The organism is uncultured Serinicoccus sp. (assembly GCF_947500995.1).
Lineage (GTDB): Bacteria > Actinomycetota > Actinomycetes > Actinomycetales > Dermatophilaceae > Ornithinicoccus.
In genome coordinates this window covers 57,672-115,342 of sequence record NZ_CANMUA010000002.1, presented here as the reverse complement: position 1 = coordinate 115,342, position 57,671 = coordinate 57,672, and the positions used below count along the sequence as shown (strand labels likewise).

45 protein-coding genes, 3 tRNA genes, 1 pseudogene and 1 riboswitch (2 of these 50 cut by a window edge) are annotated in these 57,671 nt (G+C 73.2%); of the genes and pseudogenes, 31 read left to right on the top strand and 18 right to left on the bottom strand.

Annotated features, from left to right (window positions below):
* On the top strand, positions 1–757 hold the 3' portion of the coding sequence (locus Q0967_RS03620) for an inositol monophosphatase (protein WP_298746701.1). Its footprint begins 29 nt before the window's first position; 757 of the gene's 786 nt are visible here — the last part of the coding sequence; its start codon lies off the left edge, out of view; its stop codon occupies positions 755–757.
* Here Q0967_RS03620 and Q0967_RS03615 read toward each other — a convergent pair.
* A complete protein-coding gene (locus Q0967_RS03615; protein ID WP_298746704.1) occupies positions 730–1,173 on the bottom strand; it encodes a DUF2304 domain-containing protein in 444 nt (147 codons plus the stop codon). The genes Q0967_RS03620 and Q0967_RS03615 overlap by 28 nt on opposite strands.
* A gap of 58 nt (positions 1,174–1,231) precedes the next feature.
* Positions 1,232–1,915, bottom strand: coding sequence for a glycosyltransferase family 2 protein (locus Q0967_RS03610; protein WP_298746707.1), 684 nt, complete (start codon positions 1,913–1,915; stop codon positions 1,232–1,234).
* Between Q0967_RS03610 and Q0967_RS03605 the strand changes: the two genes are divergently transcribed.
* From Q0967_RS03605 to Q0967_RS03585, 5 genes are all read left to right on the top strand, one after another.
* A complete protein-coding gene (locus Q0967_RS03605; protein ID WP_298746709.1) occupies positions 1,914–2,567 on the top strand; it encodes an acyltransferase in 654 nt (217 codons plus the stop codon). The two genes, Q0967_RS03610 and Q0967_RS03605, sit on opposite strands and share 2 nt — an antisense overlap.
* Positions 2,564–3,688, top strand: coding sequence for a DegT/DnrJ/EryC1/StrS aminotransferase family protein (locus Q0967_RS03600; RefSeq protein ID WP_298746712.1), 1,125 nt, complete (start codon positions 2,564–2,566; stop codon positions 3,686–3,688). The genes Q0967_RS03605 and Q0967_RS03600 overlap by 4 nt, the downstream gene beginning before the upstream one ends.
* Before the next feature lie 35 nt (positions 3,689–3,723).
* Positions 3,724–4,695, top strand: coding sequence for a Gfo/Idh/MocA family protein (locus tag Q0967_RS03595; protein WP_298747119.1), 972 nt, complete (start codon positions 3,724–3,726; stop codon positions 4,693–4,695).
* Positions 4,696–4,819: 124 nt separating this feature from the next.
* A complete protein-coding gene (locus Q0967_RS03590) occupies positions 4,820–6,124 on the top strand; it encodes a glycosyltransferase (RefSeq protein WP_298746718.1) in 1,305 nt (434 codons plus the stop codon).
* 29 nt (positions 6,125–6,153) lie between these two features.
* Complete coding sequence (locus Q0967_RS03585) at positions 6,154–6,714, top strand: DUF1992 domain-containing protein (RefSeq protein WP_298746723.1); 561 nt, start codon at positions 6,154–6,156, stop codon at positions 6,712–6,714.
* A 46-nt stretch (positions 6,715–6,760) separates the two neighbouring features.
* Here Q0967_RS03585 and Q0967_RS03580 read toward each other — a convergent pair whose 3' ends face one another.
* Positions 6,761–7,978, bottom strand: a complete 1,218-nt coding sequence (locus Q0967_RS03580; RefSeq protein ID WP_298746726.1) for a hypothetical protein — start codon at positions 7,976–7,978, stop codon at positions 6,761–6,763.
* Between the two features lie 40 nt (positions 7,979–8,018).
* Here Q0967_RS03580 and Q0967_RS03575 point away from each other — a divergent pair, with 40 nt between their 5' ends.
* From Q0967_RS03575 to Q0967_RS03565, 3 genes are read left to right on the top strand one after another with little or no spacing between them, the layout of a single operon-like run.
* Positions 8,019–9,794, top strand: coding sequence for an ABC transporter ATP-binding protein (locus Q0967_RS03575; RefSeq protein ID WP_298746729.1), 1,776 nt, complete (start codon positions 8,019–8,021; stop codon positions 9,792–9,794).
* The gene (locus Q0967_RS03570) at positions 9,791–12,187 is read left to right on the top strand and encodes a glycosyltransferase (RefSeq protein WP_298746730.1); all 2,397 of its coding nucleotides are present in this window, start codon (positions 9,791–9,793) and stop codon (positions 12,185–12,187) included. Before Q0967_RS03575 ends, Q0967_RS03570 begins: the two co-directional genes overlap by 4 nt.
* A complete protein-coding gene (locus Q0967_RS03565) occupies positions 12,187–13,326 on the top strand; it encodes a glycosyltransferase (RefSeq protein ID WP_298746732.1) in 1,140 nt (379 codons plus the stop codon). The genes Q0967_RS03570 and Q0967_RS03565 overlap by 1 nt, the downstream gene beginning before the upstream one ends.
* Before the next feature lie 68 nt (positions 13,327–13,394).
* On the opposite strand, the gene Q0967_RS03560 is transcribed toward Q0967_RS03565, so the two are convergent.
* The 3 genes from Q0967_RS03560 to wecB are packed head-to-tail and all read right to left on the bottom strand — an operon-like array spanning position 13,395 to position 15,771.
* On the bottom strand, positions 13,395–13,829 hold the full coding sequence (locus Q0967_RS03560) for a DUF2000 domain-containing protein (protein ID WP_298746734.1): 435 nt from the start codon (positions 13,827–13,829) through the stop codon (positions 13,395–13,397).
* Positions 13,826–14,704: an AraC family transcriptional regulator gene (locus Q0967_RS03555; protein ID WP_298746736.1), complete on the bottom strand. Its 879-nt coding sequence runs from the start codon at positions 14,702–14,704 to the stop codon at positions 13,826–13,828. Before Q0967_RS03555 ends, Q0967_RS03560 begins: the two co-directional genes overlap by 4 nt.
* A complete protein-coding gene (wecB, locus tag Q0967_RS03550) occupies positions 14,701–15,771 on the bottom strand; it encodes a non-hydrolyzing UDP-N-acetylglucosamine 2-epimerase (protein WP_298746738.1) in 1,071 nt (356 codons plus the stop codon). Before wecB ends, Q0967_RS03555 begins: the two co-directional genes overlap by 4 nt.
* 74 nt (positions 15,772–15,845) lie before the next feature.
* Here wecB and Q0967_RS03545 point away from each other — a divergent pair, with 74 nt between their 5' ends.
* Positions 15,846–18,113: a glycosyltransferase gene (locus Q0967_RS03545; RefSeq protein ID WP_298746740.1), complete on the top strand. Its 2,268-nt coding sequence runs from the start codon at positions 15,846–15,848 to the stop codon at positions 18,111–18,113.
* A gap of 237 nt (positions 18,114–18,350) precedes the next feature.
* Here the strand turns inward: Q0967_RS03545 and Q0967_RS03540 are convergent, their stop codons facing one another.
* A complete protein-coding gene (locus Q0967_RS03540; protein WP_298746742.1) occupies positions 18,351–19,286 on the bottom strand; it encodes an alpha/beta hydrolase in 936 nt (311 codons plus the stop codon).
* A gap of 116 nt (positions 19,287–19,402) precedes the next feature.
* On the opposite strand from Q0967_RS03540, the gene Q0967_RS03535 reads away from it, so the two are divergent.
* Complete coding sequence (locus tag Q0967_RS03535) at positions 19,403–20,746, top strand: nucleotide sugar dehydrogenase (RefSeq protein WP_298746744.1); 1,344 nt, start codon at positions 19,403–19,405, stop codon at positions 20,744–20,746.
* Positions 20,743–22,791 (top strand): DUF6541 family protein, encoded by a 2,049-nt coding sequence (locus Q0967_RS03530; RefSeq protein WP_298746747.1) that lies wholly within the window; start codon positions 20,743–20,745, stop codon positions 22,789–22,791. The genes Q0967_RS03535 and Q0967_RS03530 overlap by 4 nt, the downstream gene beginning before the upstream one ends.
* Positions 22,792–23,114: 323 nt before the next feature.
* Here the strand turns inward: Q0967_RS03530 and Q0967_RS03525 are convergent, their stop codons facing one another.
* Both Q0967_RS03525 and Q0967_RS03520 read right to left on the bottom strand, forming a co-directional pair.
* Positions 23,115–24,140 carry a ribonucleotide-diphosphate reductase subunit beta gene (locus tag Q0967_RS03525; RefSeq protein ID WP_298746749.1) on the bottom strand — a complete coding sequence of 342 codons (1,026 nt, stop codon included), beginning with the start codon at positions 24,138–24,140 and terminating at the stop codon, positions 23,115–23,117.
* A 37-nt stretch (positions 24,141–24,177) separates the two neighbouring features.
* A pseudogene (locus tag Q0967_RS03520) lies at positions 24,178–26,779 on the bottom strand (ribonucleoside-diphosphate reductase subunit alpha).
* Positions 26,780–26,946: 167 nt separating this feature from the next.
* Positions 26,947–27,099, bottom strand: a riboswitch (cobalamin riboswitch).
* Between the two features lie 152 nt (positions 27,100–27,251).
* On the opposite strand from Q0967_RS03520, the gene Q0967_RS03515 reads away from it, so the two are divergent.
* The 4 genes from Q0967_RS03515 to Q0967_RS03500 all read left to right on the top strand — a co-directional run bounded on the left by Q0967_RS03515 (position 27,252) and on the right by Q0967_RS03500 (position 33,816).
* Positions 27,252–29,321, top strand: a complete 2,070-nt coding sequence (locus Q0967_RS03515) for an NAD(+) synthase (RefSeq protein ID WP_298746754.1) — start codon at positions 27,252–27,254, stop codon at positions 29,319–29,321.
* A 216-nt stretch (positions 29,322–29,537) separates the two neighbouring features.
* Entirely contained in the window at positions 29,538–31,253 is a 1,716-nt protein-coding gene (gene cysI / locus Q0967_RS03510) for an assimilatory sulfite reductase (NADPH) hemoprotein subunit (RefSeq protein WP_298746756.1), read from the top strand.
* 20 nt (positions 31,254–31,273) lie between these two features.
* Positions 31,274–32,017 (top strand): phosphoadenylyl-sulfate reductase, encoded by a 744-nt coding sequence (locus Q0967_RS03505; protein ID WP_298746757.1) that lies wholly within the window; start codon positions 31,274–31,276, stop codon positions 32,015–32,017.
* Positions 32,014–33,816, top strand: coding sequence for an assimilatory sulfite reductase (NADPH) flavoprotein subunit (locus Q0967_RS03500; RefSeq protein WP_298746759.1), 1,803 nt, complete (start codon positions 32,014–32,016; stop codon positions 33,814–33,816). Before Q0967_RS03505 ends, Q0967_RS03500 begins: the two co-directional genes overlap by 4 nt.
* A gap of 45 nt (positions 33,817–33,861) precedes the next feature.
* Here the strand turns inward: Q0967_RS03500 and Q0967_RS03495 are convergent, their stop codons facing one another.
* The 4 genes from Q0967_RS03495 to Q0967_RS03480 form a co-directional block, all read right to left on the bottom strand.
* Positions 33,862–34,647: a glycerophosphodiester phosphodiesterase gene (locus Q0967_RS03495; RefSeq protein WP_298746761.1), complete on the bottom strand. Its 786-nt coding sequence runs from the start codon at positions 34,645–34,647 to the stop codon at positions 33,862–33,864.
* A gap of 30 nt (positions 34,648–34,677) precedes the next feature.
* On the bottom strand, positions 34,678–35,496 hold the full coding sequence (locus Q0967_RS03490) for an HAD-IIA family hydrolase (protein ID WP_298746762.1): 819 nt from the start codon (positions 35,494–35,496) through the stop codon (positions 34,678–34,680).
* A gap of 88 nt (positions 35,497–35,584) precedes the next feature.
* Complete coding sequence (locus tag Q0967_RS03485) at positions 35,585–36,379, bottom strand: spermidine synthase (RefSeq protein WP_298746763.1); 795 nt, start codon at positions 36,377–36,379, stop codon at positions 35,585–35,587.
* Between the two features lies 1 nt (position 36,380).
* The gene (locus Q0967_RS03480) at positions 36,381–37,910 is read right to left on the bottom strand and encodes a UDP-N-acetylglucosamine 1-carboxyvinyltransferase (RefSeq protein ID WP_298746765.1); all 1,530 of its coding nucleotides are present in this window, start codon (positions 37,908–37,910) and stop codon (positions 36,381–36,383) included.
* Between the two features lie 118 nt (positions 37,911–38,028).
* Between Q0967_RS03480 and Q0967_RS03475 the strand changes: the two genes are divergently transcribed.
* Entirely contained in the window at positions 38,029–38,670 is a 642-nt protein-coding gene (locus Q0967_RS03475; protein ID WP_298746767.1) for a DUF3000 domain-containing protein, read from the top strand.
* Between the two features lies 1 nt (position 38,671).
* A complete protein-coding gene (locus Q0967_RS03470; RefSeq protein ID WP_298746770.1) occupies positions 38,672–39,934 on the top strand; it encodes an HRDC domain-containing protein in 1,263 nt (420 codons plus the stop codon).
* 126 nt (positions 39,935–40,060) lie between these two features.
* On the opposite strand, the gene hemE is transcribed toward Q0967_RS03470, so the two are convergent.
* Together hemE and Q0967_RS03460 are read right to left on the bottom strand one after the other, a co-directional pair.
* Positions 40,061–41,128 carry a uroporphyrinogen decarboxylase gene (hemE, locus tag Q0967_RS03465; protein WP_298746773.1) on the bottom strand — a complete coding sequence of 356 codons (1,068 nt, stop codon included), beginning with the start codon at positions 41,126–41,128 and terminating at the stop codon, positions 40,061–40,063.
* Positions 41,125–42,063, bottom strand: a complete 939-nt coding sequence (locus Q0967_RS03460; protein ID WP_298746775.1) for a DUF4349 domain-containing protein — start codon at positions 42,061–42,063, stop codon at positions 41,125–41,127. Before Q0967_RS03460 ends, hemE begins: the two co-directional genes overlap by 4 nt.
* 155 nt (positions 42,064–42,218) lie before the next feature.
* Here Q0967_RS03460 and hemG point away from each other — a divergent pair, with 155 nt between their 5' ends.
* Together hemG and hemQ are read left to right on the top strand one after the other, a co-directional pair.
* Positions 42,219–43,649, top strand: coding sequence for a protoporphyrinogen oxidase (gene hemG / locus Q0967_RS03455; protein WP_298746776.1), 1,431 nt, complete (start codon positions 42,219–42,221; stop codon positions 43,647–43,649).
* Positions 43,650–43,654: 5 nt separating this feature from the next.
* On the top strand, positions 43,655–44,368 hold the full coding sequence (hemQ, locus tag Q0967_RS03450) for a hydrogen peroxide-dependent heme synthase (protein ID WP_298746778.1): 714 nt from the start codon (positions 43,655–43,657) through the stop codon (positions 44,366–44,368).
* A gap of 67 nt (positions 44,369–44,435) precedes the next feature.
* Here hemQ and msrB read toward each other — a convergent pair whose 3' ends face one another.
* A complete protein-coding gene (gene msrB, locus Q0967_RS03445; RefSeq protein WP_299449097.1) occupies positions 44,436–44,897 on the bottom strand; it encodes a peptide-methionine (R)-S-oxide reductase MsrB in 462 nt (153 codons plus the stop codon).
* Between the two features lie 68 nt (positions 44,898–44,965).
* Here msrB and ligD point away from each other — a divergent pair, with 68 nt between their 5' ends.
* The gene (gene ligD, locus Q0967_RS03440) at positions 44,966–46,042 is read left to right on the top strand and encodes a non-homologous end-joining DNA ligase (protein ID WP_298746784.1); all 1,077 of its coding nucleotides are present in this window, start codon (positions 44,966–44,968) and stop codon (positions 46,040–46,042) included.
* Positions 46,043–46,133: 91 nt separating this feature from the next.
* Here the strand turns inward: ligD and manA are convergent, their stop codons facing one another.
* A complete protein-coding gene (manA, locus tag Q0967_RS03435; protein ID WP_298746787.1) occupies positions 46,134–47,309 on the bottom strand; it encodes a mannose-6-phosphate isomerase, class I in 1,176 nt (391 codons plus the stop codon).
* Positions 47,310–47,411: 102 nt separating this feature from the next.
* Here manA and Q0967_RS03430 point away from each other — a divergent pair, with 102 nt between their 5' ends.
* From Q0967_RS03430 to Q0967_RS03415, 4 genes are read left to right on the top strand one after another with little or no spacing between them, the layout of a single operon-like run.
* Positions 47,412–48,509, top strand: a complete 1,098-nt coding sequence (locus tag Q0967_RS03430; RefSeq protein WP_298746790.1) for an ATP-dependent DNA ligase — start codon at positions 47,412–47,414, stop codon at positions 48,507–48,509.
* Positions 48,506–49,714, top strand: a complete 1,209-nt coding sequence (locus tag Q0967_RS03425; RefSeq protein ID WP_298746793.1) for an alpha/beta hydrolase — start codon at positions 48,506–48,508, stop codon at positions 49,712–49,714. Before Q0967_RS03430 ends, Q0967_RS03425 begins: the two co-directional genes overlap by 4 nt.
* 16 nt (positions 49,715–49,730) lie before the next feature.
* Entirely contained in the window at positions 49,731–50,366 is a 636-nt protein-coding gene (locus Q0967_RS03420) for a dihydrofolate reductase family protein (protein ID WP_298746796.1), read from the top strand.
* A gap of 31 nt (positions 50,367–50,397) precedes the next feature.
* Positions 50,398–51,339 (top strand): PPK2 family polyphosphate kinase, encoded by a 942-nt coding sequence (locus Q0967_RS03415; RefSeq protein ID WP_298746798.1) that lies wholly within the window; start codon positions 50,398–50,400, stop codon positions 51,337–51,339.
* A 75-nt stretch (positions 51,340–51,414) separates the two neighbouring features.
* Here the strand turns inward: Q0967_RS03415 and glgX are convergent, their stop codons facing one another.
* Entirely contained in the window at positions 51,415–53,544 is a 2,130-nt protein-coding gene (glgX, locus tag Q0967_RS03410) for a glycogen debranching protein GlgX (RefSeq protein ID WP_298746800.1), read from the bottom strand.
* A 154-nt stretch (positions 53,545–53,698) separates the two neighbouring features.
* On the opposite strand from glgX, the gene Q0967_RS03405 reads away from it, so the two are divergent.
* The 6 genes from Q0967_RS03405 to Q0967_RS03380 all read left to right on the top strand — a co-directional run.
* Positions 53,699–54,760, top strand: coding sequence for a YihY/virulence factor BrkB family protein (locus tag Q0967_RS03405; RefSeq protein WP_298746801.1), 1,062 nt, complete (start codon positions 53,699–53,701; stop codon positions 54,758–54,760).
* A gap of 91 nt (positions 54,761–54,851) precedes the next feature.
* A tRNA-Gly gene (locus Q0967_RS03400) sits at positions 54,852–54,924 on the top strand.
* A 27-nt stretch (positions 54,925–54,951) separates the two neighbouring features.
* Positions 54,952–55,022, top strand: a tRNA-Cys gene (locus Q0967_RS03395).
* 24 nt (positions 55,023–55,046) lie between these two features.
* Positions 55,047–55,121, top strand: a tRNA-Val gene (locus tag Q0967_RS03390).
* A gap of 631 nt (positions 55,122–55,752) precedes the next feature.
* Complete coding sequence (locus Q0967_RS03385; RefSeq protein WP_299449089.1) at positions 55,753–57,015, top strand: hypothetical protein; 1,263 nt, start codon at positions 55,753–55,755, stop codon at positions 57,013–57,015.
* A 385-nt stretch (positions 57,016–57,400) separates the two neighbouring features.
* Positions 57,401–57,671, top strand: the beginning of a protein-coding gene (locus tag Q0967_RS03380) for a hypothetical protein (RefSeq protein ID WP_299449086.1). The gene runs 902 nt beyond the window's last position; the window shows 271 of its 1,173 coding nt (coding positions 1–271); it begins with the start codon at positions 57,401–57,403; its stop codon lies off the right edge, out of view.

Sequence of the window (57,671 nt, the reverse complement as noted above, 5' to 3'; positions counted from 1 at the left end):
CCTGCGCCTCCTGCAGGAGGTGGCCGACGCGGTGATCACCCCGCGCTTCCGGTCCCTGGACGAGGACGAGATCTCCTCCAAGACCCACCCCGGTGACCTCGTCACCGTCGCCGACCGCGAGGCCGAGGTGATCATCACCCGGGAGCTGGCCGCGGCATACCCCCACGCGGTGATCCTGGGGGAGGAGGCCTTCGCCGACGACGCCAGCAGCATGGCCGGCTTCCGGCGCGCCGAGCACGCCTTCACCGTCGACCCGGTCGACGGCACCCGCAACTTCGTCCACGGCTCCCCGGACCACGCCGTCATGGTCGCCGAGACCCGGGCCGGGCAGACCGTGCGCGCCTGGATCTGGCAGCCGCAGCACGAGCTCGCCTACGTCGCGGAGGTCGGCGCCGGCGCCACCCGCAACGGGGAGGCCCTGGCGGTGCTCGATCCCGGGAGCGACCCCTCCCGCTGGCGGGTCCGGACCTCCGCCCGTCGCCGGGTGGGGGAGCAGGTCGGTCCGCTGGCCCCGCTGGAGCTGAGCTGGGTGAGCTGCGGGATCGACTACCCCAAGCTCGCCGAGGGCGAGTGCGAGGGCCTGCTCTACCACGGCACCCGCCCGTGGGACCACGTCCCCGGGTCCCTGCTCGTCGGCGAGCTCGGCGGTGTGGTGGGCTCGGACGAGGGCGAGCCCTACGGCCCCCGCAGCGACCCACGGCGCATCCTCGCGACCGCGGGTCCCGGTGTCTACGACAGGCTGCGCCGCGAGCTCTGACCGGGTGGGGCGTCCGGGTCGTCCTCGGTGGAGTCGTCCCCGGTGATGTCGTCCCCGGTGATGTCGTGCTCGGTGGTGTCGTGCACCGCGGCGCGCAGGGCCAGCTCCCGGGCGAGCGTGGTGACCTGCTGCTCGAGCTCGCGCATCCGGCGGTAGGACGCCGCGACGTAGCCGAGGAAGACCACGGTGAGGCCGTAGAGCAGCAGGTCGGCGCCACGGCCCACCCCCAGCAGCTGGGCGACCTGGGTCAGGACGCGCGGGAAGAGGATGGCGATCGCCGCCAGCACCACGAAGCCGACCAGCAGCAGGCGACGGACCGCCTGGTGCCGGACCCCGGCCGTGGAGCGGGTGAGCATCGTGGTGACCACCACGACGCTCAGCAGGAGGACGAGCTTGATGAGGGGTTGGTCGAGCACGTCAGGGCCTCCGTCCGGTGGTGGTCGTCGTGGTCATCGCCTCGGGCATCGGCAGGACCTACTTGAGGATGGTGTCGACGAGGATGTTGACCGAGTTCATGAGGGACTGCCCCTTGGCCCGGCTGTAGTCGGTGTAGAGCACGTGCACCGGGTGCTCGGCCCACGGCAGCCCGGTGCGGCCCAGCTGCAGGACGATCTCGGTCGCGTGCGCCATGCGGTTCTGGCGCAGGTCCAGACGGGCCGCCGCGTCGCGCCGGATGACCCGCAGGCCGTTGTGCGCGTCGGTGAGCTTCATCCCGGTCTGCTGGTTGGTGAGCCAGACGGCCGCCTTGAGCACGAGCTTCTTCAGCAGCCCGGGGCGGGTGCGGCGGTCGAGGAAGCGGGAGCCGAAGACGATCGCCAGGTGCTCGTCCCGGGCCCGCTGCACCATCTCGGCGGCGTCCTGGGGCCGGTGCTGCCCGTCGGCGTCGAAGGTGACGAGGTATGCCGCATCCGTCGCCTCGAGCACGTAGCGCATCCCGGTCTGCAGCGCCGCCCCCTGCCCGAGGTTGAACGGGTGCTGCACGACGACCGCCCCCGCCGCCCTCGCCCGCTCGGCGGAGTCGTCGCGCGAGGCGTCGTCGACGCAGACGACGCGGGGGAAGACCGCCCGCGCCTCGCGCAGGACGTCCTCGACGACCCGGCCCTCCTCGTAGAGGGGGATCACCAGCCAGGCGTCCTCCTGCACGGGCGTTAGAGTCATGGGTGCATTGTCCCTCACCACCCCTGATGGGAGTCCCGTGACGACACGCATCGTCGACAGTGCCGACGTCGCGCCGAGCGCGAGCATCGGCGAGGGCACCTCGGTCTGGCACCTCGCCCAGGTGCGCGAGGACGCCGTGCTGGGTGCCGGCTGCGTCATCGGGCGCGGCGCCTACGTCGGCACCGGGGTGCGGATGGGCGACCACTGCAAGGTGCAGAACTACGCCCTGGTCTACGAGCCCGCCGAGCTCGGACGCGGGGTCTTCGTCGGTCCCGCGGCCGTCCTCACCAACGACACCTTCCCCCGGGCGGTCAACCCCGACGGGTCCCTCAAGGCGGCCGACGACTGGGAGCAGGTGGGGGTCACCATCGGCGAGGGCGCCTCCGTGGGGGCCCGGGCCGTGTGCGTGGCGCCGGTGCGCGTCGGCGCCTGGGCCACCGTGGCCGCCGGGGCCGTGGTCACCAAGGACGTCCCCGACCACGCCCTCGTCGTCGGGGTCCCCGCCCGCCAGGTCGGCTGGGTCGGGCACGCCGGCCGCCCGCTTGAGCCGACCGGCGTCCCCGGTGAGTGGCGCTGCCCGCAGACGCGCGAGACATACCGAGAGAGCGACGGCGGACTGCGCCGCGCCGAGCCCGACGGAGGACAGTCATGACCGAGCAGCCGATGATCCCTGCGGCCAAGCCGCTCATCGGGGAGGACGAGCGGGTGGCGGTGGACCGGGTGCTGCGCTCGGGGATGGTGGCGCAGGGTCCGGAGGTGGCGGCCTTCGAGGGCGAGTTCGGTGCGCAGCTGGTGGGTGGGCGCACGTGCGTGGCGGTGAACTCGGGGACCTCGGGGCTGCACCTGGGGTTGCTGGCGTGCGGGATCGGGGAGGGGGACGAGGTGGTGGTGCCCTCGTTCACGTTCGCGGCGACGGCGAACGCGGTGGCCCTGACGGGGGCGCGGCCGGTGTTCGCGGACATCAGCCCGGACACGTTCACGTTGGACCCGGAGTCGGTGCGGTCGGCGTTGAGCGACCGGACGGCGGCGGTGATGCCGGTGCACCTGTACGGTCACCCGGCTGATGTGGAGGGGCTGCGGGCGGTGACCGCGGAGGCGGGGGTGCAGCTGTTCGAGGACGCCGCGCAGGCGCACGGCGCGACGTACCGGGGGTCGCCGGTGGGCAGCTTCGGGTCGTTCGGGATGTTCAGCCTGTACCCGACGAAGAACATGACCTCGGGCGAGGGCGGGATGGTCTCGTGCGCGGACGAGGAGATCGCGCGGGGGGTGCGGTTGCTGCGCAACCAGGGGATGGAGAAGCAGTACGCCAACGAGGTGATCGGGCTGAACAACCGGATGACCGACATCCACGCGGCGATCGGGCGGGTGCAGCTGACGAAGGTGGGGGCGTGGACGCAGGCGCGGCAGGCGAACGCCGCGTGGCTGGACGAGCACCTGGCCGGGGTGGCCGGGGTGGTGGTGCCGACGGTGCGTGAGGGGTGCACGCACGTGTACCACCAGTACACGGTGCGCATCGACGGGGCGAGCGGGGCGCAGCGGGACGAGGTGGTGCGGGCGCTGCGGGAGGAGCACGCCGTGGGGTGCGGGGTGTACTACCCGACGCCGAACCACGAGCTGGTCTCGTTGTCGCGGTTCGCGCCGGCGTGGGAGCTGCCGGAGACGGCGCGGGCGGCGGCGGAGGTCATCAGCCTGCCGGTGCACCCGTCGTTGACGCCGGGCGACCTGGAGCGCGTCGCGACGGCGGTGCAGGCCGTGGTGGGGGCGGGCGCGTGAGCACGCATCTGCTGCCGGAGGGCCGGACGGTCCGGATGGGCCTCATCGGGCTGGGCTCGATGGGGCGTCACCACGCGCGGGTGATCCGCGAGGTGGAGGGGATGGAGCTGGTGGCGGTCGCGGACCCGGTGGGCGACAAGCACGGGGTGGCGGGAGCGCTGTCGGTGCTGCCGGACGTGCAGGGGCTGATCGCCGCGGGCATCGACGCGGCGATGGTGGCGGTGCCGACCTACCTGCACGAGGAGGTCGCGCTGGCCCTGGCCGAGGCGGGGGTGCACACGATGGTGGAGAAGCCGATCGCGGCGACGGCGGAGTCGGGGCGGCGGGTGGCGCAGGCGTTCGAGTCGGCGGGGCTGGTCGGCGCGGTGGGCTACGTCGAGCGGTGCAACCCCGCGCTGCTGGAGATGCGGCGGCGGATCGCGGCGGGGGAGCTGGGCGAGCTCTACCAGATCACGACCTCCCGGCAGGGGCCGTTCCCGGCGCGGATCGCGGACGTGGGGGTGGTCAAGGACCTCGCGACCCACGACATCGACCTGACCGCGTGGATCGCGCGCTCGGAGTACGCGAGCGTGTCCGGGCAGGTGACGCACCGCTCGGGCCGCGAGCACGAGGACATGGTGGTGGCGACCGGGCAGCTGCGCGACGGGACGATCGTCTCGCACACGGTCAACTGGCTGAGCCCGCTCAAGGTGCGCGAGACGGTCGCGACGGGGGAGCTGGGCGCGTTCGTCGCGGACACGCTGCAGGGTGACCTGACCTTCGTGGCCAACGGTGACGTGCGCAGCGAGTGGGATCGGGCGGCGACCTTCCGCGGGGTCTCCGAGGGCGACTCCATCCGGTATGCCATCGCCCGCCGGGAACCGCTGCGCGTGGAGCAGGAGAACTTCCGCGACGCCCTGTGGGGCCGCCCGGCCGACGTCGTCTCCATGGCCGAGGGCGTGCATACCCTCGAGGTCGTCGAGGCCATCCTCGACTCCGCCGCCACCGGGCGCACCCGGACCCTGTGACCGACCGGGCGCCGCGAATGGTTGCTCTGTCCCCCACCGGGCGTCGCAGATGGTTGCCCAGCCGCGCACCGGGCGCCGTGGATGGTTGCTCAGCCGCGCACCGAGCGTCGCGGATGGTTGCCCGGTGACTGATCAGGCACCACTGGTGGTCCTGGCCACCCGGATCTACGCCCCCGAGGCGGCGGCCGCGACCTTCCGCCTCGGTGCTCTCGTGCGCTCCCTGGCCGGCCGCGCCCGCGTGCGGGTGCTCACGACCACGCCGCCCTCGGCGCTGCGCCCACCACGCGCGACGCTCGGTGGGGCGCAGGGCAACCATCCGCGGCGCTCGGTGGGGATGGAGGGCAACCAGAAGCGGCGCTCGGTGGGGATGGAGGGGGACGGGCGGGAGACGTCGGCGTCGGCGTCGGCCGATCCCCAGGTCGGCGTGAGCCGGTGGCCGGTGCTGCGGGACGCCAGCGGTTACGTCCGCGGGTACCTGCCGTACCTCTCCTTCGACCTGCCGCTGGCCGCCCGCCTGCTCACCGGACCGCGGCCCGACGTCGTCGTGGTCGAGCCGCCGCCGACGACCGGGGCGGTCACCCGGGTGGCCCTCGCGGTCCGGTCGGTCCTCGGTGGGCCCATCCCCTACGTCTACTACGCCGCGGACGTCTGGTCGGACGCCACGGCCTCGATGGGCGCGCCCGCCGTCGTGACGAGCCTCATGCGCACCCTCGAGCGGTTCGCGCTGCGCGGCGCGGCCGGGATCGTCGCGGTCAGCGACGGGGTGGCCGGCCGCGTCCGCGCGCTGGCCGGGGAGGACGCCCCGGTCACCGTCGTGCCCAACGGGATCGACACCGACGTCTTCACCCCCGAGGGCGAGCAGGCGCAGGAGGCGCCGGGCACGGCATACCTCGTGTATGCCGGGACAGCCTCGGAGTGGCAGGGCGCCGAGGTCTTCGCCGAGGCGATGCGGCGGGTCGTGCGGGAAGTGCCGGGGGCGCGGCTGGTCTTCCTCGGGCAGGGCTCGTCCTGGCCCGAGCTGCGGCGCGTCGCGGGCGAGCTGCCCGAGGGGGCGATCGAGCTGCGTCCCCTGGTCCCCCCGGAGGAGGCGGCGGCCTGGCTGCGCGGTGCGGCCGCCGCCCTGGTGAGCGTGCGGCCGGGGGTGGGCTACGACTTCGCCTACCCCACCAAGGTCGTCGCCGCCCTCGCCTGCGGGACGCCGGTGGTCTTCGCCGGGCCCGGGCCGGCCGCGGCGGACGTCCGGGAGCACCGGCTGGGCGCGGCCGTCGAGCACGACGCCGGGGCGGTGGCGGAGGCGATGGTCCAGGCGCTGCGGGCGCGGCCGGACGAGCCGGAGCGGGCGCGACGCGTGGCGTGGGTGCGCGAGCACCGCAGCCTGGCGGCCACCGGCGACGGCGCGGCGGCCGTGGTGCTCGGTGTGCGAGGCTGAGGACCAGCCGCGACGAAGGAGGCAGGACCATGAGCAGGTGGGGACGGCCGGGGGAGCGGCCGGGTGCGCCGCGGGCGGAGGAGGAGCTGCGCGAGCAGGTCGCCGAGCACGAGGCGCACGAGGACCAGGCGGCGCCGGGTCGACCAGGGGCCGGGGCCCGTCCGCGTCGCCGCCCGTCCGCGTCGACCACCGCCCGCGCCGTGCAGTCGTGGGTGGACCAGACCATCGACCAGGCGCAGCGCCAGGGCGCCTTCGACAACCTCCCGGGAGCCGGCAAGCCGCTGCGCGACGTGGACACCCGCGCCGAGCCCGACTGGTGGGTCAAGGAGCTCGTCCGCCGTGAGCAGCTCGACCTCTCCGGGGCGATGCCCGGGGTCATGCAGCTGCGCCGGGAGAAGGCGACCTACCCCGAGGCCCTGCTCGGCCTGCCCGACGAGGCCGCGGTGCGGGCCCGCGTGGAGGACTTCAACGAACGGGTGCTGGCCGACCGTCGCCGCCCGCACGTCGGCCCGACCTCGCCCCCGGTCGTCGGGCGGCTCGACGTCCAGGAGATGGTCCAGCTCTGGCGGCAGGCCCGCGGGACCTCGTGACCGTGGTCGTGCTGCCGGGGCGAGGATTCCCCGGTCGGCAGGGCGGTCAGGTCGAGAGCAGGACGCGGTCGAGGACCTCGGCGGCGCGGGCGCCGTCGTGGTGGCGGCGCGCCCAGGCGGGACCCCGCCCCGCCAGCTCGGTATGCCGTCCGCGATCGTCCAGCACCCTGCGGAGCACCTCCTCGAGGGTGTCGGGGTCGGCGTCGGGCACGGGCACGACCCCGTCGCCTCCGCGCTCCCGGTCGGCCTGCGACATCCGGTCGCGCACCCCCGGCGCGAGGTGCGCGACCGCCAGCCTCCCGGCGGCCAGGGTCTCGGCCAGCAGGACGCCCGGGTTGCCGAGCACGACCTGGTCGACGACGACGTCCGCGTCGCCCACGAAGGCCGCCATCCGCGCGTGCGGCACCCCGGTGAGGCGGCGGTACTCCACCAGGCCGGCGGACTGCATACCCTCCAGCACCCGTTCCACCGCCTCGGTGCCCTTGAGGCGCGGGTTGGACGGCGCGTGCAGCACCACCGGGCGTGGGCGGGCCAGCACCGGCGCGCCCGCGGCCCCCGCGAACCGCTCGACATCGACGACCAGCGGCAGCCAGGTGGCCCCGGGCAGCACGTCGAGCAGGTCCGGGGTCGAGACGAGCACCGGGCCGGCATAGGCCGCGAGGTCACCCTCGTTGCGCTCGACGACGGACTGCAGGGTGTGCAGGTAGTCGTCCCAGGGCCCGTGGAACGGGCTGTGCACATAGGCCTCGGCGTGCGCCCGCAGGTCCCGGATCTCGCTGCCGTGGTAGAGCACCGCGTGCCGGATCCCGGCCGCCTCCAGGACGGGCACGTCGGCCAGCATCGACCCGGCGTGCAGGTCAGCGAGCACCGGGCGGCCGGACTCGAAGACCACGTGCGTCGCCTCGCGGAGCACGCGCGACCCGTGGATCTCGCGGACGTGACCGCGCTGGGCGAGGGCAGACAGCTCGTGGTCGGCGGGGTAGCGGAACGAGCCCGCGGTCGCGGCGCGGTGGGCCACGAGGTTCTGCGCCGCGACGCCCGGCAGGTGGCGCTCGGCGGCGCGCGCCCAGGCATACGCCTGCCCGGCGGTGTTCCACGGCCCCAGGTAGAGCCTGCGCCGCGCCGGCGGCATCGGGGTGAGCGCCCGCAGCTCGGCGTCGGCGCGCCGCCGCACCGGCAGGGTCGCGACCTCGCGGACCGGCGCGGGCAGCGCGGCCAGACCGCGCCAGGCGAGGCGGCGCAGGCGGCTGACGGGGGAGACCACGCCCGCAGCCTACGATGGGGCGCATGAGGAGGCCGCCCGCGTGATCCGCCTGCTGCGGGCGCTGCGGCGTCTCCTGCCCCTCCTGCCGCCGAGCACCCGGTGGTTCCTCGTCGGGTATGCCGTGGCCTCCAGCATCCTCGCCGTCGTCGACATCCTCGCGCTGTCGCTGCTGGCCTTCACCCTCGCCCCGATGATCCAGGGCGACCCGGTCCAGCTGCCGGTCCTCGGCGCCGTCCCCCCGGACCGCTACGCCTGGCTCCTCGGGGCCATCTGCGCGCTCGTCGTCGTCAAGGGGCTGGCGACGGTCGCCCTGCAGTGGGCGGTGGCCAAGCGGCTCGCGGCCTACGACCTCGTCATCGGCGACCGCCTCTTCGGTGCCTACATCCGCGCGCCGTGGACCGAGCGCCTCAAGCGCAACACCTCCCAGCTGGTCCGCCTCGCCGACGTCGGCATCGCCAACACCACGACCGGGCTGCTGCTGCCCGCCGCGTCGCTGCCGGCCGAGCTCGCGACCTTCGCCGCGGTGCTCGTCGTGCTGCTCGTGGCGCAGCCGGTCACCGCGGTGGTCACCTTCGCCTACCTCGGTGGCCTGGCGCTCCTCATGTATGTCGTCATCTCCCCCCGCGCGGTCGTCGCCGGCCGGGTGGGCCGCGACTACTCCTTCGTCGTGGCCGGGCTGATGACCGAGATGATGGGCGCGCTCAAGGAGGTGACCCTGCGCGGCAAGGCCCAGGAGGTCGCCGACGAGGTGCACGCCAACCGGGTGCACGCGACGCGGGCCCGCTCGCACCTGATGTTCCTCAACACCGTGCCCAAGTTCGTCACCGACACCGGGCTCGTGCTGGGCTTCGCCATCGTGGGGGGCGTGGCCTACCTGCTCGGCGGGGCGCAGCAGGCCTTCGAGGCGATCGCGCTCTTCGCGGTCGCCGGGATGCGGATGATCCCGAGCGTCAACCGCTTCCAGTCGATCATCACCCAGACGGCCTCGACGCTGCCGCACGCGGAGGCGGTCATCACCGACATCCGGGATGCCCAGGGCTACGTCGACGCGGCGGAGCAGCTGGGCCGCGAGCCGCTGCCGGAGCACCCCCGGCTGCTGGCGCTGCGCGAGGTGTCCTTCTCCTACCCCGGGTCGGCCGAGCCCGCCCTGCGCGGGGTCGACCTCGACGTGCCGCTCGGCTCCTCGGTCGCGGTGGTGGGCGCCTCCGGGGCGGGCAAGTCGACGCTCGTCGACGTGCTGCTGGGTCTGCTCACCCCGTCCTCCGGCGAGATCCGGGTGGACGACCGGCCGCTGCCGGAGGTGCTCGGCGCGTGGCGCTCCCGGGTGGGCTACGTGCCGCAGGAGGTCAACCTCTTCGATGGCACCATCGCCCAGAACGTCGCGCTGACCTGGGGTGACGACATCGACGAGGCCGCCGTGACGCGGGCCCTGGAGCGGGCCCAGCTGCTCGACCTGGTGAGGGAGCGCGGTGGCCTCGGCACCCGGGTCGCCGAGCGCGGGCTGGCGCTCTCCGGCGGGCAGCGCCAGCGCCTGGGCATCGCCCGCGCCCTGTACGCCGACCCTCTCGTCCTCGTCCTCGACGAGGCGACCTCGGCGCTGGACACGGCGACCGAGGACGCCGTCGCCCGGGCCATCCGCGGCCTGCACGGCCAGGTGACCGTGGTGGCGGTCGCCCACCGGCTGTCCACGGTCCGGCACAGCGACCAGGTGTGCTTCATGAAGGACGGCACGATCGTGGCGCGGGGCAGCTTCGACGAGGTCGTCGCGGCCCACCCCGAGTTCGCCACCCAGGCACGCCTGTCGGGGTTGGCATGAGCGGGGCCCTGCCGGGCGTGGACCTGGACGTGGTGGTGGCGGTCCACGACCTGTCCCGCCCCGTGGAGCGAGCCGTCGCGTCGGCGTTGCGGGGGGCGGACCTGACCGGGGTGGTCCCGGACGGGCACCGGGTGCGGGTGAGCGTGATGTGCCACGAGCTCGACGCCGAGGAGGTGCGTCGCGCCGTGGTCGGACGCCTCGAGGAGGACGTCGCCGACACGGTGGGGGCCCACACCCGCTTCCTCGAGGTCCGGGACGGGCTGGGCAGCCCCTCGGGCCCGTTCAACGCCGGGCTGACCGCCGCGACGGGGCGGTACGTGTGCATCGTCGGCAGCGACGACTGGTTCGCCGACGGGGCGCTCGGCAGCTGGGTCTCCCGCGCCGACCGGCTCGGGTCGGACTGGCTCATGGCCCGGCTGGAGACCCAGGACGGTGAGCACGTGGCGACGCCGCGCGTCCGGCCGGGGCGCACGACCGAGCTCGACTTCGTGCGCGACCGGCTGGCCTACCGGACAGCCCCGCTCGGCCTCCTGCGCAGGGAGGCGCTGGAGCGTCTCGGGCTGCTGCCCGGTGACGGCACCGGCCCGCTCACCCCGGGCATGCGCACCGGGGGAGACGTCCTGCTCTCGCTGCGGCTCAGCACCTCGGGGCTGCGGGTCGACTACGCGCCCGACCTGCCCGCCTACGTCATCGGCACCACCGGGTCCGACCGGATCACCGAGGCGGTCCGGCCGATCACCACCGAGCTGACCGCGCTGGCCCACCTGCTCGACGAGCCCTGGGTGGTGGCGCTCCCCGAGGACGTCCGTCGGGCGCTGGCGGTCAAGATCCTGCGGATCCACGTCCTGGGTGCCGTCCGCCGCCGCACCTCGCCGGTGCTGTGGGAGGCGGGCGAGGCGTCCACCGTGCAAGGCCTCGTCCGCCGGTGCCTCGACCTCGCCCCCGGCGTGGGGCGGGCGCTGCACCGGGCCGACGACGCGTTGGTGCGCGAGGTCGCCGCGGCCCGTGACGTCGACGACCTGGCGGCCGCGGCGGCGCGGCGGGGGGAGGCCGGCCGCCTGGACATCCTCCTGACCTCCGACCCGCTCGCCAACCTCGACCGGGAGTCCACGGTGCGGGCGCACGCCGCCACCGCCCTGGCCACGGCCCTCCCGTCCCTCGGTCGTCCCGGCCGGGGCGGGCGGTCGGCGACCCGGCCTCACGCCCGGCCCCTCGCCCGGCCGTTCTCTGAGACCGCACCCGGGCGCCCGCTGGACGGTCTCCGGGTGCTGGTGCTGGCCTTCAGCCCGCTCACCGGCGACGCCCGCGTGCTCAAGCAGGTCCGGCACCTCGTCGCGGCGGGCGCCGAGGTCGTGACCTGCGGCTACGGCCCGGCGCCGGACGGGGTCCGGGCGCATGTCGAGGTGCCCGCGGGGACGACGAACGAGCTGGACGGCCGGCTCATCACCGCCCGCGCCTACCGCGCCGCGTACTGGGCGCAGGCGGCGACCCGCTGGGTGCGGCGCCGGATCACGCCCGGGTCGGCCGACGTCGTCCTGGCCAACGACACCGACACGCTGCCGCTGGCGCACGCGCTGCGCCCACGGCTCGGCGTGCACGCCGATCTCCACGAGTTCTGGCCGCTGTGGCGCGAGGAGTACCCGGGGTGGAAGGCGCGCATCGGTCCCTACCAGGAGTGGATCTGCCGCACCCAGCTGCCGAGGGCGTGCTCGGTGACGACCGTGAGCGACCGCATCGCCCAGGAGTACTCCCGCCGCTTCGGGGTGCGGGTCGACGTCGTCACGAACGCCACGCCCTACGCCGTGCTCGCCCCCGGCGCGGTCGGGACGCCGCTGCGGATGGTCCACACCGGGGCCGGGCTGCGCAGCCGGGCGATCCACGTCATGGTCGAGGGCGTCCTGGCCGCCGCACGCTCCGGTGCGGACGTGACCCTCGACCTCTACCTCACCCTGAACGACCCGCCGTACCTCGCCGAGCTGCGCAGGGCGGCGGAGGAGTCCGGGGGCGTGGTCCGGGTGCACGACCCCGTCCCCTACGACCAGCTCATGCCGACGCTGAACGGCTACGACGTCGGGATCTTCGTCCTGCCGCCGGTGAACTTCAACTACGCCAACGCCCTGCCCAACAAGGTCTTCGACTTCGTACAGGCCCGGCTCGGCGTGATCGTCGGTCCCACGCCCGACATGGCCGACCTGGTGCGGGAGCACCGTCTCGGCGTGGTGGCGGAGGGGTTCGACACCGCCGCGGTGCGCGGCGCGGTGCTCGCGGCGGTCGGCTCGGACGTGGCCGCCTGGAAGGAGGCCTCCCACGCCGCTGCCGCCGAGCTGTCGGACGCCCGTCAGTCCCGCCGGTGGGTGGAGGCCATCGGTGGCTGGGCCTTGGGCGTGGACTGATGCGCGACCCCCGTCCCCGGCTGCTCATCATGGCGTGGAGCACGCTGCGCTCCGACGCCCGCGTGCTGCGGCAGATCTCGTTGTTCTCCGGGCGCTACGCCGTCACGACCCTGGGCTACGGCGAGGCCCCCGACGGAGTCGTCGAGCACCTGCGCCTGCCCGACGACGTGGTCTCCTGGCACAAGGACCGCCGGCTGCTCGTGCAGCGGCGGTTCGAGACGGCATACCGGCGGGCCCCGGTGACCCGGGCCGCAGCCGAGCTGCTCGCCGGGCAGCCGCGGTTCGTCGTCGTCCTCGCCGACGACGTCGACACCCTGCCGCTGGCGCTGGACCTGGCGCCCACCGGCGGCGTGCACGCCGACCTGCACGAGTACCACCCGCGCCAGAACGAGGAGTCGTGGCGCTGGCGGACCTTCGTCGCGCCCTACTACCGGTGGCTCGTCCGGCGCTACGGCCCGCTGGCCGACTCGGTGACCACCGTCGGCGAGGGGATCGCCCGGGAGTACCGCCTGCGCTTCGGGCTGCGCGCCGGTGTCGTGGTCAACGCCCCGCAGCTCGTCGACCTCGAGCCCGGGCCGGTCGGCGACCCGCTGCGCCTGGTGCACTCGGGCAACGCGCAGCGCCACCGGCTCGACGTCATCCTCGAGGCGATGGAGCTCGTCCGGCGGCCCATGACCCTCGACCTCTACCTCATGCCGAACGACGAGGCCTACCTCGCCCGGCTGCGGGAGCGGTATGCCGGCTCCGACCGGGTGCGGATCCACCCGCCGGTCGCGCCGCACGAGCTGCCCGCGACCCTCAACGCCCACGACGTGGGGGTCTACGTCCTGCCGCCGGTGTCCTTCAACCACCTGTGGGCGCTGCCCAACAAGGTCTTCGACTTCGTGCAGGGGCGGCTGGCGCTGGTCGTCGGGCCGAGCCCGGAGATGGCCGCGCTGGTGCGGCGGCACGGGCTGGGGCTGGTGAGCCCGGACTTCACCGCGCAGGCCCTGGCGGACACCCTCGACGGTCTGGACGCCGAGCAGGTGACGCGCTTCAAGGCGGCCTCCCACGCGGCCGCCGGGGCGCTGTCGGCGGAGCAGCAGGTGCGCGGCTGGGAGCGGGCCGTCGACACCCTCGCGGCCCGGGTGGGTGGCTGAGCGGCACGGTTCCCCTCGGCATCGGCGCGGCGGACCCGGACCACGGAACAGCGTGGTGAGACCAGCGCTCAGGGGTGCAGCCGGGCGCCCTTGAGCACCTTGTCCACCCCGTTCTTCGGTCCGTGCACCGCCACCCCGACGAGGTCGAGGGCGGCACCGGGCACGGCCTGCACCGCCGCCCGGTTGGCGGCGTCGTGGCCGGTGCCGAACATGTCGGCGGTGTAGACGGCCAGCCGCAGACCGCGGCGGACCGCCCGCTCCCGGGCCGCCGTCAGCACCGGTGCGGGCGCCTCGAAGACGAGGACCGGCATACCGAGCAGCGGCAGGTATGCCTGCCCGTCCGCGTCCGCGTAGGCGTCGCCGACCAGCTCGGGCAGGGCCGCGGCGATCCCCGAGGTGAGGAAGGCCGTGACGTTGAGCCGTTGCCAGGTCGCGAGGTCGTCGCGGACGGCCACGGCGATCTTGGTGTCGAAGGGCGGCGTGAGCAGGTCCGGGTCGGTCATGCGTCCATCGTGGGGACCGGGGGCGGCGGCCGTCTTGTACGGACATGATCCGGGGCGGCGCGCGGCCCGGAGCGCTGGAAGCGGGCCGGTGTGGTCCCCAGGAAGGTCCGGAAGTGCCGGGTCAGGTGGGCCTGGTCGTAGAAACCGGCCTCGACCGCGACCTGCCCCGCGGGCACGCCGTCCAGCAGCAGCCGGCGGGCGTGGTCGAGGCGGCGGCCCAGGACGTAGCGGTGGGGAGGGATGCCGTAGCCGGCCGAGAAGGAGCGCACCAGGTGCGGGACGCTCACCTGCAGGTCGGCGGCGACGGCGGCGAGCGTGGTGCTGGGGGAGGGGTCGGCGTCGAGGCGCTCGCGGGCCCGGACCGCGACGAGCGGCTGCGGGCTCCGGGGCCGGGGGGTCCGACGCCGCAGGAGGGCGGCGAGCCGCTCGCGGGCGAGCGCCAGCCGCGCCTCGGCCTCCAGGAGGTCGTGGCCGACCAGGGCCCGGTGCAGCCGGTCGACGCCTGCGCGCAGGGTGGCGTCGCGCAGCAGGGGGGCGTCCACCGCGCGCCCCACGAGGTCGGGCGCCAGCTGGTCGGGGGCGAGGTAGAGCACGCGCTTCGTGAAGCCGGCGCCGTCCATCCCGCGGCCGTCGTGCGGCACGTGCGGCGGCAGCACGGTGACCCCCGAGCGCGGCAGGGCAGCGCCCGCGCGGCCGTCCAGGTCGTAGGAGACCGCGCCGTCGTCCACGAGCAGCACGGTCCAGGTGTCGTGGGTGTGCGCGGGGTAGGCGTGCTCCCGCCAGGACGCGTGCAGCACCTCCTCGACCCCGGCGAGTCGGGGCCGGAAGGCGACGACGCGGTCGGGCCGGGCCGCGGCCGTGGGGACGGGGGTCACGGCCCGGGGCGGGGGGCGAGCAGCGCGTCCAGCACCGCGGCGGCCGCGTGGCCGTCGCCGTAGGGTGCCGCGTCGGTCGGCTCGGGGGCCGGCCGGGACGCCGCCCGCGCGACGGCCGGGCCGGGCTCGACGAGGACGTTCCAGCCCAGCTGCACGGTCTCCACCCATTCGGTCTCGGTGCGGACCGTGGTGCAGGGGGTCCGCAGGGCGAAGGCCTCCTTCTGCAGGCCGCCGGAGTCGGTGATGACGCCACGGGCCCGGCTGACCGCGCCGACCAGCCGGGGGTAGGCCAGCGGCTCCCGGGTGGTCAGGGCGCCACCGTCCAGGTCCAGGCCGTGCTCCGCGGCCTTGGCCCGCAGCCTCGGGTGCGCGAGCAGCACGACCGGGTGGTCCACCTCCTGCAGGGCGGCCACGATCGCGGCCAGCCGCCGCGGGTCGTCGGTGTTCTCCGCGCGGTGGATGGTGGCCAGGGAGAAGCCGGCCGAGGGCATACCCAGCTCGTCCAGCACCGCGTCGGCGTCGACCAGCTCGTCGCGCACCCGGTGCAGGACGTCGATCATGACGTCGCCGACGACGACCGTGCGCCCGCCCAGGCCCTCGGTGGCCAGGTGGTCCCGGGCGACCTGGGTCGGGGCCAGCAGCAGGTCGGCTGCATGGTCGGTGAGCACGCGGTTGTGCTCCTCGGGCATGCGCCGGTTGAACGAGCGCAGCCCGGCCTCCAGGTGGGCGACGGGCACGTGCAGCTTCACGGCCGACAACGCACCGGCCAGCGTGGAGTTGGTGTCGCCGTAGACGAGCACCCAGTCGGGGCGCTGCTCGGCCAGCACCGCGTCCATCGCGCCGAGGATCGACCCGGTCTGCACCCCGTGGCTGCCGGAGCCGGCGCCCAGGTGGACGTCCGGGTCGGGGATGCCGAGGTCGGCGAAGAACACGTCGGAGAGCATCGGGTCGTAGTGCTGGCCCGTGTGCACGATGACGTGCTCGACGTCGCGGGCAGCGCACTCCCGGGCGATCGGCGCGAGCTTGACGAACTGCGGGCGGGCCCCGACGACGGAGAGGATCTTCACCCGGTCGACTCTAGCCAGCGGCCGGGCACGCGAGGTCGGTCGCTGGTCCTCGTCGCGCGGGATAGCGTGCGGGTATGCGCGTCCTGGTCGTGACCACGTGGTTCCCGACCGCGGCGTCCCCGGCGACGGGGGTCTTCGTCGCGCGCGACGTCGCCGCCATCGCCGACCGGCACGAGGTCGTCGTGCTGCACCTCGTGGCTCCTCGCCTCGCCGACCGCGAGCCGCCGGGTGGTGCGGACGCCCCGGGGCCGGCCGACGGCATACCCGTCGAGCAGCTGGTGATGGACCCCCGCCGGCCCGACCACCTGGCCCGCGCGGCCCGGCGGATCGCCGACCTGGAGCGGGGAGCCGACCTGGTCCACACCATGGCGGTCTCGGCGCTGCTCCCGTTCGCGGCGCGACGGCCCGACCGGCCCTGGGTGCACACCGAGCACTGGTCGGGGCTGGGGGCGCCGCAGACCCTCCCCGCGCCGCTGCGGCTCGCGCGCCACGCGGTGCAGCCGCTGCTGGCCCGCCCGGACGTCGTGGCGGTCGTCGGGCCCGACCTCGCGCGTGAGGTCGGCCGGCTGCGCCGCGGCCCGGTGCGCGTCGTCCCCAACATCGTCACCGCCCCGCCGGTGCTGCGACCGCGCCGCGAACCGGATGCCGGCCTGCGCGACCGGGGACCGCTGCGGCTCGTGGGGGTCGGCGGGCTGATCCCGCGCAAGGACCCGGTCACCGCCGTCCGGGCGACCGCCGAGCTGCGCGCGCGGGGGATCAACGCGCGCCTCACCTGGGTCGGGGAGGGGGTGCTGCGGGACGAGGTCGAGCAGGAGGGCGCGGCCCACGACACCCCCCTGGAGCTCCTGGGAGCGCTGCTCCCGGCACAGGTCCAGCGGGCGGTGGGGGAGGGGGACGTCTTCCTGCTCCCGACCCGCGCCGAGACCTTCTGCCTGGCCGCGGCCGAGGCCCTGGCCGCGGGGCGGCCGGTCGTCGTCGGTGACGTGAGCGGCCCGCGGGAGTTCGTGCGGCGCCCGAGCGGGGAGCTCGTGCCCCCCGGTGCGCCCGCCGCGGCCTGGGCCGATGCGGTCGAGTCGGTCTGGGCGGCCGGCGCAGGGCTCACGGCGGAGCAGGTCGCGGCCCCGGTGGTCGAGCGGTTCGGCCGGGACGCGTATGCCGAGCGTGTCGAGCGCGTCTACGCCGAGGTGCTCCCTGGTGGGGCCGGCGTGCGGGGGGCCGGCCGGGGCGAGGGTGACCGACGGCCGCCGGTGGTCGACGTGGTGGTCGCCGTCCACTCGACGCGCCGCCAGGTCGCCCGCGCGGTGCGCTCGGTCCTCGACGGCTCGGGCGACCTGCCGGTGCGGGTCAGCGTGGTCGCGCACAACCTCACCGCCGCCGAGACCGCCGACCTGCTGCCCTCCGACCTGCGGGAGAACCCGCGGGTGCGGGTGCTCGAGGTGAGCGACGGCATACCGAGCCCGAGCGGGCCGTTCAACGCCGGGATCGAGGCGGCCAGCGCGCCCTGGGTGTCGATCATGGGCTCGGACGACGCGCTCGCGCCGGGGGCGCTGCCCGGGTGGCTGGAGGCGGCAGCGGGGCACGACCCGGAGGACCCGGTGGTCGTGCTGCCACCGGTGCGCCTGGCCGGAAGGCCCCTGCCCACCCCGCCGGCGCGGCCGGTCCGTGGCCGGGGCCGGGCCGACCTGGTGCGCGACCGGCTGAGCTACCGCTCCGCGCCGCTCGGGCTCATCTCCCGCGGCGCGCTCCGCCTGCCCGGGGCACGGCTGCACCCCGGTGCCCGGGTCGGGGAGGACCTGCCGATGATGACCGCGCTGTATGCCGCCTCCGAGGTCCTTCTCGCGACCCGGGCGCCGGCATACCTCGTGCACGACGACGCCCCCGACCGGATCACCTCCGACCCCCGGCCGCTGCGCGACCAGCTGCTCACCGCGGACGCCCTGTGGGACCTGCCCTGGATGACGCGGCTCACGCCCGCGCAGCGGCGGGCGGTCGGGACCAAGGTGCTGCGGATCCAGGTCTTCGGCGCCATCCTCACCCGACCGGACCCGGCCTGGTGGACCCCGGAGGAGCGGGCGGAGCTGGCCCGGGTGACCCGGCGCGTCCTCGACGCCGCCCCCGGGTGCGCCGACCCGCTGAGCCTCGCCGACCACGACCTGCTGGCCGCCGCGCTCGACCCCCAGGTGCCGGTGTCCCGGCTGCTCGGCCTCGCCCGCAGCCGCCGGCGCCACGGCACCCCGCGCACCCTGCTGCCCGGGGACTGGCGGCACGCGCTGGACCCCGAGGCTCCGCTGCGACTCATGGCGGCCTCGCTGTGGGCCTCCCGGCCCACGCGCCACGGCTGATCGTCCGCGCGGCTGGTGGGGGCTGTGCGCGGTGGTGGCCCTCTGGGGGCCATGAGCGCACACGGTGGAGGACCTGAGGGGCTGCTGGAGCGTGCCGCGGCTGTCGGGGTCAGGACTGTGTGCGGTGGTGGCCCTCCGGGGGCCCTGAGTGCGCACGGTGGGCCTCGGAGGGGTACGCCGGTAGCGGCTGGTCCTAGCGCGCGTCCTGTGTCGTCGGACGGCGCGTCCTGTGTGGTCCTACGCCGCGGCCGGTGCGGGGAAGTGGGCGTCGAGCCAGGCGAGCAGGGCGGCCTCGACCTCGTCACGGTTGGTCTCGTTGAAGACCTCGTGCCGGGCGCCGGGCCAGATCCGGACGCTGACGTCGCGCATCCCGACGTCCCGGAACATCGCGGCGACCTCCTCGGTCCCGACCGCGCCGCCGACGGGGTCGACCTCACCGGCGACGAGGTGCACGGGCAGGTCCTTCGGCATCTGCGCGGCCACCGAGTGCTGGCTCACCCACCGCAGCCCGGTGAGCAGGTCGCGGTAGAAGCCGGCCGAGGCCACGGCGCCGGAGAGCTCGTCGGCCTCGTAGGCGTCGACCTGCGCGGCGTCGCGCGTGAGCCAGTCCGAGCGGGTCCGGGTGGGCCGGAACCGGGCGTTGTAGGGGCCCATCGTCAGCGCCGTCATGAGGTGGCTCGGGGCGCGCGGACCGCGCAGCCGTGCCTCCAGCGAGGCCACCTGCAGCCCGAGCCAGGCGTTCAGGCCGGGCGGACCGGCGGTCCCCGAGAGCACCAGGGCGGCGAGGTGGTCGCCGTAGCGCGCGGCGTAGGCCCGCGCGAGGAAGGAGCCCATGCTGTGCCCCAGCAGCACCAGCGGCACCCCCGGCAGGTCCTGCTCGATCCGCCCACCCAACGCATGGAGGTCGTCGACGACGGCCGCGAAGCCGCCCTCGTCGCCCAGGTGGCCGAGCAGGCCGTCGGTGACGGTATGCCCGTGCCCCCGGTGGTCGGGGGCGTAGACGGCATACCCGTGCTCGGTGAGGAGGCGGGCGAGGTGGTCGTAGCGCGCGGCGTGCTCGACCATGCCGTGCGCGACGAGGACGGCGGCCCGGGGCCGGCCCTCGGGCGTCCATCGGGTCACGTGCACCGCGGTGCCGTCCGGGGCGGTCAGGCTGAAGGTGGAGTCGGCCATGGACCGATGATGGCCCACGATCCCGGTGCCGCGCTCGGGGAGGCGGTCGCCCCGGGGAGGTCCGGCCCCCACGTATCCTGATCGCGCACGTCCCCACCCCGACGGAAGAGGCACGGATGAGGATCGCGGTCGTTGCGATGGGCAAGATCGGGCTGCCGCTCGCGGTGCAGTTCGCGGACGCGGACCCGGCGCACGAGGTGGTCGGGGTGGACGTCAACGCGGCGACGGTCGAGGCGGTCAACGCCGGCCGCGAGCCGTTCCCCGGCGAGGCGCACCTGGCGGACAAGCTCGCCGAGCTCGTGCCGGCCGGACGGCTGCGCGCGACGACGGACTACGCGGACGCCATACCGGGCGCCGACGCCGTCGTGGTGGTGGTGCCGCTGTTCGTCGACGAGCAGACCGGCGCCCCGGACTTCGCCTGGATGGACGCCGCGACCGCCAGCCTGGCGGCGCACCTGACCCCCGGGACGCTGGTGTCCTACGAGACGACCCTGCCGGTCGGCACCACCCGCGGGCGCTGGAAGCCGATGATCGAGGAGCTCTCCGGCCTGACCGAGTCACCGGACGAGGGCTCCGACGGCTTCTGGCTGGTGTTCTCCCCCGAGCGGGTGCTCACCGGGCGGGTCTTCGCCGACCTGCGCCGCTACCCCAAGCTCGTCGGCGGCCTCGGACCGGAGGGTGCCCGGCGGGGCACCGCCTTCTACGAGGCCGTCCTCACCTTCGACGAGCGGTCCGACCTGGCCCGCCCCAACGGCGTGTGGGACCTGGGCAGCGCGGAGGCGGCCGAGATGGCCAAGCTGGCCGAGACGACCTACCGGGACGTCAACATCGGGCTGGCCAACCAGTTCGCCCGCTTCGCCGACACCGTCGGCATCGACGTGCACCAGGTCATCGAGGCCTGCAACTCCCAGCCCTACAGCCACCTGCACCAGCCCGGCATCGCGGTCGGCGGGCACTGCATCCCGGTCTACCCGCGGCTCTACCTCTCCACCGACCCCGACGCGACCGTCGTCCGGGCCGCCCGCGAGGCCAACGCCGCGATGCCCGACTACGCCGTCTCCCGGGCCGAGTCGCTCCTGGGCTCCCTGGAGGGCCTGCGGGTGCTCGTGCTCGGCGCGTCCTACCGCGGCCGGGTCAAGGAGACCGCCTTCTCCGGCGTCTTCGCCACCGTCGACGCGCTCCGTTCGCGCGGCGCGCAGGTGCTCGTGCACGACCCGATGTATGCGGACGACGAGCTCGCCGCGTACGGCTGGACGCCCTACGCCTGGGAGCCGGGTGAGCCGGGCGACCCCGTCGACGTCGCGATCGTCCAGGCCGACCACCCGGAGTACGCCCGGCTCGGCGCCGCCGACCTGCCCGGGCTGCGCCTGCTGCTGGACGGCCGCCGCGTCACCGACCCCGCGCGCTTCACCGGCGTCCCGCGCCTCACCATCGGCGGAGGGGAGCAGCCCGCGTCATGACCGGCGGCGTGGGCTGGGGGGAGGTCGTCCCGGGCATCGTCCTGCTGGCGGTCCTCTGGGTGCTGCCGGGGTATGCCGTGCTCCGCGGCCTGGGTGCGCGCGGTCTGCTCGCGCTCGGCGCGGGTCCGGCGGTGACCACGGGTCTGGCCGGGGTGCTCGCGATCGGCTACGCCCTCGTGGGGCTGCCGTGGACCCTGCTGACCTTCGCGCTCGGCGCCCTGGTCGCGGTCGTCGTGGCCGTGCTGCTCGGGACCGTGCTGGGCACGACCGGGCACCCGTCCGGGGTGACGGTGGCGGGGGAGCGGGCGCTGCGGCATACCGAACGGGGGTGGCTCGCGCTCACCTGGCTGCTCGGCGGGGGCGTCCTCGCGGCGGCCATGACGACCGGGATGGGGCGGGCCGACCAGCCGCCCCAGGCCTGGGACGCCGTCTTCCACCTCAACGCGCTCTGGTTCGTCCGCGAGACGGGCGACGCCAGCTCGCTCGGCGGGCTGGCCCCGATGTACGCCGACAACGCCGCCCCCTTCTACCCCGCCGTCTGGCACTCCCTGGCCGCCGTCGCCCCCGGGTTCGAGGGGGTCACCGAGGCGGCCAACGCCTCCTCGCTGGTCCTCGGGTCCGTCGTCTGGGTCGCCGGGCTGGTCGCGCTGGCCCGGGTCGTGTGGCCGGCGCGGGCGCTGCCGACGATCCTCGTGCCCGTCCTGGCGGCGACCTTCGTCACCTTCCCCGCCGTCGCCGTGTCGATGCTGGCGGTGTGGCCCTTCGCGCTGAGCACCGCGTGCCTGCCGGGCACGATCGCCCTGCTGGTCGCGACCTTCCGCGGGGTGCTGTCCTGGCGGATGCACCTGGCGCTGGGGATCGGGCTGGCCTGGGCCGTCGTCGGTGTCGTCCTCGCGCACCCGTCGGGGCTCTTCAGCCTGGCGCTGCTCGCGCTGCCGCTGCTCACCGTGCTGCTCCTGCGCCAGCTGCGCCGCCAGTTCCGACTGGGTCGGCGGGTCGGCGCGGTGACCGCGGGGGTCGCCTGGGTGGTGCTCGTGGGCGGGGCTGCGGTCTTCCTGCTGACGTTCCCGCCGGTCCTGGCGATCATGGACTACCGCCGCGGCGGGCAGGAGTCCTACCTGCCGGGGCTCGGCTCCCTGGCCATCGACCACCCGCTGATCTACGTCTACACGATCACCTCGGTCAACCTCGTGACCACGCTGCTCGTCTGGCTGGGGATCGCCCTGGCGCTGCGCTGGCGGCACGCCCGGTGGCTCGTGGTCTCGCTGGTCGCCGCGGTGGTGCTCACCCTCCTCGCCGCGGGCCCGCCCGAGCAGCCGCTGCGGGTGCTCTCGGGGTTCTGGTACACCCAGGCCTCCCGCATCAACCAGCTCGTCCTCGTCCCCGCGATCCTGCTCGCCGCCGGTGCCGGGGGCTGGTTGGCCGGCCGCCTGTCGCGGGTGCTGCGGGTGCGCGTCGAGTGGGTCGCCGCCGGGCTGGTCGTGGCGCTCGTCGTGCTGACCTCGGGGCTGCGCTGGACGAGCCAGGTGCAGGTCATGGCCTCGACCTATACCGCGAGCCCGATCGCCTGGGGGACGATCCTGGAGCCGGAGGAGGTCGCGATGGTCGACCGGGCCGCGCAGACCCTGCCCGAGGACGCCGTCGTGCTCGGCGAGCCGGTCGCCGGGTCGCCCTACCTGCTGCACCGCGCCGGGGTCGACGTCGTCTTCCCCCAGCTCAGCCCGATCCCGGACAGCCCCGAGCGCGACATCCTCCTCGACCGCTTCGACCGGTGGGCCGTCGACCCCGAGGTCTGCGAGGCGGTGCGCACGCTCGGGGTCACCCACGTGTATGCCGACTCCCTCACCTTCGAGGACCCCGCCAACGCCAAGTGGGAGGAGACCTCGCCGGGGCTGCGCAACCTGGACCCGGACGGCGGTTTCGGCAGCGGCGCCGACCCGCTCGGCCGGGTCGACACGCCGGCCACCGAGCGGGCCGAGGAGGCGTGGACCCTCGTCGACGAGGGCGGCCACGCCTCGATCTGGGAGTTCACCGGCTGCGCCTGACCGCATGGGTGTGACCTGTGCAGGCGGGCGCGGCCTGTGCACGCTTCTGCAGCCTGTGTTGGCGAGCGCGACCTGTGCACGCTTCTGCAGCCTGTGTAGGCGAGCGCGACCTGTGCACGCTTCTGCAGCCTGTGCATGTGTTCTACGGCATGCACAGGCTGGGTTCGCGTGCACAGACACCGATCCCGTGCACAGGCCGCGGTCCGGTGCACAGGCTGCCTTCTCGTGCACAGGCCGCGGTCCGGTGCACAGGCTGCCTTCTCGCGCACAGGCCGCGGCCCCGTGCACAGGCCGCGGCCCCGTGCACAGGCCGCGCCCAGCCCTCAGGAGTCGGCGCGGGTGTTCACCTCGTAGGAGGTGTTGATGGACTCGAAGAAGTTCACCAGCTGCAACGTGTCGTTGGCGGTGGCCATCCACTTCGCGGGGTTCGCCACGCCGTAGGCCGGCTCGAAGCCAAGCTCCTCCAGCCGCCGGTCGGCGAGGTACTTGACGTAGGTGTTGATGTAGTCGGCGTTGAGCCCCAGGATGCCGTTCGGCAGCATGTCCCGGTTGTACGCCTCCTCCATCTCCACCGCCTGCAGGACCATCCCGCGGATCTCGTCGGCGAACTCCGGCGTCGCGACGTCCGGGTTCTCCTCCAGGACGGTGAGGATGAGGTTGATCCCGAACTTCAGGTGCAGGCTCTCGTCCCGGACGATCCAGTCGATGAGCGAGCCGAAGTTGCGCAGCAGGTTCCGCTGCCGGAAGCTCAGCGCCACCATGAACCCGGAGTAGAACCAGATGCCCTCGAGGATGACGTTGTAGGCGACGAGGTTGCGGACGAAGTCCTGCTTGCCCTCGGTCGTGGAGATGTCCAGCGTCTGCTCGGTCATCCGCCGGATGAAGCGGACCTCGAACTCCTCCTTGGCCGCCATCGAGGGGACCTGCACGTGAGAGCTGTAGGCGGCCTCCCGGTCGATCGGGAAGGTCTCCAGGACGTACTCGAAGCTCATGCAGTGGTTGGCCTCCTCCCACATCTGCTTGGCGAGGTAGAGGTGGCACTCGGCGGCGTTGACGTAGGGGTAGACGCCGAAGGCCAGGGCCTTGTTGACGAGCAGCTCGTTGGGGTTGAAGTAGGACATGAGGAAGGTGAGGGCGTACCGCTCGTCCTCGCTCATCCGCTCGAAGTCGCCGAGGTCCTCGCCGAGCTGGATCTCGTTGGGGAACCACGTGTTGGCGACGGCCTGGTCGTAGAGCTCCATGGCCCACGGGTAGGTGACGGGCTTGAGCAGCAGACCCTCGCGGATCCCGGTGCCGAGGATGCCGCTGCCGGTCCCGGTGTCGTTGGTCAGCTCGGTGGTGTCGGTCATGAAGAGGTCTCCTGGGGTCGGGCGAGGGGCGAGGTGGTCACTGGCAGGAGTCGCACTGCAGGCGCTCCATGGGGTCGATCGGGCACTGCTGGCCGTCGACCTCGTCGACGACGGGCAGCTGCTCGACCTGGGGCGGTGCCTGGACCACCGTCGGGCCGGCGGGGGCAGCGGGGGCGGCACCGAAGCCGCGGCGGGGCGGCGTGCTGGCGCTGGACGCGCCGCCGAAGCCTCGTCGGGGTCCACCCCCGCGGCTCGAGGTCGGCTCGGCCGCCTTGTTGACCTTGACCGTCGACTGCTCCGCGGTGTGCCGGGGCATCATGTGCAGGTAGTAGGTGGTCTTGACGCCCATCCGCCACGCCGCGGAGTAGAGCTCGGCCATCGAGCCGACGTCACGGCTGGCGAGGTAGATGTTGCGGCTGATCGCCTGGTCGATCCACTTCTGGGCGCGAGCGGCCACGTGCAGGAAGGCGTACGGCGAGAGCTGGAAGCTGGTGCGGTAGATCTCCTGCAGCTCGGCGGGCACCCCCCCCGACCTTGGACAGGTCGCCCTGGTGCCGGAGCAGGTCCTCGCGCACCTGCTCCCACAGGCCGTGCTGACGCAGGTCCTCGACGAGGTTGCGGTTGACCTCCAGGAACTTCCCGGCGCTGGTGGCGCGGCTGAAGATCTGGCTGAACTGCGGGTCCAGACCCGGGGTGGTCCCGGCGACCAGGCCGATCGAGGCCGTCGGTGCGATGGCCATGAGGGTCGAGTTGCGGATGCCGCCCTTGACCTTCTCGCGCAGGACGTCCCAGTCCATGACGCTGCCGCGGTCCACCTCGACGGTCAGGCCGCGGTCGGCCTCCATGAGCTCGATGGTGTCGACGGGCACCATCCCCTGGCTCCACCGGGACCCCTCGAAGGTGGGGTAGGCCCCACGCTCTCGGGCCAGGTCGGCGCTGGCGTCGATGGCGTGCCAGGAGACGAACTCCACCAGACGGTCGATGAGGTCGTAGGCCTCGGCCGACTCGTAGGACAGGCCGAGACGCTCGACGACGTCGGTGAAGCCCATGACGCCGAGCCCGAGGGCGCGGTTGAGCTCGTTGGACCGCTCGGACTCGGGCACCGAGCTGATGGTGATGTCGATGAGGTTGTCCAGCTGGCGGACCGCGAGCCGCGCCGAGTGGGCCAGGCGGTCCCAGTCGACGGTCACCTCACCCGTGCTGTGCCGCCCGTGGACGTGGCGCGAGAGGTTGATCGAGGCCAGGTTGCAGACGGAGACGTTGTCGCGGTCCTGCGGGAGCGTGATCTCGGTGCACAGGTTGGAGGAGTGGATGGTCCCGGTGTTGTTGTTGAGGGCCCGGGTGTTGATGGAGTCCTTCCAGGTCAGCCAGGGGTGGCTGGTGGTCTGCAGCGAGACGAGGATGGCCTTCCACTGCTCCCGGGCGCGCACCTTCTTGTGCCGCAGCTGACCGGCCTTGGCCCGGGCGACGTAGCCGGCGTACCGCGCGGAGAAGTCGGCCCCGGTGGCCTCGGTGAGGTCGGGGGTCTCCAGCGGGTCGAAGAGGAACCACTCGTCGTCCGCGGCGACCCGCTTCATGAACTCGTCGCTCAGCCACACGGCGGTGTTGGCGGTGCGGGTGCGGCGGTAGGGGTCACCGGAGTTCTGCCGCAGGTCCAGGAAGGCCGGGAAGTCGAGGTGCCAGTTCTCCATGTAGAAGCACAGGGCCCCGAACTTCTTGCCGCCCCGGCTCACGGCGCGCAGCGTGGAGTCGATGGTGTGCATGAAGGGGATCGGTCCGGTCGAGGTGGTGTTGTTGGACCGGATCGGGCTGCCCTCGCAGCGCAGCTTGGAGACGGACAGGCCGATGCCGCCGGTGCCCTTGGTGAGCCACATGACGTCGCGCACGCTCTTGGCGATGTGCTCGATGTCGTCCTCCATCTGCATGACGAAGCAGTTGGACAGCTGGCTGTAGGCGGTGCCGGCGTTGACGAGGGTGGATCCGGCCGCGAGGTACTCCAGGCGGGACATCGCGTCGTAGAACTGCAGCGCGGCAGTGGTGGGGTCGGCCTCGTTGAGCGCCAGGCCCATCGACACGCGCATCCAGAAGAACTGCGGCGTCTCCATCACGGTCCTGGCCCGGTCGGCGTCGTTGAGCGCGTAGCGGGTGCGCAGCGTCTGGGCGCCGATGTAGCGCAGCAGGTCGTCGCGCGAGGGGTCGAGGGCGTCGGCCAGCACGTCCAGGTCGAAGAGCTCGGTCAGCCGCGGGTCGAGCAGACCCAGGCGGACGCCCTTGGCGACCACGCCGGGGAAGTACTGCCGGTGCTTGGCGGCGACGACCTCGGGGTCGTCCTCCCCGAGCAGGTCGCGGGTGTCGCCGAAGACGGCCTTGTACATCGTCTTGACGAGGAGGCGGGAGGCGATGGTGTCGAAGGCGGGGTCGTCCTTGACGTTCTGCAGGGCCACCTGGATCACGGCCTCGTCCAGCTCCTCGCTGGTGATGCCGTCGAAGAGGGTGATCTCCAGCTCGGACTGCAGCTGGGTGGCGCGCACGACCGCGTCGTCCAGACCGGCGGCCGCCGCCTCGATGGAGCGGGCGATCTCGTGCCCGTCGTAGGGCACTCGCGTGCCGTCGCGCTTGATGACAGTGATGGTGGCCATCGGTTCACCCCTCGTGAACTCGGTCCTGCTGCGGACGCGCCCGGGACGGACGAGGGGAGAGGGGTATGCCGCGGTGCCCCACCGTCGTCGCGGGTCGCCACTGCCAGCCCCAGACCGTCCCTCGCGGTCACGAGCCACGGACGGCGTCGGGCCGTCCGTGCACTGGCAGGTCTTCGGACTCACGGGCGAGGTCCGGAGGATCCCTCCGGACGGACCTACTGGTCGCGGCTTCCCACGCCCGGGGGCGCAGTGCCATCATGCGACGGTCGTTCCCGTTCACCGCTGCGGGGCAGTCCCGGGTTCTCACCGGGTTCCCTCTTGCGACGGCCACGACCCACGGGAGCCCCGCGGACCGCAGCCGAACCAGCTGCGTGCGCCACTATATACATGAGAACCACACGGATGTAACCCCTACATCTTGTGTTTCGGGGACGCGCCGCGCGTATCCGCTCCCGCCTGAGAGACTGGCCCCGTGGAGTTCTACAGCGCCTACGACCAGGGTTTCGCCCGCATCGCAGCCTGCACCCTGCCGGTCGCGATCGCCGACCCGGCGACCAACGCCGAACGCACCGCCGAGGTGGTGCGCGAGTGCGACGCCGAGGGCGTGGCGGTCGCGATCTTCCCCGAGCTGGGGCTGACCGGGTATGCCATCGACGACCTGCTCCTCCAGGACGCCGTGCTCGACGCGACGGTCGAGGCGATCTGGGCGGTGGCCGAGGCGACCCGCGAGCTGCTGCCGGTGGTCGTGGTAGGGGCCCCGCTGCGGCACCGCAACCGGCTATACAACTGCGCGGTCGTCCTGCACCGCGGCGAGGTCCTGGGGGTGGCGCCCAAGTCCTACCTGCCCAACTACCGCGAGTTCTACGAGAAGCGGCACTTCGCCGCCGGAGTCGGCACGGACGGTCAGACCCTGCGGCTCCCACGCCCGGGGGTGGCCACCGGGGACGCCGTCGAGGTGCCGTTCGGGCCGGACCTGCTCTTCCGGGCCACCGACGTGCCGGGCCTGGTGCTGCACGTCGAGGTGTGCGAGGACGTGTGGGTGCCGGTGCCTCCCTCCGCGGAGGCGACCCTGGCCGGCGCGACGGTCGTCGCCAACCTGTCGGGCAGCCCCATCACCGTCGGCCGGTCCGCGGAGCGGCACGCGCTCTGCGCCGACGCGAGCTCGCGCATGCTGTGCGCCTACGCCTACGCGGCGGCGGGGGAGGGGGAGTCCTCCACCGACCTGTCCTGGGACGGGCAGACGATGGTCCACGAGCTCGGGCGGCTGCTCGTGGAGTCGGAGCGCTTCGCCCAGGGGCCGCACCGCAGCGTCGCCGACGTCGACCTGCGGCGGATCCGCGCCGACCGGGCCCGGCAGGGCAGCTTCGACGACAACGCCCTCGCCCTCGCCGACCGGGTCACTCGCTTCCGGACGGTCGACCTCGTGCTCGACCCGCCGCGCACCGACATCGGCCTGCGCCGCACGGTGGACCGCTTCCCCTTCGTCCCGGACGACCCCGCCGACCTCGCGCAGGACTGCTACGAGACCTTCAGCATCCAGGTCACCGCGCTGGCCCAGCGGCTGTCCGCCATCGGCGACCCCAAGGTCGTCATCGGGGTGTCCGGCGGGCTCGACTCCACGCACGCCCTCATCGTCGCGGCCCGCGCCATGGACCGCGCCGGCCGACCGCGCAGCGACATCCTCGCCTTCACCCTGCCCGGCTTCGCGACCAGCGACCACACCAAGGGCAACGCCACCGAGCTCGCGACGTCGCTCGGGGTGACCTTCGAGGAGCTCGACATCCGGCCCCTGGCCCGGCAGATGCTCGAGGACCTGGGGCACCCCTTCTCCGAGGGCGAGCCGGTCTACGACGTGACCTTCGAGAACGTCCAGGCCGGGCTGCGCACGGACGTCCTCTTCCGCGCCGCCAACCAGCGCGGCGGCATCGTCCTGGGGACCGGGGACCTCTCGGAGCTGGCGCTGGGGTGGTGCACCTACGGCGTGGGCGACCAGATGTCGCACTACACCGTCAACTCCGGCCTGGCCAAGACGATGATCCAGCACGTCATCCGCTGGGTCGTCGGCGAGGGGCTCTTCGACCCCCGCACCGGCGAGGTCCTCACCTCGATCCTGGACACCGAGATCACCCCCGAGCTGGTGCCGGCCGGGGAGGACGGGCAAGTCCAGTCGACGCAGGAGAAGATCGGGCCGTACGAGCTGCAGGACTTCACCCTGCACCACGTCCTGCGTTTCGGTATGCCGCCCAGCCGGGTCGCCTTCCTCGCCTGGCACGCGTGGCGGGACGCCGAGTCCGGCCCCTGGCCGCCCGGGTTCCCCGAGGAGGGGCGCCACGCCTACGACCTCGCGCAGATCCGTCGCTGGCTGGTGCTCTTCGTCGAGCGGTTCTTCGCGTTCAGCCAGTTCAAGCGCTCCGCGCTGCCCAACGGGCCCAAGGTGTCCTCGGCCGGCGCCCTGTCGCCGCGCGGGGACTGGCGCGCCCCCTCCGACGCCAACGCCCGGGTCTGGCTGGCCGAGCTGGAGGCGCACGTCCCGCACGACTGACCCCGCGCGCACAGGATCCCCGCAGCCGCACCGGCTGTGACCGCATACCGTGCGGCCGGCGGACGGGGTCTCTGCAGGCGCGCCGGTGGTGGCCACCGGTTTGACGCATCATCCATGCCGTGGAATAAGGTTAGGCATAATTCTTGCTTACCGTTGAGCAGGCACACCGCCGTGGGTGCCTGCTCAACCTTGTGACCGGACGGGAAGCCCCACCAGATGCCGAAGAGCCAGCAGGACGCCCCGCTGATCGTCGAGGGTCCGCTGTCCGACAACGAGCGCCTCAAGCGGGAGAGCAACTACCTGCGCGGGACGATCGCCGAGGACCTGCAGGACCAGATCACCGGCGGCTTCAGCCCCGACAACTTCCAGCTCATCCGCTTCCACGGGATGTACCAGCAGGACGACCGCGACATCCGCGCCGAGCGCGCCACGCAGAAGCTCGAGCCCCTCATCAACGTCATGCTCCGGGCCCGCGTCCCCGGTGGTGTCATGACGCCCGAGCAGTGGCTGGCCGTGGAGGACTGGGCGGAGCAGCACACCCTCTACGGCTCGGTGCGGCTGACGACCCGCCAGACCTTCCAGTTCCACGGCGTCTTCAAGCCGGACATCAAGGACACCCACCGGGCCATCAACGCCGTGGGCCTGGACTCCATCGCCACGGCCGGTGACGTCAACCGCAACGTCCTGTGCTCCAGCAACCCGCTGGAGTCCGCGCTGCACGCCGAGGTGCACGACTGGTCGCGGCGCATCTCCGAGCACCTGCTGCCGCGGACCACGGCCTACTACGAGATCTTCCTCGACGGCGAGAAGGCCCTGAGCACGCAGGAGCCGGTGCTGGGCGAGACCTACCTGCCGCGCAAGTTCAAGACCACCGTGTCGCTGCCACCGGACAACGAGGTCGACCTGCACGCCAACGACCTCAACTTCGTCGGCATCGTCGAGGACGGCGCCCTGGTGGGCTGGAACGTGCTGGTCGGGGGAGGCCTGGCCATGACCCACGGCGACACCGCCACCTACCCGCGGACGGCCGACGACCTCGGCTTCATCCCCCTCGAGCACACCCTCGCGGTGGCCGAGCACGTCGTCACGGTGCAGCGCGACTGGGGCAACCGGACCGACCGCAAGAACGCCAAGACGAAGTACACCCTGGACCGGGTCGGCACCGACGTCTTCAAGGCCGAGGTCGAGCGCCGGGCCGGGGTCACCTTCGAGCCCTCCCGGCCCTACACCTTCACCTCCCGGGGCGACCGCTTCGGCTGGGTCAAGGGCACCGACGGCACCTGGCACCTCACCGTCTTCATCCTCAACGGACGCGTCCGCGACGAGGAGGGCAGGCCGATCAAGACCGGTCTGCGCAAGATCGCCGAGGTCCACCGTGGCCACTTCCGGCTCACCGCCAACCAGAACCTCGTCATCGCCGGGGTGCCCACCGCGCAGAAGCGGACGATCGAGCGGATCGCCCGCCAGCACGGCCTCGTCGACGACACCGTCACCCCCCAGCTGCGCAACTCGATGGCCTGCGTCTCCTTCCCGACCTGCCCCCTGGCCATGGCCGAGTCCGAGCGCTTCCTGCCCGGCTTCGTCGCCCAGGTCGAGCAGCTCCTCGTCACGCACGGCATCCCGGACGACCACATCGTGCTCCGGGTGTCCGGCTGCCCCAACGGGTGCTCGCGCGCCATGCTCGCCGAGGTGGGCCTGGTGGGCAAGGGCCCGGGCAAGTACAACCTGCACCTCGGCGGGGACCGCATCGGCACCCGCGTGCCGAAGCTCTACCGGGAGAACATCAGCCCCGAGGTCATCCTCGAGGAGCTGGACCACCTCATCGGCGCCTGGGTCTCCGGGCGCGAGGAGGGCGAGGGGTTCGGCGACTTCCTCATCCGCACCGGGGTCGTGGCCAGGGTCACCGTCTCCCGCACCGACTTCCACGCCTGACCAGCCGAGAGGACACATCCATGAGCGCTCTCGCCACCCACGACGGCTGCGGCACCCTGCCGTTCTCGCCGCACGACCTGGGGTCGGCGGCGGCCGGCCTGGAGGGGTGCAGCGCCCGGCAGCGGATCGACTGGGCCCTGCAGCATCTCCCCGGCGGGTATGCCGTGACCTCCAGCTTCGGGGTCCAGTCCGCCGTCATGCTGCACCTGGTGACCCGGGCCGTGCCCGACGTGCCGGTGCTGCTCTTCGACACCGGATACCTCTTCCCGGAGACCTACCGCTTCGTCGACGAGCTGACCGACCGCCTCGGCCTCAACCTGCACGTCTACCGCTCGCCGATGTCCCCGGCCTGGCAGGAGGCGCGCTTCGGACGGCTCTGGGAGCAGGGCGTCGAGGGCATCACCGAGTACAACCGGATCAACAAGGTCGAGCCGATGCAGCGGGCCATGACCGAGCTCGGGATCGGCACCTGGTTCAGCGGGCTGCGCCGCGAGCAGTCCACCGGTCGTGCCGGGCGTCAGCCGGTGGAGCAGCAGAACGGCCGGGTCAAAATCCACCCGGTCGTCGACTGGACCGACCGCGACGTGCACCGCTACCTCACCGAGCACGACCTGCCCTACCACCCGCTCTTCCACGAGGGCTACCTCAGCATCGGCGACACCCACACCACGCGCCGGGCCGCGGACGAGCTGGACGCGGAGGGCTCGCGGTTCTTCGGCCTGGTCCGCGAGTGCGGGCTGCACGTGGAGCAGGAGGGCGCATGACGACGACGCCCCAGCTGCTCCAGGGAGCGAGCCCCTTGACGCCGGACCAGCACCAGCGGTTCGCCGAGCTGGCCTCGACGCTCACCCCGCTGCAGCGGATGTGGGTCAGCGGCTACCTCGCCGGGAGCGCCGAGGGCGCCGACCCGACCGGTCCCGCCGCCGCGGCCTCCGCCGAGGCGGCCACCCTCACCATCCTCTATGGCTCCCAGACCGGCAACGCCCGGCACGTGGCGGGCGACCTGGCGCAGGCCGCCCGGGCCCGCGGGCTCACCGTGTCGCTGACCGACATGGCCGACTACAAGCCCACCCAGCTGAAGTCGGAGAAGTTCCTCACCGTCGTCGTCTCGACCCACGGCGAGGGCGACCCCCCGGAGAGCGCGGAGAAGCTGCACACCTTCCTCACCTCCCGCAAGGCCCCCGACCTCTCCGGCGCCCAGGTCACCGTGCTCGGGCTGGGCGACTCGAGCTACGAGTTCTACTGCCAGGCGGCTGTGGACTTCGAGGACCGGCTGCGCGCGCTCGGGGCGACCGTGGTCGCCGAGCGGCTGCTGCTCGACGTCGACTACGAGGACCAGGTGGCCGGGTGGGTCGAGTCGACGCTCGACGTCTTCGAGCCCGAGCTCACCGCCGTCACCCCCGCCGGCGGGACCGTGGTCCAGATGCCGGGTCTCGCGGCGGCGGCACCGACGGCATACTCGCGGCGCAGCCCCTTCCTCGCCGAGATCGGGGAGGTCCAGAAGATCACCGGACGGACGAGCACCAAGGACGTGCGCCACGTCGAGATCTCCCTGGAGGGGTCCGGGCTGACCTACCAGCCGGGCGACTCCCTCGGGGTGTTCTTCCGCAACGACCCCGAGGCCGTCGACGCGGTCCTTCAGGTCCTGGACCTGGACGGGGCGCAGGAGGTCACCCTCGGCGAGACCACCAGGACGCTGCGCGACGCCCTGCTCGACGACCTCGAGCTCACCCAGTCCTACCCCGGCTTCGTGCAGAGGTATGCCGAGGCGGCGGGTCTGGCGACGCTGGCCGAGATGGCGCAGGACAAGGCGGCGCTGCGCTCCTTCCTGGAGGAGCGGCAGATCTACGACATCCTGCACGAGCACCCGGCACCGGTCGGCGCGCAGCAGCTCGTGGACGCCCTGCGCAAGATGCAGCCGCGGCTGTACTCCATCGCCTCCAGCCAGCGCGAGGTCGAGGACGAGGTGCACCTCACCGTCGGCGTGCTCGAGTGGGACGGCTTCGGCCGGGCGCACCTGGGCGGGTGCTCGGGCCACGTGCGGCGCTCCGAGGAGGGCGACCGGGTCAAGGTCTACGTCGAGTCGGGCGAGCACTTCCGGCTGCCGCAGGACCCGGCCGTGCCGACGATCATGGTCGGCCCGGGCACCGGGATCGCCCCGTTCCGCGCGTTCCTGCAGGAGCGGGACGCCGCCGGGGCCGAGGGTGAGAACTGGTTGTTCTTCGGCAACCCGCACTTCACCCAGGACTTCCTCTACCAGGTCGAGATGCAGGGCTACCTGAGGTCCGGGCTGCTCACCCGGATGGACGTCGCCTTCAGCCGCGACCAGGCCGAGAAGGTCTACGTGCAGGACCGGCTGCGGCAGCACGGGGCCGAGGTCTACGACTGGCTGGAGCGTGGGGCGCACCTCTACGTCTGCGGGGACGCCGACCGGATGGCCAAGGACGTGCACGCCGCCCTCGTCGACATCGTCACCGAGCACCGGGGCGTGGGCGCCGAGTCCGCCGAGGACTACCTGGGCGGGCTGCGGGACACCCGGCGCTACCAGCGCGACGTCTACTAGGTCGGGCAGGTCAGGCGACCGACGGACCACCTGGGGTCGGGCAGGTCAGCAGCCCCACTGACCACGGCGGGTCAGCACGTCCTTGAGCACGTCGGCGCGGTCGGTCATGATGCCGTCCACGCCGAGGTCGAGCAGCCGGTCCATCTCGGCCGCGTCGTTGATGGTCCACACGTGCACGAGCTTGCCGATCTCGTGGGCCGCGTCCAGCGTGGTCGGGGTGACGACCTCCAGGCCGTGGTGGTGCGGCGGCACCTGCAGGGCGTCGACGGCGCGCAGGGCGCGGGCCGCCACGGTGGCCCGGATGAGCGGCGGCAGCGCGGCGGCGGCCCGGAAGGACGCCGTGCTGCGCTGCCCGGCGGAGGTGGCGACCGGTCGCGTCAGGCGCATGACGGCGGCGTCGCGGCGCTGGTCGGAGAAGCTCGTCACGCACACCCGCCCGTGCGCCTGCGTGCGCTCGATGACCTGCACGAGCGGCACGATCGCGCCGGGGGTCTTGATGTCGATGTTGACCCGCACGTCGGGGAAGGACCCGAGCAGGTCCTCCAGCCGGGGAACCGGCTCGCTGCCGGCGATACGGGCGCGCGACACCTCGCGCCAGGACAGCTCGGGGATGGCGCCGCGCCGGTCGGTGACGCGGTCGAGCGTCTCGTCGTGGAAGGCCACGACGACCCCGTCACGGGTGGCGTGCACGTCCGTCTCGACGTAGCGGTAGCCCAGGTCCACGGCCGCCTGGAAGGCCACCATCGAGTTCTCCAGGCCGGTGGCGCCGGCGTCGAACCCGCGATGGGCCATCGCGATGGGGCCGGGGTGGTCCAGGTATGCCGTGCGCACCCTCCGAGGGTATCGGCTGGGCGCGCTCGGTCACACGTCGCTGCGCGGCGCCTCGATCTCGGAGGTGACCGGCTCGCTCGGCACCAGCTCGCCGACGCCGCCCAGGACCTCGTCCGGCCGGAACGGGTAGGACGCGAGGGTGTCGGCGGTGCTGATCCCGGTCATGACCAGGACCGTGTGCAGGCCCGCCTCCATCCCGGCGATGATGTCGGTGTCCATGCGGTCACCGATCATGCCGGTGCTCTCGCTGTGCGCGCCGATGGTGCGCAGCGCGGACCGGAACATCATCGGGTTGGGCTTGCCCACGACATACGGCTCGCGTCCCGTCGCCTTGGTCACCAGCGCGCTGATCGCCCCGGTCGCCGGCAGGATGCCGTCGGCGCTGGGCCCGGTCGCGTCCGGGTTGGTGACGATGAAGCGGGCGCCGTCGGCGACGAGGCGCACCGCCGTCGTGATGGCCTCGAAGGAGTACTGCCGGGTCTCGCCGATGACGACGAAGTCGGGGTCCTTCTCGGTCATGGTGAAGCCGACCTCGTGCAGGGCGGTGATGATGCCGGCCTGGCCGACGACGTAGGCCGACCCCCCGGGCTTCTGCGTGGCGACGAAGTCGGCGGTCGCCAGGGCGCTGGTCCAGATGCGCTCCTCGGGGACCGGCAGCCCGGCGTGGCGCAGGCGTGCGGAGAGGTCGCGCGCGGTGTAGATGGAGTTGTTGGTGAGGACGAGGTAGGGGGTGTGGGTCACCTCCCAGTGGTCGATGAGCGCCCGGGCCCCCGGCAGCGCGTGGTTCTCGTGGACCAGGACGCCGTCCATGTCGGTCAGCCAGGCGTCGATGTCCTCACGGTTCCGCATGGTCCCAGCGTAGGGCCGCCAGATGACGGCCAGGTTTCCCCGGGCGGCAGGGACCGCGCTCCGGGTGGGCTGCCCGGGAGGGCGGGGCTCAGCGCAGCCGCAGCGGCCCGGAGTCCGGCGGCGGGGGAGAGGCGTCGCCGACCTCGCCGAACGGCCGGACGCCGCGCTCGGCCGCCGCGACCTCGCTGCTGGGCCGCCAGCGGGTCGGGAAGGGCGCCCGGGCGGCGGCGCGCGTGAGGGTCACGTCGTCCAGCGGTCGGCGGGAGGCCACCAGCACGACGTTGCCGTAGCGCTTGCCGGAGGCCACCTCGCGCAGCACGAGCTGCCCGACGTGCGGCAGCGACGTCCGCAGGGTGGCGCCGAGGCGAGCCACCCAGCGCAGGCCCGGCAGGTCGGCGGCGTTGACGAGCAGCAGCCCGTCGGGGGCGAGCACCCGGGCCAGCTCCCGGGCGAAGGCCTGACCGGCCAGCGCACCAGGGACCCGGCCCTCGTCGTAGGCGTCGACCACGACGACGTCGGCCGAGCCGTCCCGCAGGCCCGTGACGCCCTCCTGGCCGGTCTGCGGCCGCACACGGATCCGGTGGCCACGGGGCAGCGGCAGCTCGCGGCGCACCAGCTCGGTGAGCGCGGTGTCCGGCTCCAGGACGATCTGGGGCGACCCCGGGTGGGTGACGTGCACCCAGCGGGCGAGCGTCAGACCGGCCCCGCCGACGTGCGTGACCGCCAGCGGAGCGGGGTCCGGGCGCAGCGACTCGAGCACCAGGGCGAGGTGCTGGACGTACTCGAAGACGAGCAGCAGCGGGTCGTCGGTGTCGACGTAGGACTGCGGGTGGCCGTCCCGCAGGACGGTCACCCCGCCGCGCTCGTCCCGGACGAGCTCCACCTCAGATGTCGCGGAAGGTCTGGATGCGCGCGCCGAGGGCGTTGAGCCGGGTGGCGAGGTCCTCGTAGCCGCGGTTGATGACGTAGACGTTGCGCAGCACCGAGGTGCCGGGCGCGGCCAGCATGGCCAGCAGGATCACCACGCCCGGGCGCAGGGCCGGCGGGCACATGATCTCGCCGGCGCGCCACCGGGTCGGACCCTCGATCATCACCCGGTGCGGGTCCATGAGGTGGACCTTGGCCCCGAGCGTGGTGAGCTCGGTGAGGTAGATGGCGCGGTTCTCGTAGACCCAGTCGTGGATGAGCGTCGAGCCCTGCGCGCAGGCCGCGATGATCGCGAAGAACGGGAGGTTGTCGATGTTGAGCCCGGGGAAGGGCAGCGGGTGGATCTTGTCCAGCGGCGCCCGCAGCGGCCCCGGGATGGTGGTGAGGTCGACCAGACGGGTGTGCCCGTTCGCGCTGGCGTACTCCTCCGACAGGTCGCACTCGAAGCCCATCGTGCCCAGGACGGCCAGCTCGATCTCCATGAACTCGATCGGCACCCGCCGGATGGTGATGGCGCTGCCGGTGACGACCGCCGCCGCCAGCAGGCTCATGGCCTCGATGGGGTCCTCGGAGGGGGCGTACTCGATGTCCGTGTCGATCTCGCCGACCCCGGTCACGGTCAGCGTGGTCGTGCCCAGCCCCTCGATCTGCACGCCGAGCTGCTGCAGGAAGACGCACAGGTCCTGGACCATGTAGTTGGAGCTGGCGTTGCGGATGACCGTCGTGCCGGTATGCCGTGCGGCGGCCAGCAGGACGTTCTCGGTGACCGTGTCGCCGCGCTCGGTGAGCACGATCGGGCGCCCCGGGGAGGCGGCCCGGTCGACCGTGGCGTGGTAGCTGCCGGTGGTGGCGGTGACGTCGAGACCGAAGTGGCGCAGCGCGATCATGTGCGGCTCGACGGTGCGGGTCCCGAGGTCGCAGCCCCCGGCATACGGCAGCTCGAAGGTGTCGAACTCGTGCATGAGCGGACCGAGGAACATGATGATGGTGCGGGTGCGGCGGGCGGCCGCCTCGTCGATCGCGTCGAGGTCGATGCGCTCCGGCGGGACGATCTCGAGGTCGGAGGAGTCCGGGAGCCAGCGGATCTTGAAGCCGATGCTGCTCAGCACCTCGGTGATCCGGTTGACCTCTTCGATCCGGGCCAGGTTGCGCAGCGTCGTGCGCCCCTTGTTGAGCAGCGAGGCGCACAGCAGCGCGACGGCGGCGTTCTTGGAGGTGCGGACGTCGATGTCCCCGGACAGCTTGACGCCCCCCTCGATCCGGAGGTTCTGCGGGATGCCCGAGGAGACCTGGACGATCTCGGAGTCCAGCTTCTCGCCGATCCGGGCGATCATCTCCAGGGACAGGTTCTGCTTGCCCTGCTCGATGCGGGCGACGGCGCTCTGGCTGGTGCTCAGCAGCTCGGCCAGCTCGGCCTGGGTGAGGTCCTTGTGTCGACGGGCGTCGCGGATGAGCCCGCCGATGCGGGAGAGGTAGCTCTCGGTCATGGAATCAACCTTAGATCACATATATGAGATATGGCTGGGTGGACGCGGTGGCGGTGCGCCGGGATCGTCCGGCGTTGCGCTCCGGGCGAGGGCGGCACCCGGGGCCTACGCTGGGGACGTGGTGAGCCGGATCTCCGACCAGCGGCCGCGGCGCCGAGCCGCGGCGGACCCTGTGGCGCCCGATCTCGGCGTCTTCCAACGTGCCCTCGACGGTATCAGGAGCGCCGCCCTGCGACCGGAGATGGTCATCGAGGAGGTGCCTGCCCCCAGCCGGCTGGCCCCGCACGCCGTCGCGCTCTCCGGTGAGGTCGTGCCGTCCCGGCTGGAGGACGAGGACCCGATCGCCACCGGCCGCTTCGTGGTCCTGCACGACCCGGAGGGCCCCGAGCCGTGGGAGGGGACCTGGCGGGCCGTCACCTACGCCAAGGCGCAGATGGAGCCGGAGGTCGGGCACGACCCGCTGGCCGGCCAGGCCGGCTGGTCCTGGCTCACCGACGCCCTGGAGGAGGCCGGCCTCGGCTGGACGGCCGCGGCGGGGACGGTGACCTGCGTGACCTCCGAGAGCTTCGGCGCCCTCGCGGACCGTGAGCCCTCGGTCGAGCTGGAGATCCGCGCGTCGTGGACCCCGGTGCTGACCGACGGCGACGAGGCCCGGGAGATGGCCGCCCACCTTGGCGCGTGGGGAGACCTGCTGTGCACGCTCGCCGGCCTCCCGCCGCTCCCCGAGGGCGTGGTCGCGCTGTCCGGGGTCCGCCGCTGAGATGAGCTCCGACCTCCCCGACGACGACCCCGGCTCGGACTTCCACCGGCTCGAGGCACCGCCCGAGGGGGTGCCGACCGTCGTGGACACCCCCGAGGGCATGGACGACGCGCTCGCCGCCCTGGCCGGGGGCGAGGGGCCGGTGGCGGTCGACGCCGAGCGTGCCTCCGGCTACCGCTACGGCCAGAAGGCCTACCTCGTCCAGCTGCGGCGCGAGGGGGCGGGCACCTGGCTCATCGACCCGGTCCCCTTCGCGGACCTGGAGGCGCTGGACCAGGTCCTGGCGCCGACCCAGTGGGTCCTGCACGCCGCCACCCAGGACATCCCCTGCCTGGCCGAGCTGGGCCTGCGCCCGCGCTCGCTCTTCGACACCGAGCTGGGGGCCCGGCTGGCCGGGCTGCCGCGGGTGGGGCTGTCCGCGGTCCTGGAGTACTACCTCGGTTACACCCTGGCCAAGGAGCACTCGGCCGTCGACTGGTCCACCCGGCCGCTGCCCGAGCCGTGGCTGCGCTACGCCGCCCTGGACGTCGAGCTGCTCGTCACGCTGCGCGCGCGGATGGAGCGCGACCTGCGCGAGCAGGGCAAGCTGGAGTGGGCCGAGCAGGAGTTCGCCGCGCTCTGCGACTTCACCGGCCCCCCCGGGGCCGACGAGCCGGACGCGTGGCGGCGGACCACCGGGATCCACCGGTTGCGGCGGCGACGCTCGCTGGCCGCGCTGCGCGAGCTGTGGCTGACCCGCGACGCCATCGCCCGGGAGCGTGACGTCCCGCCGGGCCGGGTCCTGCCCGACGGCACGCTCCTCGACCTCGCGCAACGCATGCCCGCCCAGGCCTCGGCGCTCGCCTCCGAGCGCAAGGAGAGCTCCCGCACCCGGCAGCGCCGGGCCGAGCAGGGTCTGCTGCGCCACCAGCGCGCGTGGCTCGCGGCCGTCCGGACCGCCGCCGAGCTCGCCGAGGAGGACCTGCCCGAGCCGGCCCGCCGCGGCGACGCCCCGCCACCGCCCCGCGCCTGGGCCGACCGCGACCCGGCGGCGGCGGACCGCCTCACCGAGGTGCGTGCCGCCCTGGCCGAGCTGTCCGAGCGGCTGGAGATCCCGGTCGAGAACCTCATGACCCCCGACGTCGTCCGCCGGGTCCTCTGGACGCCGCCCGAGGACCCCACGGCCGAGAGCGTGGAGCAGCGCCTCGCCGAGCTCGGCGCCCGGCCCTGGCAACGGGAGCTGGTGGTGCCGGTGCTCGTGCAGGCGCTGCAGGCGCACCGCTGACGGGACGGGCGCCGCATACCTCGCTCGGAGGGATTCCCCACCGAGCGCCGCGAATGGTTGCCTCAGCTCCCACCGGGCGCCGCGCATGGTGGGCTCCACCCTCACCGGGCGCCGTGAATGGTTGCCTCAGCGGGCGGAGATCTCGTGCACCAGCTCCACGACGCGGGTCAGGACGGTGGGGTCGGTGTCCGGCAGCACCCCGTGCCCGAGGTTGAAGATGTGGCCCGGGGCCGCCCGGCCCTCCTCGACGATCTCCCGGACCCGTGCCTCCAGCGCGTCCCAGGGGGCGAAGAGCAGCGCGGGGTCGAGGTTGCCCTGCACGGCGTACCGGCCACCGGTCCGCTCCACCGCGTCGGTGAGGCTGACGCGGTAGTCGACCCCGATGACGTCGGCCCCGGCGTCCGCCATGGCCGGCAGCAGCTCCCCGGTGCCGACGCCGAAGTGGATGCGCGGGACGCCGAGGTCCGCGACCTCCTCGAGCACGGTGCGGCTGTGCGGCTCGACGTGGCGCAGGTAGTCGGCGCGGGAGAGGTGCCCGGCCCAGGAGTCGAAGAGCTGCACGGCGCTGGCCCCCGCCTGCGCCTGCACCCGCAGGAACGCCCCGGAGATCTGCGCGAGCCGGGCGCACAGGTCGCTCCACAGCTGGGGGTCGCCGTGCATGAGCGCCTTGGTGCGCTCGTGGTTCTTGGAGGGGCCGCCCTCGACGAGGTAGGACGCCAGCGTGAAGGGGGCGCCCGCGAACCCGATGAGCGGGGTGCCGCCCAGCTCGGCGGTGAGCAGCCGCACCGACTCGGCGATGTCGGGCACGTGCTCGGGGGTCAGCTCGGGCAGCCGGTCGAGGTCGGCGCGGGTGCGGATCGGCTCGGCGATGACCGGGCCGGTGCCCGCGACGATGTCGACGTCGACCCCGACGGCCTGCAGCGGCACGACGATGTCGCTGAAGAAGATCGCGGCGTCGACGCCGTGCCGCCGCACCGGCTGCAGGGTGATCTCGGTGACCAGCTCGGGGGTGCGGCAGGAGGCCAGCATGGCGACGTCCTTGCGCACCTCGCGGTACTCCGGCAGCGACCGACCGGCCTGCCGCATGAACCACACGGGGGTATGCGGCACGGGCTGGCGGCGGGCCGCCCGCACCAGGGCGCTGTCGGCCAGGTCGGGGGCGGGATCGAGCGTCGGCGAGGCGGCGGAGGTCACTCCTGCAGTGTCCCACGCCCGGCCGGGCCCGCCTGCGTGCGCCGGCGCCGCAGCCACCACAGGGCCGGCAGGGCCACCAGCGTCGCGACGGCGACGAAGGGCACGAGCGCGCCGACGAGGGTCAGCACCATCGTCACCGACGTGGTGAAGGCCTGCCACCCCTGGCCCAGCCCGCCGGCGAAGCCGGTGCGCGGCGCGACCTCATCCAGGTCCTCGGTCCGCTCGGCCAGGTGCAGGGTGATCGTCGAGAGCGCCACGTCGTCCTCGAGCACCTGCATCCGCGCCTTGAGCGCGTCGAGCTCGGCCTCGCGGGTGGTGAGCTCGCCCTCGAGGTCGGCGATGTCCTGGAGGGAGGAGGCCTCGGCCACGAGCTCGCGCAGCCGCTGCGCCCCGGCCTCCATGGTGGCGATCCTGGCCTCGACGTCGCGGTACTCGGTCGTGACGTCCTCGGCGCTGCTGCGGCTGGCCCGGACCTCACCGATCTCGCCCAGGCTGGTCACGACCGCGTCGAGGTCGTCGGAGGGGACCCGCAGGACGAGCGAGCCGTAGCCGTCCCCGGACTCCCGGGCCGGGACGACGTCCTCGGAAGAGACGTAGCCGCCCACGCCGGCCGTGGTCGCCCGCGCCCGGGTCACGGCCGCACCCACGTCCTCGACGACGAGCTCGAGCTCGACGCTGCGGACCATGAGGGGAGCCTGCGCGGCCGTGGTGACCGTCCCGAGGTCGGCGGCCGTGACCTCGCCGCCGGTGCCCTCACCGGCTGCGGATGCGTCGTCCGCGGCGCCGGCCTCCGCGCCGCCCTCGGCCTCGCCCTCCGCCCCCGCGTCGGAGGCGTCCATCGCCCGGTCGTCGGAGGTGCCGGTGCTCCCCGAGCCGGTGCACCCGGTGAGCAGGAGCAGCAGGGCGAGCACCGCCGCCGTCAGTCGAGCCGTCATGGGAGTCCTCCTGGTCCGGCGCAGGCGGGTCCTGCGGTCGTGACCTGCGACGGGCCGGCACGGGACGTCGTTCCGGGCGCGGCGTCACGGTCCGGACACGATCGGGTCACGGCCCCGCACCCGGGGACCGGCGGCCCGGGTGAGACGCTGGAGGTATGACGTCCACCCTGGTCATCGGCGGCGGCATCAGCGGTCTCGCCGCGGCGACGGCGCTGCTCGCCGAGGACGGGCAGGTGGCCGCCGGGGACGAGATCACCCTGCTGGAGGGGGCCGACCGGGTGGGCGGCAAGCTGCGCGGCGAGCCGGTCGCGGGGCAGCTCGTGGACACCGGGGCCGAGGCCATGCTCGCGCGGCGGCCGGAGGGGACCGACCTGGCGGCGCGGGCCGGCCTCGCCGACGACCTGGTGCACCCCACCGGGGCGCGCGCGCAGGTGTGGAGCCGCGGGCGGATCCACCTGCTCCCACCCCGCACCCTCATGGGGGTGCCGGCGGACCCGACCCTGCTGGGCGGGCCGCTGACCCGGCAGGAGGTGGACCGCGCGCTCGCGGAGGTCGCCCGGCCGGTGGAGGAGGACGACGTCTCCGTGGGGGACCTCGTGGGCGCGCGGCTCGGGTCGGCCGTCACCGAGCGGCTGGTCGAGCCGCTGCTGGGCGGGGTCTACGCCGGCCACGCCCGGCTCCTCTCGGCCCGGGCCGCCCTGCCGGCCCTGCTCCGCGCGGCGCAGGACGGGCAGCGGCTGCAGGACGCCGCGAGCCGGCTGCTGCCGGCCCCGACCGACGGGACCCAGTCCGCCGCCGCCGCACCCGTCTTCGCCGGTGTCCGTGGTGGGCTGCACCGCTGGCCGCAGGCCCTCGCCGGCCTGCTGGACGACGCGGGGGTCCGCCTGGAGACCGGAGTGGTCGCCCGCGAGCTGCGCCGCCTGCCCGAGGGGGGCTTCGAGGTGGTGACGGGGCCGCGGCCGAGCCCCACGGCATACCGGGCCGACCGGGTGGTGCTGGCCCTGCCGCCCGCCCCCGCGTCCCGGCTGCTCGACCCGGTGGCGCCCGCCGCCGCCCGGGCCCTGGGGACGGTCGAGACGGCCTCCATGGCCGTGCTGACCTTCGCCCTCGACACCGCGGCGCTGGGCGCGCTGGAGGGCTCCGGCATCCTCGTGCCGCCGGTCGACGGGCGCACCATCAAGGCGGCGACCTTCAGCGCCACCAAGTGGGACTGGGTGCGCGAGCTCGGCCGGGACGCCGGGGAGGCGGGCCGCCCCCTCACCTTCCTGCGCGCCTCGATCGGGCGGCACCGCGAGGAGGCCACGCTGCAGCGCCCCGACGAGGAGCTGCTCGACGCGGCGCTCGCCGACCTGGGCGAGGCCCTGGGTCGGCCGCTGCCCACGCCGGTGGACGCGCACGTGCAGCGCTGGGGCGGGGCGCTGCCGCAGTACGCCGTCGGTCACCTCGACCTCGTCGAGCGGGTGCGTGCCGACGTCGCCCGGGTGCCCGGTCTCGCGGTCTGCGGCGCGACCTACGACGGGGTCGGCATCCCCGCCTGCATCGCCTCGGCCCGCCGTGCCGTGGCCGACCTGCGCCAGGGACAATGAGAGGTATGGCCGACTACTCCCACCCCACCGCCGAGCAGGCCGAGGAGATCAACGCCTCGATCCGCTACGCCGCCTACTCCGTCTTCCGGGCCGTGACCCCGCTGCCCCAGGGCAAGGCCCGGGCGGCCCTGGCCACCGAGGTCGTCGAGCTGTTCAGCGCCCTGGAGGGGGAAGGGCTGGTCGTGCGCGGCGTCTACGACGTCTCGGCCCTGCGCGCGGACGCCGACCTCATGATCTGGTGGCACGCCGAGCGGGTCGAGACCGTGCAGCGGGCCTACCAGCAGTTCCGGCAGACCGCCCTGGGCCAGCACCTCGAGCCGGTCTGGAGCAACGTCGCCATCCACCGGCCGGCGGAGTTCAACCGCGGGCACGTGCCGGCCTTCCTCTCCGGGCAGGACGCCAAGGACTACCTGTGCGTCTACCCCTTCGTCCGCTCCTACGACTGGTACGTCATGGACGCCGGCGACCGCTCGCGGATGCTGCGCGAGCACGGGGAGGCGGCGCGCGACTACAAGGACGTGCTGGCCAACACGCTCGCGAGCTTCGCGCTGGGCGACTACGAGTTCCTGCTGGCGTTCGAGGCCGACGAGCTGCACCGCATCGTCGACCTCATGCGCGAGCTGCGCAACACCGAGGCGCGCCTCCACGTGCGCGAGGAGGTCCCGTTCTTCACCGGGCCGCGGGTGGAGCTGCCGGCGCTCGTCGCCGGCCTGCCCTGAGCCCGGGTCGGGACGCCGGGGTGTACCCGCCGCCCGCGGCCGTGGGCCGTGGGCGACGTGCGGAGGCTCAGCCCTGGGCCGGCCGCAGCGTCATCGCGATGCTGTTCATGCAGAAGCGCTGGTCGGTGGGGGTGTCGTAGCCCTCACCCTCGAAGACGTGGCCCAGGTGGGAGCCGCAGGAGGCGCACCGCACCTCGGTGCGGGTGCGGCCCAGCGAGTCGTCCTGCAGGTACTCGACCCGGTCCTCGGCGAGCGGGGAGTAGAAGCTCGGCCAGCCGCAGTGGCTCTCGAACTTGGTCTCGCTGCGGAAGAGCTCCGCGCCGCAGGCACGGCAGGCGTAGACGCCCTCGGTGGTGGTGTTGGTGTACTCACCGACGAAGGGACGCTCGGTGCCGGCCTCGCGGAGCACGGCGTACTCCTCCGGCGAGAGCTGCTCGCGCCACTCCTGCTGCGAGCGGGTGGTGCGGTAATCGGGCTTGCTGGCGTCGGACCTGCTGGCGTCGGTCGCGGGCGTGCTGTGGTGGCTCATGGTCCGGACAACGACGCAGCGCCTCGATTGCTTCCGTGCGCAGGCGCCCGGGCCGCTAGGTTGTCGGTATGCCCGCCGACGCGCAGACCCTCACCGCTCCGGGGCCCGACGGCCGGGTCCGCGACGTGCGGCTCTCCAGCCCGGACAAGGTGGTCTGGCCGGCCACCGCGCACGGCGCGGCCATCACCAAGGCCGACCTCGCGGCATACCTGGAGGCGGTCGCCGAGCCGATGCTGCGCGCGCTGGGCGACCGGCCGGTCACCCTGCAACGGGTGCGCGGAGGGATCGAGGGGGAGGAGTTCTACTCCAAGAACCCGCCCAAGGGGGTGCCGGACTGGTCGCGGACCACGGTCTGCACCTACCCCTCGGGCCGCAGCCACCCGCAGCTGGTCATCGACGAGGGCGATCTCCCGACGCTGCTGTGGACCGCGCAGATGGGCACCGTCACCTGGCACCCGTGGCCCGTGCGCTCCGGCGACAACGACCACCCGGACGAGCTGCGGATCGACCTGGACCCGCAGCCCGGGCGGGCCTTCGCCGACGTCGTCGAGGCGGCCGGCGCCCTGCGGGAGGTGATGACCGAGGCCGGGCTCACGCCCTTCGTCAAGACGACCGGCAACCGCGGCGTGCACGTCTTCGCCGCGATCGAGCCGCGCCTGGAGTTCCTCGAGGTCCGGCACGCCGTCATCGGCCTGGCCCGCGAGCTCGAACGGCGCCGGCCCGACCTGGTGACGACGGCGTGGTGGAAGGAGGAGCGCGGCGCGCGGATCTTCGTCGACTTCAACCAGGCCACCCGCGACCGCACTCTGGCCGCCGCGTGGAGCACCCGCATCCTGCCCGGCGCCCCCGTCTCGGTCCCGGTGACCTGGGACCAGCTGGGGGAGGTCGACCCCGCGACGCTCACCCTGCACACCGTGCCCGCGTTCCTGGCCGAGCACGGCGACGCCTGGGCGGACCTGCACGTGTCCCCGGGGGTGGTCGACGGGGCGTACGCCCTGTGGGAGGCCGACCTCGAGCGCGGGCTGGGGGAGCTGAACTTCCCGCCGGACCACCCCAAGATGCCGGGGGAGCCGCCGCGGGTCCAGCCGTCCAAGAAGGTCGCCGAGCACTGGGACGAGCACGGCAACCGGGTCGAGAACGTCTGAGCGCGGCCCGCCCGGCGCACCAGGGTCGGGAGGGTCCCGTAGGAGTCGGGCCCGTGCCCGACTCCCACGGGACCTGCTGCGAGGGGGGCGGTCAGCTCACCGTGGTCGCGAGGTAGAGGGCGCCCGAGCCCTGCACCTGCAGCCGGCCGGCTCGCTCGACGAAGCCCGCCTCGCCGCGGGCCAGCGTCAGCCCGTCGTGGCCCTCGGCACGCAGCGTGAACTCTCCCTCCAGCACCAGCGCGACCGAGGGGCTGCCCGCCGCGACGTCGGCCGGCCCGGTCACCTCCAGCAGCTGCCAGGGCACGGCGGCGCCGGTCTCCTGCGTGCTCGGACGGTAGGTGCGCACCGCCGGGGCGACGTCGACGGGCGCCAGCCGTGGGGGCGGCCCGGGGGTGAAGTCCAGCACCTCCAGCAGCTCGGCCACGTCGACGTGCTTGCCGGTCAGGCCTCCGCGCAGGACGTTGTCGCTCGGGCCCATGACCTCGACCCCGAGCCCGGAGAGGTAGGCGTGGATGTTGCCGGCCGGCAGCCAGAGCGCCTCCCCGGCGGCCAGCGTGACCCGGTTGAGCATGAGCGCGACGGCGATCCCGGGGTCGCCGGGGTGGTGCCCGGTCAGCAGCCGGACGAGGTCGGCGTCCCGCTCCGGCAGGCCGGTCGGGGGAGTCCTGGCGAGCGCCTCGACGAGACGGTCGACGGCGGGGTCGCCGGAGAGCAGCCAGGCCACCGCCTCGCGCAGCCCTGCCTCGGGGTCGGCCAGGCGGGCCCGCCACGCGGGGAGCGCCGGCTCGTCCGTCAGCTCGGCCAGGGTGTCGAGCAGCGCGACGACCTCCTCGACCGGCCGGAAGCCGCACAACGCGTCGAAGCCGTCCTCCACGGCGAGGAGCACCTCGGGCTTGGCGTGCGGGTCGCGGAAGCTGCGGGCGGGCGCGTCCCGGGGGACCCCGGCCGCCTCCTCCCGCTCGAACCCGGCGCGGGCCTGCTCGGGCCCCGGGTGGGCCTGCAGCGACAGCGGAGCGGCGGCGGCGAGGAGCTTCATGAGGAAGGGCAGGGTGTCGCCGGTGGCGTCCTCCCAGGCCCCGAGGTCGGGCCACGGCGGGTCCCCGGGGCGATCGGTCAGCACCCGGCTGGGCGCGGCCCGGTGGGAGCCCAGCCACAGCTCGGCCTCGGGCCGCTCACCCGGCTCCTGGCCGCGGGCCGCCGAGATGCCCCCCGGGCGCCCCCAGGCGTAGTCCCGGACCACGCCGTCGATCCTGACGATGCCGCTCATCCGGCCAGCCTACTGAGCCGCGCCGGCACCGGGCCGCGCCGACGGGGGCGGTGCGCACGGGCATACCCGCCCTCTGTCGGTGCCATCGTGCACACTGGCGCTGTGGACCTGCCCGTCATGCCCCCGGTCACGCCGATGCTCGCCAAGCCTGCCGCGGCGCTGACGCCCGGGTGGCTCTACGACCCGAAGTGGGACGGCTTCCGGTCCATCGTCTTCCGCGACGGCGACGAGGTCGAGCTGGGCTCGCGCAACGAGAAGCCGATGACCCGCTACTTCCCCGAGCTCGTCGAGGCGGTGCGCGCCGAGCTGCCGGAGCGCTGCGTCGTGGACGGCGAGATCGTGCTCGCCTCCCCGAGCGGGCGGCGGCTGGACTTCGAGGCCCTCGGGCAGCGGATCCACCCGGCCGACTCCCGGGTACGGATGCTCAGCGAGTCCACCCCCGCGGCCTTCGTCGCCTTCGACCTGCTCGCGCTGGGCGACGAGGACCTCACCGCCCTGCCGTTCCGCGAGCGCCGCGCCCGGCTCGAGTCGGTGCTGCCCGCCGTCAGCGCCGGGTCGGTCCACCTCTCGCCGCTCACCGACGACGTCGACCTCGCGATGCGCTGGTTCGTCGACTTCGAGGGCGCCGGTCTGGACGGGATCATCGGCAAGGACCCGGACGCGCCCTACCAGCAGAACAAGCGGGTGCTCACCAAGCTCAAGCACACCCGCACCGCGGACTGCGTGGTCGCCGGCTACCGCACCCACAAGAGCAGCGAGGAGGCGATCGGGTCCCTGCTGCTCGGGATCTACACCGACGAGGGACGGCTGGCCCACGTCGGCGTCAGCTCCTCCTTCCCCATGGCGCGCCGGCGTGAGCTCTTCGCCGAGCTGCAGCGGTGGGTGACCGAGTTCGAGGGGCACCCGTGGGACTGGGCCTCCCAGCTCCAGGCCGACACGCCGCGCAAGAGCGAGGGGTCGCGGTGGGCCGCGGGCAAGGACCTGTCGTTCACGCCGCTGCGGCCCGAGCGCGTGGTCGAGGTGCGCTACGACTACCTCGAGGGCGGCCGCTTCCGGCACACCGCGCAGTTCCTGCGCTGGCGCGAGGATCGCGACCCCGAGAGCTGCACGTTCGACCAGCTGGAGCAGCCGGTCGACTTCCCGCTGGACGACGTGCTCGGTGCCCCGGTCACCCCGCTCGACGGGCGAGGCGGGTCGTGAGCGGGCGGATGTCCACGGCGGGCCGGGCGGCCGCCGTCGGCACGGCGGTCGCCGGGGGAGCGGCGCTCGGCGGCGCCGTCTCGATGGGCACCGCGACCTACTTCGCGCACCGCGTCATCACCCCGGAGCACGAGAAGAAGGATGACGTGACGGTCGTCTCGGTGGACCGGGACGCCGGGACGGTCACGCTGCGGGCGGACCCCCAGACCACCTCCTCGGGTCGCTACGGCCTCTGGCTGGACGGCGGCGCCGGTCACGCCCGCCTGGGCGAGGTCCTCGAGCCGGCGCACGAGGAGGCGGGGACGAAGGGGTCCCGCCGGCAGATGGTGGTGACCCGCGAGCTGCTGGGCGTCGACGCGGGTGACCTCGGGCCGGGGCCGGCCCGCTGGAACAAGTACTTCTACTGCGGCGACCCCGGGAGCGCCCTGGGCCTGGAGCACGAGGACGTGCTCGTCACCTCCGACGTGGGGGACCTGCCGGCCTGGCGGGTGCCCGGGGCGGCGTCCGCGACAGCCCACCAGGACGACTGGGCGGTGCTGGTGCACGGCCGCAGCGCCCAGCGCGGGGAGACGCTGCGCGCCGTCCCGGTGCTGCACCGGCTGGGCTACACCTGCCTGATCCCCATGTACCGCAACGACGTCGGTGCCCCGCCGTCCTCCGACGGCCGCTACAGCCTCGGGCTGTCCGAGTGGCGCGACATCGACGCCGCGCTGCGCTACGCCCTGGCGCACGGGGCCCGCCGGATCGTGCTGGTGGGGTGGTCGATGGGCGGGGCGCTCGTCCTGCAGGCGCTCAACCGCTCCGACGTCGCCCACCGGGTGCACCGGGTGCTGCTCAACGGCCCGGTCATCGACTGGGGCTCGGTGCTGGCCCACCAGGCCGATCTGCACCTCATCCCCCGCCCGGTGGAGCAGCTGGCCCGGAGCCTGCTGCGCAGCAAGGCCTCCCGGCACCTGCTCCGGGTGGCCGAGCCCGTCGACGTCGCGGCCACCAACTGGGTCGACCGGGCCGAGGAGGTCACCCACCGGATGTTCATCATCCACTCCGCGACCGACGACACGGTGCCCTTCGGGCCCTCCCAGGACCTCGCGCGACGCCGGCCCGGGCTCGTGCAGACCTTCGTCTGGCCGCAGGCGCGCCACTGCCAGGAGTGGAACACCAACCCCTCGCTGTGGGAGGACCTCGTCGCCTCCTTCCTGCGCTGAGGACGGGAGGACGACCGTGAGCAGACCGGACGTGCGCACCGGGCGGGGTCCGCTGACCGAGGCCGAGCTCGACGACTGGTATGCCGTGCCACCCGACCGCGCGGCCGGCCCGTGGGTGCGGGGTGGGTTCATCACCGCGCTCGACGGGCGCGCCACCGGCCCCGACGGGCGCAGCGGCAGCCTCAACGAGGGCTCGGACGGCGACGGGGCTGCGTTCGCCACGCTGCGGCGCTGGGCCCAGGCCGTGGTCGTGGGCGCCGGCACCGCGCGGGAGGAGGGCTACGGCCCCCTCGAGGGCAGTGCCCTCATCGTGGTGACCCGCAGCGGCGACGTGCCGGCCGGGCTCGCCGAACACCCGGACGTGCACGTGGTGAGCGGCGACGGGGCGGACGTCACCCCGGAGCGGGTGCTGGAGGTCTGCGCCGGCCGCGGCTGGGACCGGGTCGTCGTGGAGGGCGGCCCGGCCCTCTTCGGTGCCTGGGTGGGCGCCGGCGCGGTCGACGAGCTGTGCGTGACCGTGCGGCCGGTGCTGGCCGGCGGCGACGGGCCGCTGCTGCTGCCGGGCGCCGCGACCCTGCCGGGTCTCACCGGGCGGCTGACGCACCTGCTGACCTGGGACGGCGACCTGCTGCTGCGGACCCGTCTGCGCTGACGCGCGGGGCCGGTTCTGCCAGACTGCCCCGATGGCGAAGAAGAGGAAGAAGCAGGTCAAGGGCAAGGGCAAGGCCAAGGCCACGACGGCGAAGAAGGGCCAGAAGGCCGCCCAGGAGGCGCCGCAGCCGACGGCGGCGACCTTCGGCAAGGCCCTGCGGGTCGGGGAGGGCTTCACCCTCGCGGATGTCGACCCCCGCTCCACCCCCGCCTTCACCGGCGACAAGCAGGCCGGCAAGGACGCCCTCGTCGCGGCCGACGCCGAGCTCGACACCCTGCAGGAGCAGCTCTTCGCCCAGTCCCGCGCGGGCGGTCGCCGACGGGTCCTGCTGGTCGTGCAGGGGATGGACACCTCCGGCAAGGGCGGCATCATGCGCCACGTCGTCGGGTCGGTGGACCCGCAGGGCGTCGAGCACACGGCGTTCAAGGCGCCGAGCGCCGAGGAGAAGAAGCACCCCTTCCTGTGGCGGATCCGCCGGGCGCTGCCCGGGCCCGGCATGATCGGCGTCTTCGACCGGTCGCACTACGAGGACGTGCTCGTCGTGCGGGTCCACGACCTCGTGCCGCCGGCCCAGTGGAAGCGTCGTTACGCCACCATCAACCGCTTCGAGGAGACGCTCGCCGACGACGACGTCACCATCGTCAAGGTCATGCTGCACATCAGTCCGCAGGAGCAGAAGGCGCGGCTGGGCGAGCGGCTCGAGCGGCCGGACAAGCACTGGAAGTTCAACCCGCGCGACCTCGACGAGCGGGAGCACTGGGCGGACTACCAGGAGGCGTACCAGGTCCTGCTCGAGCGGTGCAGCACCGAGCGCGCGCCGTGGTTCGTCGTGCCGGCCGACCGCAAGTGGTATGCCCGGCTCGCGGTCCAGCAGCTGCTCCTGGAGCACCTGCGCGGCCTGGACCTGACCTGGCCGGCGGCCGACTTCGACGTCGAGGAGCAGCAGGCGCGCCTGGCCGCCTCGGAGGTCTGACCCCCGGTTCTGGACCTCTGTTTCTGGGGCCCGTCCCCCAGAACCGGAGGTCCAGAAGCAGCAGCTGTATGCCGGCTACTCGGCGGCGAGCTCGGGCTGCGGCGTGGCCTGGAGCACGACGACGGCGCGCGGCGGCACCTCGTGCGTCCCGCCGGTCTCCCAGGGCACCTCGTCGTCCAGCTCGTCCCCGCTGGTGTCGACGACGACCTGCCAGGTGGGCGTGTTCATCCCGTCCGGCACGGTGAACTCGACGGCCTCGTGGTGGCCGTTGAAGAGCAGCAGGAAGTGGTCGTCGGTGACCTCGCGGCCCCGCTCGTCCCGCTCGCTGATGGCCTCCCCGTTGAGGAAGACCATGACCGCCTGCTCGCGGCTGTGCCAACGCTCCTCGGTCATCACCTCGCCGCCGGGGGAGTACCAGTGGATGTCGCCGAGGTCGCTCTGGCCGCCGTGCTCGGCGTCCCCGAGGTAGAAGCGCCGCCGGCGGAACGCCGGGTGCTGCTTGCGCAGCGCGATGAGCCCGGAGGTGAAGTCGAGGAGGTCGGCCTGGTCGGGGTCGAGGTCCCAGTCCATCCAGGCCAGCTCGTTGTCCTGGGCGTAGACGTTGTTGTTGCCGTGCTGGGTGCGGCCCATCTCGTCGCCGTGGGCCAGCATGGGCACCCCCTGGCTGAGCAGGAGGGTGGCGAGGAAGTTCTTCTGCTGGCGCAGCCGCAGCGCCCGCACGTCCGGGTCGTCGGTCGGGCCCTCGACGCCGCAGTTCCACGACCGGTTGTGGTCCTCGCCGTCGGCGCCGCCCTCGCCGTTGGCCTCGTTGTGCTTCTCGTTGTAGGAGACGAGGTCGGCCAGGGTGAAGCCGTCGTGGGCGACGACGAAGTTGATCGAGGCGTAGGGGCGTCGCCCGCTGTGCTCGTAGAGGTCGCTGGAGCCGGTGATGCGGGAGGCGAACTCGCCCATGGTCGCCGGGGCCCCGCGCCAGTAGTCGCGGACGGTGTCGCGGTACTTGCCGTTCCACTCGGTCCACAGCGGCGGGAAGTTGCCGACCTGGTAGCCACCGTCCCCGAGGTCCCACGGCTCGGCGATGAGCTTGACCTGGGAGATGACCGGGTCCTGCTGGACGATGTCGAAGAAGGCGGACAGCTTGTCCACCTCGTGGAACTGCCGCGCGAGGGTCGCCGCGAGATCGAAGCGGAAGCCGTCCACGTGCATCTCGGTGACCCAGTAGCGCAGGCTGTCCATGATGAGCTGCAGGACGTGCGGGGAGCGCATGAGCAGGCTGTTGCCGGTGCCCGTGGTGTCGTAGTAGTGGGCCTTGTCGTAGTCGACGAGCCGGTAGTAGCTGGCGTTGTCGATGCCGCGGAAGGACAGCGTCGGCCCGAGGTGGTTGCCCTCGGCGGTGTGGTTGTAGACGACGTCGAGGATGACCTCGATACCCGCCTCGTGCAGCGTCTTGACCATCGACTTGAACTCGGTGACCTGCTGCCCGCGGTGCCCGTAGGCCGAGTAGCCGTTGTGCGGCGCGAGGAAGCCGATGGTGTTGTAGCCCCAATAGTTCGACAGCCCCTGGTCCTGCAGGTGCGGGTCATCGACGAACTGGTGCACGGGCAGCAGCTCCACCGCCGTCACGCCCAGGCTGGTGAGGTGGTCGACGACCGCCGGGTGCGCCACCCCGGCATACGTCCCGCGGATCTCCGGCGGCACCTCGGGGTGGTTCATCGTCAGGCCCTTGACGTGCGCCTCGTAGATGACGCTGTCGTGGTAGGCGTGCTGCGGCGGCCGGTCGTGGCCCCAGTCGAAGAAGGGGTTGACCACGACGGAGGTCATGGTGTGCAGCGCCGAGTCGTCGGTGTTGTAGGACGAGGGGTCGCCGAAGTCGTAGGCGAACAGCCCCTGGTGCCCGCGGATCTGCCCGGCGATCGCCTTGGCGTAGGGGTCCAGGAGCAGCTTGTGGGGGTTGAAGCGGTGGCCCTCGGAGGGCTCGTACGGGCCGTGGACCCGGAAGCCGTAGCGCTGGCCCGGCTGGCAGTTGGGGACGTAGCCGTGCCAGACGTGCGCGTCGACCTCGGTCAGCGGGACGGTGGTCTCGATCGAGCGGTCGTTGACGAGGCACAGGTCCACCGCGGTGGCGTGCTCGGAGAAGAGGGCGAAGTTGGTGCCGCGTCCGTCGAAGGTCGCGCCCAGGGGGTATGCCGTTCCGGGCCAGAGGTCCATCGGGGGGTGGGGCCTTTCTTGTTGCGGGAGTCGCGGAAGGTCGACCGCGCCGTCACCGGCGCCCCAGTCTACGGGCCGGGGGGTGCCCGGAATGACGGTGGCTGAGCGGCACGCCTCCGCCCCATCTGTGTCGGACGGGGCTAGCGTGACGCCTGTGACTGTGGTGGACGTGACGTTCCGCTGTCGTCTGCGTCGGGTCATCGCGCCCGTGCCGGGGGCGGTGCCCCTCGTGCGCGTGAGCGCCGAGACCGCCGTCGTGGCGTTCCGCTACCGGGCGACCGGGCTGGCGGCCGAGGCCGCGTTCTTCACGCTGCTGTCCCTGCCGCCCCTGCTGGTCGCGCTGGTCGCCGGTGCCGGCTTCGCCTCGGAGTTCCTCGGGCCGCAGACGCTGGAGCGGATGAGCAGCGCCCTCGAGCAGTGGACGCTGACCTTCCTCACCCCGCAGGCCGTGGAGCAGGTCATCATGCCGACCTTCCAGCAGACCCTCACCGCCCGCCGCGGCGACTACCTGTCGGTCGGGTTCCTCATCGCCCTGTGGTCCGGGTCGCGGGCGCTGCACATCTTCCTCGACGCCATCTCGATCATGTACGGACAGGGCGGGCACCGCGGTCCGGTCGGCGCCCGCGTGCTCTCGCTCACGGCATACCTCGCCTCCACCGTGGTCATGGGCCTGACCCTGCCGCTGCTGCTCATCGGCCCGGGCTACCTCCTGCGCTGGCTGCCGCCCCGGCTGGACCTGCTCCTCGAGCTGTACTGGCCGCTGGTGGGCCTGCTGGGCATCATCAGCCTCACCGGGCTGTTCCACGTCGCCACCCCCGAGCGCTCGCCGTTCTGGCGGGACCTGCCCGGGGCGCTGCTGACGATCCTCCTGTGGGTGGTGAGCTCCATCCTCATTCGGCGCTGGGCCGAGCTCGCCGCCGGCGGCTTCTCGGTCTTCGGCCCGTTGACCGCCCCCATCATCCTCATGGTCTACCTCTACTTCCTCTCCTTCGCGGTCCTCGTCGGCGCCTCGCTCAACGCGGCGATCCGCCGGCTGTGGCCGCCGCCGGAGTACCGCGGCCCGCGGGCGCGGGTCAACGAGTGGTGGGAGGAGCGCCGCGCCACCCGGGAGGCCCGCCTCCAGGCGCGCCGGGCCGAGCTCGCCGCCGACGCCGCGACCGACGACGAGGAGGGGCGTCGGATCGCCGCCATGGACGGCATACCGGGGCCGCGATGAGCGCTGCGCGGCGCGCCGCGCGAGGTGATTTGGAATCGTCCGCGCCCGTCGGATAGTGTTTCTTCTCGCGCCGCTGGTGACAGCGGAGCAGGCGGATGTAGCTCAGTTGGTAGAGCGCAACCTTGCCAAGGTTGAGGTCGCCGGTTCGAGCCCGGTCATCCGCTCTGAGGCAGCACCACCAGATGCCTCACGGTGGAGTGGCCGAGAGGCGAGGCAGCGGCCTGCAAAGCCGTATACACGGGTTCGAATCCCGTCTCCACCTCGCACTCGCGGGTCCACCGCGCAGGGACGATTGGCGCAGCGGTAGCGCGCTTCCTTGACACGGAAGAGGTCACTGGTTCGATCCCAGTATCGTCCACCAGTACAGTAGGCCCCTGACCAGCGCAAACCCTGGTCAGGGGCCTTCTCTATGTCGTGGCGTGCAGGATACGTGCAGGACGGTCCCTCGCTGACGGGGACCTCATACGAGATGAGCACGACCCATCAAGGAGGCACCCCACCCAAGTGAGCACGCCAGTTGGGTCCTGAGGACGGGGTGTGGTTCGCTCCGGAGCCGTAAGCCAAGCTCGAGACCGCCGCGACCTGCGCAGGGTTCATTGAGGACGGTTAAGGTGGCCGTGTCGCTGCGGAGATGGTGGTGGACGTGGTCGGCTTCCGAGGCGACCTTGAATGCGGTCTAGTTGCTCTCGCCGCAAGCGCGCCGGGTCACGACGCGCGAGACGCCAATCCCGAACGAGCGCCGAGACCATTCGCGGCGGTATGACGCACCCACGAGGGGCGCGCACGACGTGCCGGCGCAGTGTTTGCGACCCTCATTGAAGGTTGTCCATTGGCCCACGTCGGACGGGATGGTTCGAGCTACGGCGAGCGTCATTGCTGCCACGGGCCGCGGTGCGCCTTCTGCGCCCGGTGTCCCGATGTCCTGGGCCAGTCGCTGACCGAGGCTCCGCTTCCCTGCTGGCCTGGTCGGAGCCGTATGACAGGATTTGCATGTGCCGGAGCCGCTGTTCACCTCCTTCATCAAGGAGAACCGTCCCCTGTCTCGCGAGCTGTGGCGGCGGGCCGAGCCGCTTGGCGGACGTATCAACGCGGTCACCCGGGTCGAAGACTTGGAGTCGTTCGCGCCGCATCTGCTCCGCGAGTGCATCGCGGAGCTGAGTATCGAAGCGCCGACGCTCGGTCGGCTACGCACGGCGTCGGAGCGCGAGGGCGCCACCAAGTGGAACGAAGACCGGAGCCTGGGTCTGCCCACACGGCGGTATTACGTCGCCGTGGAGGTCGCCGGCGACTCGTCCTTCCTCCAGCAGTGGCCCGATGTGACGGGGGCTGATCTGGATGCCGTTGATGCTGCGGTCGTCGCCGAACTGGGAGGTCTGGATGCGATCACGCATCGCTCAGTAGAGGACGCGGCCACCTTCCAGCGAGCAGGCGAGATGTGGGAGCTCGGCGCTGATGACGACTCCCGCGAGGGACGCGCGGTGAGGTTCTCGCTGTACACGTACTTCAATCTCACTGGCGAGGATGAGGCCGCGGTTGCGCGCGGCGAACTCGTTCTGGCTGATCTAATTCAGGAGCGACGCGAGCTCATCGCTCCAATCGTGGCCGCTAATGCGGAACAGGTGGATCAGTTTTTGGGGGTTGACCTGCCTGAACGCCTCGCCGAGTTGGTAGAGGCTAAGCGCATACAGTTGATCAACCGGCAGGCCGTTCGCGACAGCCTGAGCTTCCCGGAGGAGTGGCAGGGAGCAGAACCGCAGCTAGAGGACGCCGAAGACCAGCCTGCTTCCGTGGCAGCGGAGTCGGTCGCGGTTGACGAGCCGTCGGAGCAGCCGGCTCAGCCCGCGGTCACAATGGAGCCTCCGCCAGGTGTCGCGGAGGAGGTCCAGCTCAACCCCCGGTCGCGGCTGAGTCGAGCGACCTTTCAAGACGTCTTGTTCTCTTTGCGCCACTGGGCGAACGCTGTCGAGCGGACCCCAACTGCGTTCGGTGGACTCGTCGAGGACCGCATCAGCGACCTGCTCGCGGCGACGTGGAACGCCACCCTCCCCGGTGCGGCTCGGGAGGTGTACACGCGGGGTGGGAAATCGGACATCTTCATCCAGGCTGACGTCCTCGACCCTGGTCGCGGGCCGGCGACGGTATTCATCTGCGAAGCCAAGTGGGCCCACGATCACGACACGATCCGCAAGGCACTCGACCCGCAGTTGTTCGGCTACCTGAACGTTCACGACACCTCGGCGTCCTGCTGGCATTGATGCGGCAGAAGGACTTCGCGGCAGCGTGTGCCACCTACCAGGCAGTCCTCGAGGGGGTCGACGGCTACCAGGGCACGGTACCGGGGCCGGTGGACGGGTGGCCGCTCCTCGAGTTCGTCCGTGACGACCGGAAGGTCACGGTGTGTGCGGCATTCATCCATCTCCCCGTCCCTGGGAGCTCCGGCGAGGAGTAGCGCCGACGTCTGACCGCGTCGAGGCGATCCGAGACGTCATCGGGAGCTGTACGTGTTGGTTCGCAACAACCAGGTGCAGGCTCGCCGCAGCTCGCCGGTCATGACCGCGACGGCAGCGCAATCACGCGGTGGATGACGTGCTCGGGAGATTCGGTTTGGTCGCGCCTGCGACTGTCTGGGACCGTCGACTCATGAAGGTGTTCGATGACGTGCCGCGGTATGACAAGACTCGCCGAGCGGAGAGCGAACCCGAATTCGCGTTCCTGAACAGGACTGGGTCAGTGTTCTTCGAGCCGGTCCGCGATATGTTCGAGATGTGGGTCGCCGCATTGCCTTTGGAGCATCGAGCCTCGGTCATTGGCCAATTGCAGTCTGGTGAAGACGACGCATTTGAGAGCGCATTCTGGGAGCTGTATCTGCATCAAGTTGTGACGGGCAGCGGGCATGAGGTCGAGATCCACC

Excerpts from the sequence above, each read along its gene's own strand:
- hemQ (WP_298746778.1), top strand. The coding sequence starts at position 43,655 with ATGGCCGACTACTCCCACCCCACCGCCGAGCAGGCCGAGGAGATCAAC.
- glgX (WP_298746800.1), bottom strand. The coding sequence starts at position 53,544 with ATGGACCTCTGGCCCGGAACGGCATACCCCCTGGGCGCGACCTTCGAC.
- Q0967_RS03505 (WP_298746757.1), top strand. The coding sequence starts at position 31,274 with ATGAGCGCTCTCGCCACCCACGACGGCTGCGGCACCCTGCCGTTCTCG.
- Q0967_RS03560 (WP_298746734.1), bottom strand. The coding sequence starts at position 13,829 with ATGACCGACCCGGACCTGCTCACGCCGCCCTTCGACACCAAGATCGCC.
- ligD (WP_298746784.1), top strand. The coding sequence starts at position 44,966 with ATGCCCGCCGACGCGCAGACCCTCACCGCTCCGGGGCCCGACGGCCGG.
- msrB (WP_299449097.1), bottom strand. The coding sequence starts at position 44,897 with ATGAGCCACCACAGCACGCCCGCGACCGACGCCAGCAGGTCCGACGCC.
- cysI (WP_298746756.1), top strand. The coding sequence starts at position 29,538 with ATGCCGAAGAGCCAGCAGGACGCCCCGCTGATCGTCGAGGGTCCGCTG.
- Q0967_RS03605 (WP_298746709.1), top strand. The coding sequence starts at position 1,914 with ATGGGTGCATTGTCCCTCACCACCCCTGATGGGAGTCCCGTGACGACA.
- Q0967_RS03500 (WP_298746759.1), top strand. The coding sequence starts at position 32,014 with ATGACGACGACGCCCCAGCTGCTCCAGGGAGCGAGCCCCTTGACGCCG.
- Q0967_RS03545 (WP_298746740.1), top strand. The coding sequence starts at position 15,846 with ATGCGCGTCCTGGTCGTGACCACGTGGTTCCCGACCGCGGCGTCCCCG.
- Q0967_RS03540 (WP_298746742.1), bottom strand. The coding sequence starts at position 19,286 with ATGGCCGACTCCACCTTCAGCCTGACCGCCCCGGACGGCACCGCGGTG.
- manA (WP_298746787.1), bottom strand. The coding sequence starts at position 47,309 with ATGAGCGGCATCGTCAGGATCGACGGCGTGGTCCGGGACTACGCCTGG.
- Q0967_RS03595 (WP_298747119.1), top strand. The coding sequence starts at position 3,724 with ATGGGCCTCATCGGGCTGGGCTCGATGGGGCGTCACCACGCGCGGGTG.
- Q0967_RS03535 (WP_298746744.1), top strand. The coding sequence starts at position 19,403 with ATGAGGATCGCGGTCGTTGCGATGGGCAAGATCGGGCTGCCGCTCGCG.
- Q0967_RS03570 (WP_298746730.1), top strand. The coding sequence starts at position 9,791 with ATGAGCGGGGCCCTGCCGGGCGTGGACCTGGACGTGGTGGTGGCGGTC.
- Q0967_RS03530 (WP_298746747.1), top strand. The coding sequence starts at position 20,743 with ATGACCGGCGGCGTGGGCTGGGGGGAGGTCGTCCCGGGCATCGTCCTG.
- hemG (WP_298746776.1), top strand. The coding sequence starts at position 42,219 with ATGACGTCCACCCTGGTCATCGGCGGCGGCATCAGCGGTCTCGCCGCG.
- Q0967_RS03480 (WP_298746765.1), bottom strand. The coding sequence starts at position 37,910 with ATGACCGAGAGCTACCTCTCCCGCATCGGCGGGCTCATCCGCGACGCC.
- Q0967_RS03415 (WP_298746798.1), top strand. The coding sequence starts at position 50,398 with ATGGCGAAGAAGAGGAAGAAGCAGGTCAAGGGCAAGGGCAAGGCCAAG.
- Q0967_RS03460 (WP_298746775.1), bottom strand. The coding sequence starts at position 42,063 with ATGACGGCTCGACTGACGGCGGCGGTGCTCGCCCTGCTGCTCCTGCTC.
- Q0967_RS03565 (WP_298746732.1), top strand. The coding sequence starts at position 12,187 with ATGCGCGACCCCCGTCCCCGGCTGCTCATCATGGCGTGGAGCACGCTG.
- Q0967_RS03490 (WP_298746762.1), bottom strand. The coding sequence starts at position 35,496 with ATGCGGAACCGTGAGGACATCGACGCCTGGCTGACCGACATGGACGGC.
- Q0967_RS03610 (WP_298746707.1), bottom strand. The coding sequence starts at position 1,915 with ATGACTCTAACGCCCGTGCAGGAGGACGCCTGGCTGGTGATCCCCCTC.
- Q0967_RS03585 (WP_298746723.1), top strand. The coding sequence starts at position 6,154 with ATGAGCAGGTGGGGACGGCCGGGGGAGCGGCCGGGTGCGCCGCGGGCG.
- Q0967_RS03470 (WP_298746770.1), top strand. The coding sequence starts at position 38,672 with ATGAGCTCCGACCTCCCCGACGACGACCCCGGCTCGGACTTCCACCGG.
- Q0967_RS03600 (WP_298746712.1), top strand. The coding sequence starts at position 2,564 with ATGACCGAGCAGCCGATGATCCCTGCGGCCAAGCCGCTCATCGGGGAG.
- Q0967_RS03525 (WP_298746749.1), bottom strand. The coding sequence starts at position 24,140 with ATGACCGACACCACCGAGCTGACCAACGACACCGGGACCGGCAGCGGC.